Source organism: Bradyrhizobium sp. BR 1433, assembly GCF_051547665.1.
GTDB classification, from domain to species: Bacteria; Pseudomonadota; Alphaproteobacteria; order Rhizobiales; family Xanthobacteraceae; genus Bradyrhizobium; species Bradyrhizobium australafricanum.
In genome coordinates this window covers 4,675,383-4,733,053 of sequence record NZ_JBPUGG010000001.1, presented here as the reverse complement: position 1 = coordinate 4,733,053, position 57,671 = coordinate 4,675,383, and the positions used below count along the sequence as shown (strand labels likewise).

Sequence of the window (57,671 nt, the reverse complement as noted above, 5' to 3'; positions counted from 1 at the left end):
GGCAGAGGGCAGGTTGATGGTGAGGAACGCCAGCAGCAGGATCCACAGCGTGCCGTAGAGCACGAAGGGCGGCCGCGTGTAGCTCAGGAACAGGCCGACGCCGAGCACGATGCCGGGGACCGCGATCGGCGCTGTCGCGAGGAAGCCGAGCACGCGGTGCCCCGCGATCACCTTGCGCGTCGTGACATAGGCGATGACGAGCGCGAGGATGGTGCCGGTCGTCGCGGTCGCGGTGCCGAGGATCACGGTGTTCTTGAGCGCGAGTTGGGTCGACGACAGCTCGGTGAACACGAAGACGATGTTGTGCAGCGTCGCCGTCGACGGCGTCACCAGCGTGGTCGCGTTCGGCGAGAATGCGGCGTTGAGCAGCGCGAGGTAAGGCAGGAATACCGGGTTGAGCAGCACCAAGAGGCAGAAGCCGAGCGCCGCCCAGCGCCAGCCGCGCAACTCGACCCGGCGCGGCGCGCCATATTTGCCGCCGATCACCGAATAGCCGCGGCGGCCGAGCAGCGCTTTCTGGCCCTGCAGCAGCAGGATGGTCAGCACCAGCAGCGGCACTGCGGCGGCGGCCGCGAGCTCGAGCTTCGGCGGATACTGGAACAGGCTCCAGATCTTGGTCGTCATGGTGTGGAAGCCGGCCGGCAGCGCCAGGATCGCGGGCGAGCCGAACAGCGTCATCGCCTGCAGGAACGCGATCAGGGCGCCCGCGACCAGCGCGGGCAGCGCGAGCGGGATCGTCACCCGCCGCGCCGTGGTCCAGGCATTGCCGCCGAGGATCGCGGAGGCGTCCTCGAGCTCGCCCGGCATGGTGTCGAGCGCATTGGCCACCAGCACGAACACGAACGGGAACGTGTAGCAGGAGATCACGAAGATGATCCCGGTCATCGAATAGATGTTGAACAGCGCGTCGGCATCCTCGCCGGCGAACAGCCGGTAGAGCTGGTTCGATAGCCCCGAATTCGGCGCCGCCAGCAACTCCCAGGCGACCGCGCCGAGAAACGGCGGCGTCACGAACGAGGCCGTCACCAGTGCGCGGATGGTCTGCCGCCCCGGCATGTCGGTGCGCGACACCAGCCAGCTGATCGGCGCCGCGACGATGCAGCAGATCAGCGCCGACGTGGTCGCGATGATCGCAGTCGTCAGCAGCGGATCGAGGAAATCGGGATTGCTGAACAGCGTGACGAAGTTTTGCAGCGTCGGATGCCGGCTCTTGTCGGTGAAGGCAAACACCGCAAGCCACGACAACGGCAGCAGGATCAGCAGGATGAGCACCGCCGCGAACAGCCACAGCACCGGCCGCGTCCAGTCGATGCGGGGTTTGGAGGCGGGGGAGGTGGTTGTTGTTGTCATGTTGACCCGCGGTGAACTGTCTCAGCTCCCTCGCCCCGCTCTTGCGGGGTCGAGACGAGCGAAGCTCGCTCTTGGAGGGTTGGGGTGAGGGGCCGCTTCCGCGGATACCCGATGCGCGGAGAGTCCCCTCACCCGCCGCGCATCTTGTGATGCGCGTCGGCCTCTCCCCGCAAGCGGGGCGAGGCAAAAAAGCGTGCGCCGCGACCTTCATCGCTCACACCCGAAACAGCCGCGCATAGCGCGTCTTGATCTCTTCGGTCATCGCTTCCACTCCGGCCGGGTCCTCTTTCATCAGCTTGATGTCGGAAAGCTTGCGCCGGCCGGCCTTCGGCTGCACCTGGGCGTGCAGCGAATATTGGCCGGTGAAGTCGACGAAGAATTGCTGGGTCGCGCGGGTGTGCAGCCAAGCCTGGAACAGCTTTGCGGCGTTCGGATGTGGCGCACCGGCGAAGATGCCGGTCGGACCCGAGATCGTCGGCGTGCCTTCGGTCGGATAGACCGGCTCGACCGGCTGCCCGGCTTCCTTCAGCAGCACGATGCCATATTCATTGCCGTCGGCCATCACGGCGCGCTCGCCGAGCGAGAGCTTTTTCGGCGGATCGGTCGAGGACTGCACCTGCATCACGCGCTGTTTTGCGAGTTTCTCCAGATACGGCCAACCGAGCTCGCGCACGACCTGGAACGTGGTGGTCATGATCGTGCCGCTGTAGGCGGGATGGCCCTTCACCATCTTGCCCATCCACTTGGGATCGAGCAGGTCGGCAAAGCTCTTCGGCGCGTCCTCCACTTTCACCAGGTTGGTGTTGTAGGCGATCGACGACAGCCACAGCCGCGTGGTCACGGCCATGCCGTCGGGGTCGCGGTAATTGCCGGGAAAATGTTTCGCGACGTCCTCGGGCACGAACGGCATCAGCCAGCCGCTCTTCTTCCAGGGGATGAAATGCGAGGCATCGGCGCTGTTGACGACGTCGGCGGCGTGGATGTTGGAATCGAATTCCTGCGCCACGCGCTGAAACAGCCGCTCCGAGCCTGAGCGCTCGATCTGCACGGTGATGCCGGGATAGGCGGCCTCGAACGCCTTGCCAAGCTTTTCGCCGACCGGCAGGTCCATCGACGAATAGAACACGAGTTTGCCTTCCTTGGTCGCGGCGGCGACGAGATCGGGCGTGATCGCGACCGGCTCGGGCGCGGCAGCGCGTGCCGGTGACGCGAACACCGTGCCGACCGCAAGCGCCGCAGAGCCTTTCAGGACATCGCGTCTGGAAATCGGCTTCGGCATCGGCTCGCTCCGTTTCTTGTTATTATCGGCTCAGCGCCCGGCAGCGCGCGGGCGGCAAGGTCAGCCAGACCTCGCTGCCCTTCTCGACCGCGGTTTCCGTCGGCGTGGTCACCCGCAGCGATGTGCCGTCAACGGTTTCCACCATGTAGTCGCGATTCATGCCGAGATAGACCTGCCGCGTCACGATGGCTTTGAGCGTGTTCTGCGCCGCGGCGGGCGGTTGCGTCGCGAGCTGGATCTCGTGCTGGCGGATCGCGACCGGCGCGTTCTGGCCGGCCGTCAGCGTGGCACCGACCACCTCGAGCGTTGCGCCGGCGAACTCCACGTGGTTCGCATCGCGCGCGGTGCCCTTGATCACATTGGCGGCGCCGATGAAGCGCGCGACGAATTCGGATTCCGGCCGCGCATAGATGTCCTCAGGCGCGCCGAGCTGGTCGATCTTGCCGGCATTCATCACCGCGATCAGGTCGGCGGTCGTCATCGCCTCGGACTGGTCGTGGGTGACATAGACCGTGGTGTAGCGATATTCGTCGTGCAGGCGGCGGATCTCGAATCGCATCTCCTCGCGCAGATTGGCGTCGAGATTCGACAGCGGCTCATCGAGCAGCAGCGTCTCGGGACCGACGATCAGCGCGCGCGCCAGCGCAACGCGCTGCTGCTGGCCGCCCGAGAGCTCGCCCGGATAGCGCTGCGCCAGTGGTTCCAGCTTGGTGGTCGCCAGGATCGCGGCGAGTTTCTTGGCGATGGTGTCACGATCCATTTTGCGCAAGCGCAGGCCGTAGACGATGTTCTCGGCCACCGTCATATGCGGCCACAGCGCGTAGCTCTGGAATATCATCGACATGTTGCGCTGCTCGGGCGGCAGCGTGCGCGCCTTCGATGACACCACGCGGTCGCCGACGCGGATCTCGCCGTCGGATGGTTCGAGGAACCCGGCGATCAGCCGCAGCGTCGTTGTCTTGCCGCAGCCGGACGGCCCAAGCAGGCAGACCAGCTGGCCATGATCGATCGTGAGCGAAACATCATCAACCGCGACAAACGATCCAAACCGCTTGACCAGGCCGCGCAATTCCACCGATGCCAAGCGGTCCCTCCATTTTGTTGTGTCGCAGGGATCCGTGCCCGGCTGTTGCCGGCAGTAAAGCGGAAAATGATGACGACGAAAAGTGCTCGTGCCCCGTCAAAAAGTCGTGGCACCTCTTCGTTGCGTTATTCCCCGACCACTCTTCCGTCATCCTGAGGAGCGCGCTCTTGCGCGCGTCTCGAAGGATGCACGGCCCGGATCTCTCGGCGTGCTCCGATTCTCTCGCGGCGGGGGCGTGGCCGTCGATCCTTCGAGACGGCCGCTCCGCGGCCTCCTCAGGATGACGGGGAAGGGGTCGTTCTGCGTCGATGAGCCAGTCGGCTGATCGTGGCCCAATCCAGCCGAATCAATGCTTCCTTCTTCGCCCGACTCCAGCCCTTGATCTGCCGCTCGGTCGCGGTGCCATCGGTGATGCGCTCGAAATACTCCGACCAGACGAGGACGACCGGTCGGCGATTATGAGTGTAGCCTTGGAAAGCACCCGTATTGTGTTGTTCGATGCGCGGCGCGAGATCGTCGCCCGTGGCACTGCCGACGTAGAAGGACTCGTCGGCGCAGCGAAGCATGTAGATGTAGATGCCCATTTTCACCAGTCCCGCGCGCACAATGCACGGATTGATCATGCGGCAAGCGTAGTCACGGTCAATAGGATAAGCATCTATCCTTTCCGCGACCTCGATCCCGTCATCCTGAGGTGCGAGCGAGAGCGAGCCTCGAAGGATGCACGGCCCGGCTATTTCAGCGCACTCCGACTAGCTCGCGGCTACAGCGTGGCCATCGATCCTTCGAGACGCCCGCCTTTGGCGGGCTTCTCAGGATGACGGGTTAAAGCCTCAGACCGTCTCAGCCTACGCCTTCACGTTCTCGCCGAGCCACTGGATGGCGGCGTCGGCGCCGGCCTTGCCGTGCGGGATGTTCAGCGCTGTCAGCGCCACCTCGACGACGCCGAGGGTGCCGAGGATCATCGGGGCGTTGACGTGGCCCATATGCGCGATGCGAAAGGCCTGACCCTGCAAATCGCCGATGCCGGTGCCGAGCACCACGCCGCATTTCTCCTTCGCGTAGCGCTGGATCGCGGCGGGGTCGGCGCCCTTCACGGTCACCGTCGTCACCGTGTTGGAACGCTCGGCGGGCTCGGCGATGTTGAAGCCGAGCACCTGTCCCTCGCCCCAGACCGCAACCGCGCGGCGCACGGCTTCGCCGAGCAGCCGATGCCGCAGATGCGCATTCTCCAGGCCTTCGGCATGCAGCATGTTGATCGCCTCGCGCAGCGCGAACAGCAGATGCACCGGTGCGGTGCCGGCATATTTGCGGTAGTGCTCCGAGCCCTCGCGCTCGGTCCAATCCCAATAGGGCGTGCGCAGATCGGCTTTCTTGTGGGCGTCCCAAGCGCGGTCATTGGCGGCGACGAAGCCGAGGCCGGGCGGCGTCATCAGGCCCTTCTGCGAGCCGGACATCGCGACGTCGACATACCATTTGTCCATCTCGAACGGCATGCAGCCGAGCGAGGCCACGGTGTCGACCATGAACAATGCAGGATGGCCGGCGGCCTTGATCGCCCTGCCGATCGCCTCGATGTCGTTATAGGCGCCCGACGCGGTGTCGACCTGCACCACCAGGATCGCCTTGATCGTGTGCTCCTTGTCGCGCCGCAGCCGCTCCTCGACCTCGGCCGGACGGATCGCGCGGCGCCAGTCGCCCTTCAGCACCTCGACCTCGGCGCCCATCGCGGCCGCAGCCTGGCCCCAGCCGATCGCGAAGCGTCCGCTCTCCAGCACCAGCACCTTGTCGCCGCGCGACAGTACGTTGGAGAGCGTCGCCTCCCAGGCGCCGTGGCCGTTGGAGATGTAGATGTAGGACTTGCCCTGGGTGACGAACAGCTTCGAGAGGTCGCGCAGCAGGCTCTCAGTCAGTTCGACCATCTCGTTGGAGTAGATGTCGAGCGCCGGGCGGTGCATTGCCTGCAGCACCCGATCGGGCATCGTGGTGGGCCCGGGGATGGCCAGAAATTCCCGGCCCGCGCGAACGGTCATCGTCCTGTTCCTTTTGGATAAAGCGCGCAAATCATGCGTGTGAGGGGTCAAGCGCGGAGACTATTCCATCGCGGCTACGATTGCGAGCAGGACGAAGCAATCCAGCGTTTCCAAAACCGCGGGACACGATGCTATTTGCCGATCGATTCGACGACCGCGCGCCAGACCTGGTCCTTGAACTCGGTCGCGGCGGGGCTCGGGAGCTGCTCGACGGTGCCGTGGTTCTTGCGGCAGGCCTCGACCAGCCGCAGCACCCAGATTTCGCCGTCGGTGTAATAGGGATCGCCGCCGCCATTGCGGCCGTTGAAGGTCGGGCCGATGCCGGTGACCTGATATTTCGCGGTGACCATGCCGGCGGACTCGAGGTCAGTGGCAAGCAGCGCGCGTTCGGCGTCGAGATCGGCCGCGATGTGATGCGTCACCGCGCCGGTGTAGTGGCTGACGCCGACGCTGCGGTCGAGCGTCGCAGCGCCCAGCCACACCGGACGTTTCTCCTCGCCCTGATCGAGCACCTTCCAGAACCGCACATGGTTGCGGCGGTCCGCGCTCGATCCGACCGGCCGCTCGAAGGCGAGATCCTCGCGGCGGTCGAGATAGAACAGGTTGCTCACCGGGGCATCCTTGTAGGGACGATCGAGCAGCACGCTGCCCACGATCTCGATCGAGGATTTCAGCGTCACCGGATCGGCCGGAAACCAGCCGGCCTCGTGCATCGCGCAGACCACATCCTTGGTGTCGCCGATCAGCCCGACATTCATCGGATCGCCGGGAATGCCCTGCGCGGTGCGCGTCACCATCGGCAGATTGGCGAGGCCCTTCTGATGCTCGTAATGCGTCCACAGTGCCGGCAGCAGCAGATAGGCTGCGATCAGGTAGATCGCCAGGACGAGCAGCAATGCCATCTGCGCTTGCCTGAGGCGGCTGCGCCGGCGCACGGAAGGCGGATCGATCTCGACATCGGTCATGCCGTGGTCCTTCACCTCTCCCGCTTGCGGGGGTCGAGACGAGCGAAGCTCGCTCTTAGGTCGGATTGCATCGAAGATGCAATCCGGATGGGGGCTTTCTCCTCATAAAGAGCGTCGCAAGCGGTGCCGATGAGGCTACAACTCAATCGCACTTCCGACTAGCGCCGCGTCTCGCGGCAGCCGGCTGCCTCGGCCTCCTCGACCGAGCAGAACCAGCGCGTGCCCTTGCTGATCTTCATTTCGATCTTGGCGTACCAGCGGCTGGTCCGCTGGTGAAAGATGCATTCGCCGGAGCGGTTGACGTTGCCCTTGATGGTGCAGTCGGGCGAGGGCGCCACCGGGCCGGAGGCCGAGGCGAGCAGGATCGCGTTGGCGCCATCCGGCGGCTTCACCGCGCCGAGCACGGTGGTCTTCTTGTTGCGCACCCGCCAGTCCCAGGGCGCGATGAAGGCGCCCTGCCACATCCCGGCTTTTGCCTCGCGCGCGGCCTTCTCGTCGGCTTCGTAGTCGTGCGAGGCGCGGGTGTATGCAAGCGCCCAGCCGCTCGCGACCAGCCATTTCTGGATGTCCTCGCCATCGACCTCGCAGCGCGCGATGGTGCGGCCGCGGCGATCGACCGAGCGGGCGTGGCAGGTCCAGCTCTTGTTGCCGGCATGCTTGATCAGCTCGTCGCGCGCCGCGACGCCGCAGGTCCAGCGCTCGCCCTTGGTGTTGAGGCAGAGCTGGTCGGTCGACGGCGCGTCGACGCCTGCGAGCCGGATGCGGACGCTGCCGATCATGAGCTGGTCGCCGTCGCGGATCTTCGGCACGCCGGTGATATCGGCGGCGACAGCCAGCGTCGGCAGCGAGAGCAGCAGGCCCGCGGTGAGCAGCGTCTTGAACATCGGCGTTCCCGGCCAGGTTCTTATCGTTCAAATGGCTTTTAGCGTGCAGAGGTCAGTGCCCAACGATTGTGCGGGCAATTGGGCAACCGTGCCAGTGCCGTTGCGTTTCCGTCAGTTTCAACTTCGCGTCATCCGGCTATCAATGCGCCGTTCGTCTTCCGAAGTCCGTAGCCCGGATGAAGCGAAGCGCAATCCGGGAAGATGCGTCTGCGTCGGCAGCCCCCGGATTTCGCTGCGCTCCATCCGGGCTACAACACCGCGGCCATTCGTCGCTTCGCCAGCGCCAGCGCCATCAGCACGAACGCCGACGTCACCTCCGGCCCGCCGACCAGGATGCGGGTCGGCGTCTTCATCTTGTTCCACTCATAGGCCCGGTAGGGCCCCTTGCGGCCGCCCTCGCCGAGCCCTTGCACGATGCAGTGCAGCGCCGGCGTGAAGGTCGAGACCTTGGCGCCGAGATGCGCCAGCGCCATCAGCGCCAGCGCGGCGTCGAACGGGTTCATCTCGTGGGCGATCAGCTCGTGCGTGACATAGCCGAGCACGCGGGCGCGGATCAGCGCGAACACGTTGCCGGGATCGATGATGCGCTGCGCCGCCAGCGGCAGCGCGACGAAGGCGGCATAGCAGCGGCCGAAATAGGCCGAATAGAGCTCGGGTAGATAATAGATGTGCGAGCGCGGATTTTTGAACGCGCCGCTTTCGACCAGATTCTTCTGGAAGGCGATGATGCGATGCACCGTCTCCAGCCGCTGCGGCGTCTCGATGATCTGCCAGCGGGCGAGGTTGCGGAACGAGACCTCGAGGATGTCGAGGTTCAGCGTCGGATCGAGGTCGTTGCCATAGGGCCGCTCGCCGGCGAGATTGTCGATCCAGGTGACGACGCCGCCCTCGTAATCGAGATGATCGTTGAGCGGCACGGTGACGCGCGGCTCGTTGGCGCCCGATCGCACCTGGTAGCCGCGGTAGAAGTCGAGCAGCGGCTGCTGCAGGATCGGATCGTCGGAGCCGGCCTGGGTCGCGGCCGAGAACGAGCAGGCCGTGGTGTCGCAGTCCGGCACATAGATGCCGAAGCCGAGATCCTGCTTGATCTGGGCGAAGAAGCGCGAGAAGCGCGGATGCCGACCCGGCGCCAGCGCGGTGATGACCTTCACCGTCGAGCCGTCATGCGACGGCACCTCCTCGGCGCTGGTCTTGAGGCAGAAGTCCACCATGTCGGCGATCGCGCGCCGCGCGGTAACAGCTTCATCCGGCGAGGCGAGCCCGGTCTCGACGAAGCCGAGCAGCGCCTCGGTGAAGAAGGCGTCGTAATAGGCCGAGCGGTGGCGGATCTGCACCGGCTCCCACATCGGCTCGGCTATGCCGCGCCAGGCCGGGTTGATCAGCGCGCGCGCCGGCGAATGCGCGATGAAGATCCGCGCCAGATTGAACAGCAAGGTCGAGTTCTTGTAGCCGCGCGCGTTCAGCCCGGTCAGCGCCATCAGCAACTCGCGTCCGCCGACGTCAGGGTCGCCGATCAGGTTGAAGGCGGCATAGGTCGGGATGAAGCCGTTCCTGCCGAACGAGCGCAACAGATGCGCGCCGGTCAGGCGGATCACGCGGTCGATCTCGGCGATCTCTGGCGGGCGGCTAGGTGCGGTCGCGGCGGGCGGTGCCGGATGGCGCACGCCGATACCGTCCATCAATGCCGCGACGGGCGTGCCGATCGCGGTCCAGTCCGGCGCCGCGACGTCGCGCGCCGCGGTGAGCGCCGCGCGCAGGCAGGCGAGGCGGTCGGGATCGTTGAGCGCGGGCAGGCCGGTGCGGCGGAGCAGCGCGCGCAGCGGCGGATTGCCGAGCGCGGTCCGGTAGAATTTTCCGAGATGGGCATCGCCGCCGCGATAGGCTTGCAGCACGGGGTCGCAGACGTCGTAGAGCGACGGGCCGTCCTTTTGGGCGGTCAGCGACCGGCACACTGCGCCTGCGATCTCGTGAAGGCCCAAGAAGCTCAAACAATCCCCTTTCCCGAGGAACCGGTTAACGCCGCCGCCCGACGGTGTTTCCTGTCGCTCCGCCCCAAACTCGCAAGTCTTTGGAAAGCTACATAAATCGCCACAAAACACAAATGTGACTGAAGTCACGTAACAGGATTTTAACGGCGTCAATGGCCTCTGCCGGGCGGCGGCATGCGGCAATTCGGGTTGCCCGGGCGGCCGTCCGGGTTAAAGGAGCGTTTGTTGCGGCGCCGCAAATTGAGTTCAATTCAACGGCACACACACCTCAACCCCATTAAACCTGAACGTCTTTGACGCGACTAACTGGCGCGATCTTCGCTTGAGCGCCATCGGGATAAGAATTGGGACTTAGGAACGCTATGGACCTTAGGCAGCTTCGCATTTCCCGCCGCACCATCGCCGTCTGCGTGGCGGTGGCCGGCACGGTGTCGCTGGCGATTGGCGCCCATGCCGCGCTCAACAAGCGCACCCTCGATGTCGCCAAGGAGACCGTCGCTGGTGGCGACAAGGTCGCCCCCACCGAGCTGACCGGCAGCATTCCGGCAGGCACTTCCCGCCTCGCGCTGATCATCGGCAACGGCCATTATCCGGACGCCGCGGCGCCGCTGGCCCAGCCGATCAACGATGCCCGCACCCTGTCGTCGGCGCTGCGCCGCGAGGGCTTTGACGTCGACGTGGTCGAGGATGCGACCAAGGACGACATGTTCCGCGCGGTCGAGCGCATGAAGGCCAAGATCCGGCCCGACACCGTCGTGATGCTGTTCTTCGGCGGCTACGGCGTGCAGGTGGGCCGCGAGAGCTACATGATCCCGGTCGATGCCACGATCTGGAAGGAAGCCGACGTCAAGCGCACCGGCGTCAGCGTCGAGTCCGTGCTCGATGCGATGAAGGAGCGCGGCGCCAAGGCCAAGCTCGTCGTGCTCGACGCCTCGCGCCGCAATCCCTATGAGCGCCGCTTCCGCGCGTTCTCGCACGGTCTCGCCCCGATCAGCCCGCCGGAGAACACCATCGTGCTGAGCTCGGCGACGCCGGGCAAGGTCGCCGACGACTCTAAGGCGCCGAACAGCGTGCTGGTCTCCGAGCTGCTCAACAACCTCAACGCCCAGGCCGGCGCCGAAAGCGCCTTCAACAAGACCCGCGTCGCGATCTCGCGCGCTTCCGAAGGCGAGCAGGTGCCGAGCGTGTCGTCCTCGCTGCTGGAAGACATCAAGCTCGGCGGCTGAGTCGCGCCGTCTCCTCAATGTCGTCCTGGCGAAGGCCAGGACCCATACCGCGTGATCTATCGTTGAAGCCTGCTGCGTGTACCGCGGCGCGCGTTCACTGCAAGTCTTCGCAAAATTTCTGCCGGTGGTTATGGGTCCCCTGGCTTTCGCCAGGACGACGCTGTGGCCGCAGCCCGCTTGCTGCACTTCGCCTCTCCCCTTGTGGGAGAGGCCGGATCGCATGGCAATGCGATCCGGGTGAGGGGTCGCGGTCTCTCCACGCAGCACGCCGCATGGAGGGATACCCCTCACCCCCAACCCTCTCCCACAAGGGGAGAGGGAGCCTGAGTGATGTGCTCGCCTAACGTCGTGCGCCGCTTACTTCGCATCCGCGCTGGCGCCCACCGGCCGCACCGGATCGCCCTCGCGCAGCAGCGCGCCGGCGCGGGCGACGACGATGTCGCCTTCCTGGATGCCATCGCGGATCTCGACCTGGCCGGCCGACATCAATCCGGTCTCGACCCGCCGCGTCTCGACGCGGCCGCCGCGCACCACCTGCACCACGGTGCCGGCGGTGGAATAGAGGATCGCGGTCAGCGGCACCGCGACGCCGCAGCTCTGCCCGGTCTTGATCTGGGCGCGGCCGGACGAATTCACCAGCAGCCGCTTGTTGGCGCCGATGCCGATGAACACCTGGCCGAGCTGGCTGTTCGGCTCGACCGTCGGCGCTATCCGCCGCACCTTGCCATCGAGATCGCCGGCGCCGAGGACCTTGAGCTGCGCCGTCTGCTCGGTCTTCAGCTTGGCGATGTCGCGGGTCGGCACCATGCCGACCAGATCGTACTCGCTCTTGGCGATGATCGAGAACAGCGCGTCCTTGCCCGAGGCCGGCGCGCCGACGATCGCCGACGAGCCCGAGATCGTGCCCGCCACCGGCGCCGTGACGTTGACCGAGTTGGCGCCGTCGGTCAGCTTCGCCAGCACTTGCCCTGCGGTGACCGTGTCGCCGGGATCGGCCATCACCTCCGCCACCTTCAATCCAAAGCGCTCGGGCCGGATCTGCTGCTCGTCGCGCGGCAGCACGATACCCGAGACCTCGACGATATTGCCGAAGCAGAATTTCGAGGCCTTCAGCACAGTCACCGCCGCGCCCTTCGGCACGGCGTCGGCTTCGCCCGCCGCACGCGCGGGAGAGCCGGCGAGCAGAAGCAGCGCGGAGGCGGCAAGGGCTGAGGCGCGCGTGCGAGGCAAAATCATCGGCAAATTATTCCCAAAATGAGGGCCTCCTGAATACCAGATGCCGCCTGGCCGAGCCAGCCGGCTGCGGCGCCGCGGGAGCCGCCTCGGCAGGCAGGGCTGTCGCATTTGCGCGCGATCCCTCCACAAACTCGTCATGCCCGGCCTTGTGCCGGGCATCCACGTCTTTGTTTCCCTGAGAGAAAGACGTGGATGGCCGGGACGAGCCCGGCCATGACGAATGTAGAGATGGCAGCGCCAGGCTTTTCTTCGCCATATGCGATTGCTCCGCCCCGGCATCCGCGGCCAACTCCAGCTTTGCCAGTTCAGCGGCGCGCCAGATATGCCGCAGGATCTCCGGGTTGACCCGATCGGCATGCGTCACCGGCAGCATGTGGCCGGCACCCGGCAGATGCCGTAGCTCGGCGCCATCGATCAGCGCGGCGAGCTTGGCGACAATGCGCTGCGTCACATAGGGCGACAGCCCGCCCGAGATCAGCAGCGTCGGCACCTTCAAGGCACGCGCGGCTTCCGCCACGGCGTCGAGGTCGAGCGCGGCGCTGAAATCGCACGGCAGCTTGTCGGCCTGCTCGATCATCCGCAGGCGCCCGCTCGGCGAGAACTGCTCGCGCGGCCCGGAGCCGGCCCAGAACGCGGTGAACGCCTCGACCGCCTCCATCACGGCGCCGTCGACAATATCCCTTGAGACGATCTGCGCGATCCGCGCGAAGCGATCGTATAGCCGCGCGTCGGCGGGCGTGTCGCGCACAGCATGATCCGGAAAAGTGTGAAGCGGTTTTCCGACAAGATCATGCTCAAAGAGAACGCTCTTGCGTGATGATCCATCACGCAGGAGCGTGGGCAGCACCGGCTCGATCAGCGTCAGGCTGCCGATGTACTGCGCATAAGGCGAGGCGGTCGCCAGTCGGAACGCGATCGCCCCGCCATAGGAATGCCCGATCAGATGGATCGGCCCGTCGGCCCTGGCGAGCCAGGGCTCGAGCCGCGCGATCTCGCCATCCAGCGTCCGCGGCCAGTCGCGCCCGCAGGCGGCAACGCCATAGCCGGAAATATCCGGCGCCATGAATTGATGGCCGTGAAGCGCCGCCGCAAGCTTGGTCCATTGCCGTCCCGACCCCAGCGAGCAATGCAGCGCCACCACCGACGCCGCCGCGTGCGTCCCATCCAAACCCGTCATCAAACCCATCCCGTTTGTTCTTGTTGTCGCCGGGCGCGCGTTCGCACGCGCCCGTCATGACGCGAGCGAGGTGGGGGATGGGTTATTCCTGGGAGGGGTGGGGGAGGTCGTGATCGTGATTGCGGAGGGGGTGGGATTCACTGGATGGTGATGGGATACTCCGCGAGCGGAGGCGACGGCCGTGAGGCTCCCGGTCAATCCTAAGCACTACGCCAGGGGGCTTCCGATTGGCCCCCGGTTCGCCTAAAAGTTGTTCGTGAACGAAAGCGCATTCCACCCGGAGGACAGGGCCCGGTCGTTGATCGACCGGCGGCTTGCCCTATGCGGATGGGTCGTTCAATCCCGGGAGGACATGAACCTGAGCGCAGGCCTCGGCGTCGCAGTCAGGGAATTTCAGACCGCGTCCGGACCCGTCGACTACGGTCTGTTTGTAGGCCGGACGCTTTGCGGTGTGATCGAGGCAAAGTCCGAAGGTAGCACGCTGTCGGGGTTCTCCGAGCAAGCGTCGCGCTACATCGCCGGCATGCCCAAGCATTTGGTGCGCGAGCCGGGTCAGGTTCGCTTCGAATACGTTGCGTCAGGCTCAGAGACCATCTTCCGGGATCACGCCGATCCCGATCCGGTCTCGCGCCGCCTCTTCACTTTCCATCGGCCGGAGACGCTGGGACGTTGGCTGAAGGAGCCCGCCACGTTGCGCGCGCGGTTGCAGGCCATGCCCGATTTTCTCACGGACGGTCTGCGCGCTTGCCAGGTCGATGCGGTGTCAAAGCTCGAACGTTCGATGGCGGAGAACCGTCCGCGTGCACTGGTGCAGATGGCAACTGGCGCCGGAAAGACCTTCACCGCCTGCACGTTCAGCTACCGTCTGCTCGCGCACGCCGGCTTCAGGCGCATCCTGTTTCTCGCGGACCGTGCCAACCTCGTGCGTCAGACCCGCGACGAATATCTCGCGTATCGTCCGCCCGGCACCGGTCGGTCATTCTCCGAAATCTACAATGTTCAGAAGCTTGGCGCGGCCGGATTGGACAAGGACGCGGAGATCGTGATCGCCACGATCCAGCGTGTGTATTCGGTCCTGACCGGCAAGGACCTCTCTGAAGAGGATGAGGAGGCATCGTCTTTCGAACAGCCGGGCGCCGAGAGCGAGCGGCTCGTCGCTTACAATCCGTCGATCCCAATCGAAACGTTCGACCTCGTTATCACTGATGAATGCCATCGTTCGATCTATGGCACGTGGCGGCAGGTGCTCGAATACTTCGACGCGTTCACGGTCGGCCTCACCGCAACGCCGTCGCTGCACACGCTCGGATTCTTCGGCAAGAACCTTGTCGCGCAGTATCCATACGAACGCTCGGTGGTCGACGGGGTCAATGTCGGCTTCGATATTTTCCGTATTCGCACCGAAATCGGCGAGCGTGGCGGAACAGTTAAGAAGGGCTATGACCTCCCGGTGCGTGACAAGCGCACGCGGGTCCAGCGCTACGAAACGCTGGAGGCGGATTTCAGTTATACGCCCGACCAGATCGACCGCACCGTGCTTGTGCCCAACCAAATCCGCACGGTGCTCGAAACCTATCGCGATACGCTATTCAGCGAGCTCTTCCCCGGCCGCAAAGAGGTACCGAAGACGCTGATCTTCGCTAAGGACGACCATCATGCCGAGGAGATAACGCAGATCGTGCGCGAGGTCTTCGGCAAGGGCAACGACTTTGCCAAGAAGATCACCTACAAGACCGACGGCGGCGACCCGGAGGCGCTGATCCGTGCGTTCCGCAACGACTACAATCCACGGATCGCCGTCACCGTAGACATGATCGCGACCGGCACCGACGTGAAGCCGCTGGAAGTCCTGATCTTCCTCCGCGACGTCAAATCCGAACTTTACTTCGAACAGATGAAGGGCCGTGGCGCGCGCTCCATCTCCGCGGAAAAGCTGCGGGAGGTGACGCCCGATGCCGAGGCCAAGACGCGCTTCGTGCTGATTGACGCGGTGGGCGTGTCGGAAAGTCTCAAAGCTGTCTCGCAGCCGTTGGAACGCGATCGCGCAATCTCGTTCGACAAGTTGATCGACCAGATCGCGGCCGGCCGTCGCGATGACGACGCGTTCGCCACGCTCGCGGCGCGTCTCGCCGCGCTCGATAAGCGGATCGGAGACAAAGACCGCGCCGCGATCGTCAAGGCATCCGGCGGCGTCGACCTGCCGGGCCTCGCTGCGCGTCTGCTCAACGCGATCGATCCTGACACGCTTGCCGCGCGCGTGCCGATAGATGCGCCGGAAGCAGAACAGAAGAAGGCCCGTGACGCCGCGAAGGATGAAGCCGCGACGGTACTCGACGATCCGGCACTGCGGCGCCTGTTGAAGGACGTCAAGGCCGCGGCCGACATCAGGATCGACACCGTCTCGACCGATGCCGTCGTGTCTTCCGGCTGGGACGAGAAGAAGGCAACCGACACTGTGGACCGCTTCAGGCGGTTCCTCGAGGAGCGGCGCGACGAACTCACCGCGTTGCAAATTCTCTATCATCTGCCTTACGCGGAGCGTCGGCTGACCTACGAAGCCGTGGATGATTTGCGCGAAGCATTGCGCCGCCCGCCTTGGCTGTTAGAACCCGTCGATATCTGGCGCGCCTACAAGCGTCTCGCGTCCGACAAGGTGAAAGGCAATCCGGCCGGTACGCTGGCCGATATCGTGATGCTGGTGCGCTACGCGCTGTCGGAGACCGAAACACTGGAGCCGCTGCCGTCGATCGTCGCCGGCCGGTTCAATCTCTGGCTCGGCCGCGAGGAGAAGGCCGGCCGCGCCTACACCGAGGAGCAGCGGGCCTGGCTGATGGCGATCCGCGATCACCTCGCGGTCAATATCGAAATCAGGCCCGAGGACATCGTGGATGCCCCGAATTTGCCGGCCGCGGCGGGATTCTCAGGGCGCGGGCACTGTTCGGGGCACAGCTACCGTCACTCCTAAACGACTTGACGGATACGCTGGTCGCATGATATATACCATTGGTATCTACCAATGTCACGGAGGCGGATCATGAGCGCAACCGCCAAACTGTTCATGCACGGCCGCAGCCAGGCTGTCCGCCTGCCCAAGGAGTTTCGCTTCGAGGGCAGCGAGGTCCGGGTCAGCAAGGTCGGCGACAAGGTGATCCTCGAGCCGATCAAGAAGCCGCCGATCGACTTCGACAAATTCTGGGCAGAACTCGACGCGCTCGGCGCGAGGGATTTTCTCCCTGAGGGCATCCCGGACGAGGCGCCGGTTGAGCCTGATCCGCGCGTGTTCGTCGACGAATGATCTGCCTCGACACCAACATCGTCATCTCGATCGTCAATGGTCGCAACTCGGCGCTTCGCCACAGGCTGGGTGAGCAGATGCGCGCTGGGACGGCTGTCGCACTGCCTGTCGTTGCACTGTTCGAAATGCGGTACGGTTTCGCCAAGAGCGACCGGCGCGAGCAAAGCGAGCACCTGCTCGAACGGTTTCTTGATCTGGGCGTCGATGTCCTGCCGTTCGAAACGGAGGACGCGGCGCATGCAGGCGACATCCGCGCGCATCTCGAGAGCAAGGGGACGCCGATCGGCGCATATGACTGCCTGATCGCGGCGCAAGCGCGACGCCGCGACGCCGCTTTGGTGACGTTGAACACGCGCGAATTTTCGCGCGTGCCGGGGTTGATCGTGACGGATTGGGCGTCGTGATGGCGGAAGGCGGGGCGGCAGCCGAGAGCGTGGTACAATCTATGGAGCCGGCGGGGCCGTGGGCGCTGCCGCGAGGGTGGCGCTGGGCCGAGGCTCGCTCGTTTGCGGATATTATCGGCGGCGGGACGCCGACCAATGCAGCAGACCCAGAAAACTTTGACATGGCTGGAATTCCTTGGATCACGCCAGCTGATCTGTCTGGGTATTCTGGTTCGACTATACGTGCGGGCGCTCGGAGCCTGTCGTCCAACGGCTTTGCGCGAAGCTCCGCGCGAATGTTGCCCGCCGGAAGCGTGCTGATCTCATCACGAGCGCCGGTTGGCTACTGTGTAGTTGCGGAAACGGCTGTTTGCACAAATCAAGGATTCAAGAGCCTCCAACTCAAAGGTCCGATTGATCCGTTTTTCCTGCGCTATTTCGTTATTTTTACAAGGCACCGTCTGAACGACGCTGCAAGCGGTACAACTTTTAGAGAGCTTTCAGGCCGGGCAATGGAGCAAATTTTGTTTCCACTTGCGCCGATGGCTGAACAACGCCGCATCGTCGCTCGCGTCGATCAGTTGTTCTCCGAAATCGCAGAGGGCGAGATTGCGTTGGCATCGGCGCGCAAGGATATCGACACATTCCGTCGCGCTCTCCTCAAAGCCGCCGTAACCGGCGAATTGACGGCAGATTGGCGGGCGACGAACTTTGTTTCGGAAACGGGTCACGACGTGCTCGCCAGTATCGCGAAGCAGCTAACCAACACGGCTCGCACACCACGCCGCGCCCGCATTTCTACCGAAGCCGCTCAATTCGACACTTCAACTCTACGAAAACTTCCTAATGGTTGGACTTGGGCAGCTTTGGGAGAGATCGGAGAGATCGTCGGCGGGGCTACGGTTGACAAGAAACGGAAACCCAACGATCCCGTTATCGTTCCGTACTTGCGCGTTGCGAACGTCCAGCGTGGTCGCGTCGATCTCTCTGAAGTGAAGTCTCTCCTGGTAGAGCGTGCGACCGTCGAGAAGCTTCGCTTGACTGCAGGAGATCTGCTGCTGAACGAAGGTGGCGATCGCGACAAGATCGGTCGTGGGTGGGTCTGGGATGGGGCCGTTCCCAACATGATCCACCAAAATCATGTCTTTCGTGTTCGCTTATACAGCAAGTCGCTCAATCCATTTTTCGTATCTCATTACGCGAACGAAATGGGCCGGCGTTTCTTTATTGAAGAAGGAAAGCAGACGACCAATCTGGCGTCGATCAGCCTAACAAAAATTAGCAAGTTGCCTGTTCCTATTCCACCACCGGCGGAAACAGTCGAAATTATTCGCCGTGTGTCCGAGGCGCTCGCGTCAAGTGCGGATGCTCTACGCCGTCCTTGATGCTGAAGCCGCCGATGCTGCCCGATTGAGGCAGTCTATCCTAAAAGCTGCCTTCGACGGTCGTCTCGTACGACAAGATCCCGCGGACGAACCTGCGAGCGCCTTGTTGGCGCGCATCGGGGCGGGCAGCTCGAATGTCACGCGCGCCAAGCGTGGTCGCGCAGGAAAGACCGCATTATGAACTCTCAAAGCCTCGTCGCCAAGGTCTGGAACTTCGCGCATGTACTGCGCGACCAAGGCGTGTCCTATCAGGCTTACATCAGCCAGATTTCCTATCTCCTTTTCCTCAAGATGGATGAGGAGCGTGTCACGCAGATCGGCGAAGCTTCGATGCTGCCGGAGGGGGCCCGCTGGGACGACATCAAGGATCTCTCGGGAGAGGCGCTTAGTGCCACCTACGCAAGGCTGCTGGAGATATTGTCAAAGCAGCCTGGAATCATTGGCGCGATCTTCCTGAAGGCGCAAAGCGAAATTCAGGACCCCGCTAAGCTGAAGCGTCTGGTCGGCCTGATCGACGGCGAGACGTGGCTGGGTCTTCCGGTCGACGTAAAGGGCAGCATCTATGAGGGTCTGCTTGCCCGCAACGCCGAGGACGTCAAGTCCGGCGCCGGGCAATACTTTACGCCGCGTCCGCTGATCGAGGCCATGGTCGAGGTCGTCGACCCCGAGCCGCAGCAGACCGTGCACGATCCCGCCTGCGGTACCGCAGGGTTCCTGCTCGCCGCCTGGGAGCGCATGAAGGGGCACGCGAAGGCGGTTGATCGCCGGGTCTATTCGGCACTGAAGAACAAGTTCTCCGGCGTCGATATCGTCCCTGAAGTCGTGCGCCTCGCCGCGATGAACCTCTATCTGCACGGAATTACCGGGGTCGAATCAATCGTCGAGCAGAAGGATGCGTTGCTTGGCGCGGGTGGCAAGACTTACGACGTCGTCCTCACCAATCCCCCCTTCGGCAAGAAGCAGAGTTACCGCATCGTTCGCGACGACGGTGAGATCGACAGTGAGCGCGAGGATTACGATCGTCAGGATTTTTTCGTTACGACGTCCAACAAGCAGCTCAACTTCCTGCAGCATATCATGACGGTGCTGGCGCCGAACGGGGAGGCGGCCGTGGTGCTGCCGGACAATGTGCTTTTCGAGGGCGGTGCCGGCGAAACGATCAGGCGCAGGCTGCTGAAGAACTTCGACTTCCACACTCTGTTGCGGTTGCCGACCGGGATCTTCTACAAGCAGGGCGTGAAGGCGAACGTGCTGTTCTTCGATAAAAAGCCTCCTTCAGAAGGGTCGGCTACGAAGGATCTCTGGATTTACGACCTCCGCACCAACCAGCGCTTTACGCTGAAAGAACGCCCGATGGTGAGGGCCGATCTCGACGACTTCGTTGCATGCTATCGCTCAGGATGGCGCTTCGAGCGAACGGAGTCCGAGAAGTTCAAGCGCTTTGACATCGATGCGCTGCTCGCGCGCGACAAAGTCAACCTCGACATCTTCTGGCTCAAGGATCACACGCTTGATGATCCAGACCTCCTTCCGCCGCCAGACGAAGTTGCTGCTGAAATCGTCGAGAGCTTGCAGACGGCACTTGATCGCTTCCGTAGCGTGGCGAAGGCGCTCGCAAACGGACCGGAATAACAAGGATTCCGATTTTCGGAATTCTTCTTGACTTTCTACCCAGTTCCCTGCACGACTTCCCTCGTCTACCCGGCGAGAGGGACGTATCGCGATCGTCACGAACGTGCGGCGGGATGCGATGGACGCTGGCGGCGCGTGTTGATCGCATGGCTCGGGCGCGGTTGGCGTCGCGAGGATGCGGCGTGTGTTTCTCCCTTGGCTGTTTGATAGTTGAATCGGGAACGGGGCCGCATATTCAGTGTCGTCCCGGCGAAAGCCGAGACCCATAACCACCGCTTTGCACGTGGGAGTTCGCTGGGGCCACAGAGTCGCGCAGCAATTTCACCCTGTGGTCCCGGGTCGCGCTTCGCTTGCCCGGGACGACGTGGGGAGGGAGTGGGGCGCTTACTCCGCCGCCGCTTCCGCTGATGGCTCGCCCTTCCAGCTCAGGATCTCCGCGGCGAGGATCGGATGATTGAATCCCTTCAGCACGAGGTCGTCGATGGCGCGGCCTTCGACGCAAGCTTCGACCATGCCGTAGACGCGGCGGCTCACCACGATCTGGCCGGCCTTGGCCTCGCCGCACAGGCGCGAGGCGAGGTTGGTGACGCTGCCGATCGCGGCATATTCCAGCCGCTGCTCGAAGCCGACCTGGCCGAGCGTGGCATAGCCGAGCGCAATGCCGATGCCGAAGCCGAGACTGTGCCCGCGGTTGCGCCATTTCTCGGTCAGCGGGCCGACCGTGTCGCGCATCTCCACCGCCATCTTCACGGCGCGCGCGGTGTGGTCGGCAAGCTGGATCGGCGCGTTGAACAGGATCATCACGCCGTCGCCGGCATATTTGTCGAGGGTGCCCTCATATTTGAAGATCAGCTTGCCGAGCGCGGCGTGATATTCGCGCAGCACGTTCATCGCCTCTTCCGGCTCGGTCGCCTCGGTGAAGGCGGTGAAGCCGCGAAGGTCGCAGAACACCACGGTGACCTCGCGGCGGTGGCTGTCGAGCAGGCCCTCGGGATTATCCGACGAGGCGATCAGTTGCGCCACCTGCGGCGCCAGGAAGCGCTCGAGCCTTCGCACGCGCTCGAGCTCGCCGAGCTGGGTCTCGACCCGCTGCTCCAGCGACTTGTTCCAGTCCTTGAGCGCTTCGGTCTGCTCGCGCAGCTTGTCGGCCTGCTCGCGCACGGTGGCGTTGGCTTCTTCCAGCGCGTGGCTCTTCTGATCGACCTCGGTGAACAGCCGCGCGTTGCGCATCGCCAGCACCGCCTGGTGCGCAAAGGTCTTCATCAGTCCGATCAAACTCGACGGGAAATCGCCGGCCGCCTTGCGCAGCACCACCAGCGCGCCGAGCACGCCCTGCTGGTCGACCAGCGGCACGACCAGCACGGAGTGGAAGCCGGCGCCGACCACGACATCGCGCAGCGGATGATCGGGCGGATAATCGGCATTTGTCGTGAGATCGGAGATGGCCAGCGGCTCGCCCTTCGCGGCGGCTTCGCCGAGCGGGCTGTTCGCCGCGTCGATCGCGCGATGATGGCCTTCGGTCGCAGCGTCGATGCCGATCGATTGCGTCAGGTTGAAGCTGCGCCGTGCGGCGTCATAGCCATAGATCAGCACGGCGTCGGCATGGGTGATCTCGAGCGCGCGGGCGGCGACCGTCGGCAGCACCGCGTTGAGGTCGAGGGAGGACGCCACCGCTCGGCCGACCTCCTCCAGCACCTTCAGCTCGTTGATCGATTGCGCGAGGTCGCGGGTGCGCTCCTTCACCTTGGCCTCGAGGTCGGAATAGGTCTCGGCAAGCTGGGTGGCCATGCTGTTGAACTGGCCGGCGAGCTCCTCCAGCTCATCGGACGTCTTCACCTCGATGCGATGACCGAAATCGCCGGCCCCTAACCGACGCGCGCCGGTGCGCAGCGCGGTGATCGGCTCCAGCATGCGCCGCGCCAAAATCGTGCCGGCGATGACCGCGACCATGAGGCCGAGCGCGATCAGAAGCGCGATGCGCACCAGCTGGTCGCGGATCGGCGAGAGCGCCTGCGCCGTCGGCTGCTCGTAGAACACGTACCAGCCGAGGTTCGGCGCGGCCGTTGCTGTCGTCAGCACCGCGTTGCCGTCGACATCCTTGCCGGAGGCGATCGGCCTGCCGCTCGGCGACAGCACCGCGGCGACCTGCGGCAGCGCGGCAAGGTCCTTGCCGACCTCCGGACCTTTCGACGAGCTCGCCAGCACGCGGCCCTTACCGTCGACGACATAGGCATGAGCGAGCCGGCCGACCTGGGAGTCGCCGAAATAGTCATTGAGGAAGCGCAGGTCGATCTCGGCCATGGTGACGCCGGCATTGAAGCCGGAATGCTGCTCGCCGATCGACATGAAGGGCCGCCCGTCGCGAAAATACGCCGGCGCGTAGGCGGTGCCGCGGGCGATGGTCTCGGTGAATCTGACATCGCGGGAGAAGTCGGCGTTGGAGTTCACGGTGGTGGTCTGGCGCGACAGCCGCAGCAGCTCGCGGCCCTGGCCGCTGATCAGGGTGAGCTGGCTCACCGCCGGCACCTGGCCGAGCAACTGCGCGTAGTCGGCGCGGCGCAGCTCGATCGTGTTGGAGGAGGCGCGGGTCACCCAGGAGATCTGCCGTTCGAGGTCGGATATCGCCTGCTCAAAGCGCTTGGCGGTGGCATCGGCCTTCTCGCTCATCGCGTCCGTCAGCGTGCCCTTGATGCCGCGGTAGCTGATCCAGGTCTCGAGCGCGCCGTTGACCGCGAGCACGAATACGACGAGGCCAACCAGCGCGAGGACATATTTGGCGAACAGGCCGCCGCGCAGGAACCAGTTCTTGCCCTTGTCCTTAGTCGCGCTCATCCAGCCTCGTCCGCCCTCGCATCAATCGGGTGCGCCGCATGATCCGCCGCTGTTTAGCACGGATCGGCGGGGCGGGGCGGCCGCTCGGGCCGCATGGTTATCCCTTCATATCGGCGGGGGATATCCGGGAATATCAGCGATTGAACAGCTGACGCAGCACGTCCTTCATCGCCGGACTGTCGCGCTGCTCGGCGGTCTCGCCCGGCGGCGGGGACGGTGGCGGCGGGGCCTGGTCGGCGACCGGCGGCGCCGGCTGGCTCAGGTCGCGGCTCGGGCGCGACGCGTTACCCTGGTTGAGGGTGGAAAGGCCCTGCTGCAGCAAATTGCCGATGGTGCCGCCAAGCTGCCCGCCGAGCGGGTTGCTCTGGCCGGCGTCGCCGCCCGGTGACTGACTTGTGCCGCCCTGCACGCCGTTGAGCAGATTGGTCAGCCCGTTGAGGCCCTGACTCGACCCCTGGCCGTTCGCCCCGAACAGGCCCTTGCCCATTTCCTTGAGCTTGGCATAGGCCGCCTGCGGATTGTCGAGCATGCCCTGCATCTCCGGATAGATCCGCGGCGATACCCAGGGTCCCTCGAGCATCACGGGGATGCCGAGGCCGACCGGATTGCCGGCCCGGCCCTGGCCCTCGGTGGTCATCACGAGCTGCGGCTCGACGCGGAACCCGATCTGGCGGGTGTTGAGGTCGATGGTACCGACCCCGGTCATCTTCACCAGCGGGCCGATCAGGTTGAGGTCGGTGGTGACGGCCTGGCCCTTGTCGACCTTGAACGATGCCGAGAGCTGGCTGAGATCGGTCGACAATTCCTGGCTCTCCTGCCAACCCGACAAGGTGCTGGTGGTGAGGCTCCGGATCATCTGCGCCACGTTGAGGCCGAGGATCTTGCCGTCCTGGAACACGACGAAGGCCGTGCCGGCGAGATTGCCGACGATGGCGCGCTCGCTGCCGCCATGCGAGGTCAGCGCGATCTTGGCCTGCATCTTGCCATCGAGCTTGTCGAACTCGGCAAGGTTTTTCAGCACCGGCAGCGCGCGCACGCCGGCGAGGTCGAACCGCAGCGTGTAGGTTGGATTCGTAGCTCGCGCGTCGATGGTGACGTCGCCATCGGCGGTGCCCTCATAGGCGCCGAGATTGGCGAGTCGGCCCTTCAGCACGCCGCTGTCGATGGACGCATCGATTGCCGCCTGTGTGAAGCGGCCGTCGCCGATCACGAGCTCCGCCGCCGAGATGCGCGCCTGCGCGTCGACATAGTTGAGCCCGGCAAGATCGACCGACGCGTTGCTCCAGGTATTGGTGCCGAGCGGCTGCGTGGAGCCGGACTGGCCCGGCGGCATCGCGATCGCAATGCGCTGGAAGTCGAGATCGAGCTTCACCAGCGGCTTGTTGCTGGCGAAATCGACCGACGCCCAGCCGGTGAAGCCGCCGTCGCCGAGCGTGCCGGAGACGCCGTTGAACATCACCACCGTGCCGTTCAGCCGCGCCTCCGCATTCGCCTTGATCGCAGCGGGCAACAGGCCGGGCGCATCCATGCTGAATTCGGCCGGCACGCTCTGACGCTCCAGCGGCGCTTGCGGCGCGGTGGCGCGGATCTCGAATTTCAGCGGCTTGTCGCCGGCGTGTGCGTCACCCGTGACGACGATCTTGCGGTCGTCGCCGATGGTCGCATCCGCATTGAGCGTCTCGATCCGGCTCTCGATCCGGTCGCGCACATTGGCGAAGACGATGGTGCCGCCGCTGACGCTGACATGCCGGATCGTGATGCTGCCGCCATCGGACGCGGAGGATTTCGCCGGCGGATTGTGGTCGCGGGTGCGCTCGCGCTGCAGCGGCAGGTTGATCACCGGCTTGACGATCGAAAGGTCGGTGATGTCGGGCCGGCCCGACCACAGGCTCGACAGCGTCATCTCGGCCTCGACGCTGCTTGCCGCGAACCGGTTGTTGACGTCGCGCCCGCGCGGGTCCTGCAACACGACGTCGCTCAGCGTCAGATTGATCTTCGGCCAAAGGCCGATCTTGGCGCCGCCCTTGATGGTGAGCTTGTAGCCGGTCTCGCGCTCGACCCGATCGGTGATGGTCGATGTGAGGAACGAGGACGGGATCCCGACCGCGGCCGCCAACGCGATGATCACGATCACGGCAGCGATGGCCGCCCCGGCGAATCTCAGTGCTCTCATGTCGTTGTTCCAGGCCGGGCAAGCGGGGTTCCGTTGCAGAGATCACGGCCGATCACACGAGTTTATCCCGCAAGCGGGATGTGGCTCCAATGACCGGAAAAATAATCCGTTACCGGATGAACTTATGTGACCTCTCCCACACTCTTATGAGGGTGATTTTTGCTAACCGGGCGTCAGGGGACTGCTCGGATTGGATTTGGAAGGCAGTACAATGAGCAAACAGGCCGAATTTGCGGTCATTCTGAAGATGAATCCGATGTTCGCCGATCTCGGTGCGGACGAGTTGCAGCGGCTTTCCGGCCTCTGCCACACCCAGCAGCTCGCGATCGGTGAGGTGCTGTTCCAGAAAGGCGATCCCGGCGATGCCCTGTTTGGGGTCCGCCGCGGCCAGATTCGGATCGAGACCGGTGCTTCCGACGGCAGCCGGCTCACACTCAACTTCATGGGATCCGGCGACCTGTTCGGCGAAGTCGCCGTGCTCGACGGTCAGGACCGCACCGCGGATGCGACCGCGGGCGAGCCCAGCGAATTATTCGTGTTGCGGCGGCAGGATTTCCTCGGCTTCCTCGAGCGCGAGCCGAAGGTTGCGGTCAGGCTGATCGAGTTGCTGTGCCAGCGGATTCGCTGGCAGAGCGAGCGGATGGAAGAATCCGTGCTGCAGCCTTTGCCGGTCCGCCTCGCACGGCGGCTGTGCGCGCTGGCCGAGGATTTTGGTTCCGAGGTGCACATCTCGCAGGAACAGCTCGGCATCTTCGTCGGCGCCGCGCGCGAAAGCGTCAACCGGCAGCTGCAGACCTGGCGCAGGGACGGCATCGTCGACCTGCAACGCGGCCGGATCATGTTGCACAACATGACCAAGCTGACCGCGGTCGCCCGCAACGACTAGAGCGGACTGCATGCAACGCGCGCGGGAAGATTCAATTCTCTCGCGTGCTCTGCTTGCCGATGTTGACGCACTCCTGCCTAAAAGACGTGCTTGCATGATGAGGCCGGTACCGCTTTCATCCGGCCGCCGGTCCTTGGGGTGACACCCAGCCTTGCTGGCCTCACGCCATCCACCTGCAAACCCCTGCGGTCTCTCCCGTTGACCGCAGGGGTTTTGCATTTCGATAGATGCGTGACGCGAGGGCGCCTACCGCATCACCACTTCGGGATCGGCCCAGCGCAGATACTGGCGCGGCGCGGCGCCGAGTTCGCGCTTGAACATCGCGGCGAAAGCGCTCGGACTTCATAGCCGACGTCGAGCGCAACGCAGGTGACGGCCTCGCCGGCGCCGAGCCGCGCCAGCGCTTCGAGCAGCCGCACCCGCTGGCGCCAGGCCGCAAAGCTCTGGCCGGTCTCGCGCCGGAACAGACGCGTCAATGTCCGCCGGCTGAGCTGGCAGCGATCGGCCCATTCGTCGAGCGTGAGATCGGAACTCGGATCGACCAGCACGGCTTCGCAGATCGCGGCGAGCCGCGGATCGGGCGGCACCTGCACATGCAGCGACACTTCCGGCATCCCGCCGATCTCGTCGAGCAGGAAATCGACCAGCCTGCCGTCGCGCCCTTCCGGATCGTAACGGGTCGGCATGTGCACCGCTTCTTCCATCAACGCCTCGACCAGCGCGGAGACTTTGATCAGGCGGCATGTCGCAGGAGCATTCCTGATGCGGTCAGGCGTGACATAGATGGTCTGGATCTCGACCTCGCCCCATGCCCGCGACTGGTGCGCGATGCCGGCTGGAATCCACAGGCCGTGGCCGGGCGGCACGACGAAATGGCCGCGCTCGGTCATCATCGAGGTCACGCCCGCGGTCTGCAGGATGAATTGATCGCGTCGGTGCGCGTGCCGCGCGCTGGTGCTTTCGTTCGGATAGGAGGCCGCCATCGCCGCGAGCGGCCGTTCGACCTGTTGCAGCTGTCCGGCATAGTGCGCGGCGGCTGCGGGACCCGATTGCTTGCGGCAAACGCGCAAGCCGGTGGTGTCATTTCGTCGCGCTGCGACTTTCAAGTGTCGTGAGCTCCTGATCGATCGTCGTTTTCGCAGGGTGCTCATGCATCTTCCGGGCCACTTGGCCCGATCGCGATGGTTGTTGTCCCCCTTCAGGTAGCGCGGGATATGGCGTTTGGCAACAATGCCTCACCCCGCGTCATTCGCCGAAATCGAATGTAAGAGCGCGGAGACGGAGAGGTCCGATGAACAGACGCGAATTCACCAAGGCAATGCTGGCCTGCGGTGCAGCCATCCCGTTCGGCATCACGCGGGCGGCGGGCCAGACCCGCGGTGGGACGCTCAACACCATCATCCAGCCCGAGCCGCCGGTGCTGGTGACCGCGCTGAACCAGCAGCAGCCGACCTTGACGCTCGGCGGCAAGATTTACGAAGGCCTGCTGAAATACGGCGCCGATCTCAAGCCGATGCCGGGCATGGCGCAGTCCTGGGAGATCTCGCCCGACGGCCTCACCTATACGTTCAAGCTGTTTCCTGGCATCACCTTCCACGACGGCAAGCCAATGACCTCGGAGGACGTGGTCTTCAGCTGCATGAAGCTGCTGGTGGAGACGCATCCGCGCGCACGGCAAAACTTCGCACGCGTGGCGTCGGCGGAGGCGCCCGATCCGCTCACGGTCGTGTTCAAACTGAAGCAGCCGTTCGCACCCTTCATCGGCTGCTTCGATTGCACGTCCGCCCCGATCGTGCCCAAGCATATCTATGACGGCACCGACTACCGCAAGAACCCGGAGAACGACAAGGCGATCGGCACCGGCCCCTTCAAGCTGAAGGAGTGGGTGCGCGGCTCGCATGTTCATCTCGTCCGCCACGATGGCTACTATCAGAAGGACCAGCCCTATCTCGACGAGATCGTCTACCGCGTGATTCCGGATGCGGCCTCGCGCGCGCTGGCGCTCGAGAACGGCACGGTGCAGCTCGTGCAATGGTCAGACGTCGAATTCTATGACGTCCAGCGCTTCAAGGCGCAGAAGAATCTCGAATTCACCACCAAGGGCTACGAGTATTTCGCGCCGCATCAGTGGCTCGAAATGAACAACCGCATCGCGCCGATGAACGACAAGCGGTTCCGGCAGGCGGTGATGCACCTGATCGATCGCGAGGCATTCAGCAAGCGGGTCTATTTCGGCAATGCCAAGTTGGCGACCGGACCGATCTCGTCGAAGACGCGGTTCTACGATCCGAACGTGAAGCGCTACGAGTTCTCGGTCGACAAGGCCAAGGCCCTGCTCGACGACATGGGACTGAAGCCTGGCGCCAACGGCAAGCGCGCCGAGATCAAGTATATCGTGCCGCCCTATGGCGAGTCCTATCAGCGGGCCGGCGAATTCTTCCGCCAGAGTTTTGCGCGGGTCGGCATCGATCTCGTGCTGGTCGGCACCGACATGGCCGGATGGGCCGAAAAGGTCGGCAACTGGGACTATGAGATGACCCAGAATCTGCTCTACCAGCTTGGCGATCCCGCGCTGGGCGTCGCCCGCACCTATATTTCGTCGAACATCAAGAAGGGCATCCTGTTCTCCAACACGCAAGGCTATTCGAATCCCGAAGTCGACAAACTGTTCGACGAGGCCGCGGTGACGCTCGATGAAGCCAAGCGCCAGGAGCTCTACAGCAAGGTGCAGCAGATCCTGGTCGAGGATGTGCCGGTGGCCTGGACGCTCGAGATCGAATATCCCATCATCTACGACAAGGCGTTCAAGAACATCGTGACGACGGGCATCGGCTCGCACGAAACCTTCGGGTCGGTCTACAAATCGTGACCCGGCTCGGCAGCGCCGCGACGATCGGACTTCAGGCGGTCAGCCGCATCGCCCAGCTCGTCGCCGTGATCCTCGTCATCGCGACGTTCAATTTCGTGCTGGTGCGCGCCGCGCCCGGCGATCCGGCCCAGGTCATGGCCGGCCAATCCGGTGCGTCCGATCCGAAGCTGCTCGACGACCTGCGCAAGGAATATGACCTCGACAAGCCGTATTTCGTGCAGCTCGTGAGCCACCTCGGCCGCGTCATCAGGCTCGACCTCGGCTATTCCTATCGCCAGCGTCGTCCGGTCGTTGATCTGATCCTCGAACGGCTGCCAGCGACGCTGCTGCTGACCGTCACGGCGTTTTGCCTCGCGCTCCTGATCGGCACCGCGCTCGGCGCGCTGGCCGGGCTCGCGGCCGGCAGCGTGCTCGACACGGTGTTCACCGTGCTCTCGCTCGTGCTCTACGCGACGCCGGTGTTCTGGCTCGGCCTGATGCTGGTGCTGGTGTTCTCGGTAACGCTCGGCTGGTTGCCGCCGTTCGGTTACGAGACCATCAACGTCCAGCTCTCGCCGGTCGAGCGTGCGCTCGACATCATGAAACACATGATCATGCCGGTCACGTCGCTGGCGGCGATCTATCTGGCGATCTATGCGCGGCTGATGCGATCCTCGATCATCGAGGTCGCGCAGCAGGATTTCATCAAGACCGCGCGCGCCAAGGGCTTGTCCGGAACGCGCATCGTGGTCGGCCACATGCTGCGCAATGCGCTGGTGCCGGTCGTCACCGTCGCCGGCATGCAGGCCGGCGCGCTGGTCGGCGGCGCCGTGGTGATCGAGACGGTGTTTGCCTGGCCGGGCCTTGGCCGCCTGACCTTCGAGGCACTGTTGCAGCGCGACTATCCGGTCCTGCTCGGCATCTTCCTGATCCTCTCGATCGTCGTGATCGCGCTCAACCTGCTCACCGACCTGGTCTACCGGCTGATCGATCCCCGCATGACCACGGGGGCGGCGTGATGGACACGGTGCGCGCCTTCCTGCGTCATCCCAGCGGAATGATCGGCCTTGTCCTGCTGCTCGTCGTTGTTGTCGTCGCGATCATCGCGCCGATCGCATTTCCGGTTTCGCCCTGGGAGATGGTCGGCGCGCCGTTCACGCCGCCCGGCGAGGACGGATTATGGCTCGGCGGCGACACGCTCGGCCGCGACGTCGCCGCCGGCGTCGCCTATGGCGCACGCGTGTCGCTCCTGATCGGCATCGCCTCGGCGCTCGCGGCGATGGCGATCGGCGTCGTGATCGGTGCGATCTCAGGCTATTTCGGCGGCAAGGTCGATCTGGTGCTGATGCGGATGACGGAATTGTTCCAGACCATTCCAGCCTTCGTGCTGGCCATCCTGCTGGTCGCGACCTTCAATCCGTCGCTGCTCACGATCATCCTGACCATCGGTGCGGTGAGCTGGCCGCCGCTGGCGCGGCTCACGCGCGCCGAATTCCTCCGTCTGCGGCACCGCGAATTCGTCGAGGCCGCGCTGTGCCAGGGTGAACGCACCTGGCGCATCGTGCTCGGCCATATCCTGCCGAACGCGATCTCGCCGATCCTGGTGGTGACGTCGCTGACGGTTGCGACCGCGATCCTGCTGGAAAGCGCGCTGTCCTTCATGGGACTCGGCGATCCAAATCTGATGTCGTGGGGCTTCATGATCGGCGCGGGCCGCACCGTGATCCGGAACGCGTGGTGGATGAGCGTGTTTCCCGGCCTCGCCATCCTCGTCACCGTGCTGGCGATCAACCTGTTCGGCGAGGGACTGTCTGATGTCCTCAACCCGCGCGTCTCGAGGCGCCGCTCATGAGCGAAGCCATGCAGTCCGGCGCGCCTGTTCTTGCCGTCGATGGTCTCTCGATCGCGCTCCCCAAGGGCGGTGATCGGCCCTTCGCGGTCGAGAACGTCTCCTTTGAGATCAAGCCAAACGAAGTGGTTTGCCTGGTCGGCGAGTCCGGCTCCGGCAAGTCGATGATCGCGCATGCGGTGCTGTCGCTGTTGCCGCGGGGCGTCGACATCGCGTCCGGCGCCGTGGCGGTTGCAGGGCAGGATCCGTCGAAGCTCGACGGCCGCGCTCTCCGCAAGCTGCGCGGCGGCAACGCCGCGATGATCTTTCAGGAGCCGTTGTCTTCGCTCAATCCGCTGAAGCGCGTCGGCAGGCAGATCGAGGAGATGATCCTGGCGCACCAGCGGCCTGCGCCCTCGGCGACCGAGCTCCGCGAGCGGGTGCTGACGCTGCTGACCCAGGTCGGGCTGCCGAATCCGCAGCTGCTGGAAAAGAGCTACCCGTTCGAGCTTTCCGGCGGCCAGCGCCAGCGCGTGATGATCGCGATGGCGATGGCCAACCGCCCCGCGCTCCTGATCGCGGACGAGCCGACCACCGCGCTCGATGTCACCACCCAGCGCCAGATCCTGCGCCTGATCGACGATCTCCGGCGCGAGCGCGGCATGGGCGTGCTGCTGATCACCCATGATTTCGGCGTCGTCGCCGACGTTGCCGATCGCGTCGTGGTGCTGCGCCACGGCAAGGTGGTCGAGCAGGGCACGGCCAGCGAGGTGCTTCGCAATCCGCAGGCCGCCTACACGCGCGAACTGATCGACGCGGTTCCGAAGGCGCGCCTCGCCGACATCCACGAGGCCATCCTGCGTCCCGAGCCGCTGCTCGAGGTTATCGGCCTGCAAAAGACCTTTCGGGTCAAGCGCGGCTGGCTGCAGCCGCCACGCGAGGTGATCGCCGCTGATGGCGTCTCGCTGACGCTGCACGAGGGCGAGACGCTTGCGGTGGTCGGTGAATCCGGCTCCGGCAAGTCGACGCTCGGGCGCATGATCATGCGGCTCACCGAACCTGACGCCGGCGCCATCCGCTTTGGCGGCGCGGATCTCCGGCAGCTGCGCGGCGAGGCGTTGCGCCAGGCGCGGCGCCGGCTCCAGATCGTGTTCCAGGATCCGTTTGCCAGTCTCGATCCGCGCCAGAAGGTCGGCGATGCCATCGCGCGTGGACCGATGGCCTATGGGACGTCGCGGGCCGAGGCGATGGCCCAGGCGAACAAGCTCCTGGTGCGGGTCGGCCTGTCGGCGACCGCCGCCGATCGCTACCCGCACGAATTCTCGGGCGGCCAGCGCCAGCGCATCTGCATCGCGCGGGCGCTGGCGCTGAAGCCGCGGGTTCTGATCGCCGACGAGGCGGTGTCGGCGCTGGACGTCTCGGTGCAGGCCCAGGTGCTGGCGCTGCTCGCCGAGTTGCGCCAGGAGATGCGGCTTGCGATGATCTTCATCACGCACGATTTGCGGATCGCCGCCGAGATCGCCGACCGCGTCATCGTCCTGCAGAAGGGGCGTATCGTGGAGGAAGGCACCACCGCCGAAGTGTTCACCGCGCCATGCCAGGCCTACACTCGCGATCTGCTCGACGCGATTCCCGGGCGCGATTTCTTCGACCAGCCGGGCTTTGCGGCCGCGGCCGATGCACGCCCTACAGCAAGGATCAATTCATGACCGACAGCCGTTCAGTTCCCCTTCCGGCCGGCGCGCGCGAGCGCATCGAGGCGGCTGTCGACGCCGCCTTCGAGCAGCAGATCGCGACCACGATCGCCTTCTCGTCGATTCCCAGCACGCGCGGCCAGGAAGGTCCGTGCCAGGACATGTTCGCGAAGCTGCTGCGCGAGCGCGGCTACGAGGTCGACGACTGGATCATCAATCAGGACGAACTGAAGACGCTGCCCGGCTACGGGCCGGTCGAGACCGATTTTTCCCGCGCCCGGACCGTCGTCGGCACCTATCGGCCGGCGCGTGAGGAGGGGCGTTCGCTGATCCTTCAGGGGCATTGCGACGTGGTGCCGGTCGGGCCGCTCGACATGTGGGAGCGGCCGCCGTTCCAGCCGGTGGTCGAGGACGGCTGGCTCTATGGCCGCGGCACCGGCGACATGAAGTCGGGCACCATTGCGGCGCTCTACGCGCTCGATGCGGTGAAGGCCGCGGGCTTTGCGCCGAAGGGCCGCATCCATCTGCAATCCGTGATCGAGGAGGAGAGCACCGGTCTCGGCGCGCTCTCGACGTTGCAGCGAGGTTACCGTGCCGATGCCTGCCTGCTGCCGGAGCCGACCGAGGAACGGTTGATGCGCGCTCAGGTCGGCGTGATCTGGTTTCGCCTCAGGGTTCGCGGAATCCCGGTCCATGTCGCGCGCGCCGGCACCGGCTCCAATGCCATCCGCGCCGCCTATCATCTGATCGGCCATCTCGACGCGCTGGAGGCGGAGTGGAACGAGCGCGCCAAGTCGCATCGCTACTTCGGCGCGGTGCATCGCCCGCTCAACTTCAATCCCGGCATCATCAAGGGCGGCGATTGGGCCTCCAGCGTGCCGGCTTGGTGCGACGTCGATTGCCGGATCGGCATCCTGCCGGGATGGAAAATCGCCGACTGCCAGGCCGAGATCGTCGCGTGTGTGACCAAGGCCGCCCGGGCCCATCCGTTCCTCGCCAACAATCCGCCCGAGATCGTCTGGTCCGGCTTCCTGTCGCCGGGCTATGAAGCGACCGAGGTGCAGGAGAGCGAGGCGGTCCTCGGCTCGGTCTACCAGCATGTGTTCGGGCGCGAGCTGACGGATTTCCCCTCGACCGCGCTGACGGATGCGCGCTTCTATGGCCTGGACTATGGTGTTCCCGCATTCTGCTTCGGCGCCAGGATGGAGAACGCGCACGGCTTCAATGAACGCGTCGAGCTCAATTCGCTGAAGAAGGTCACCAAGGCCTACGCCCTCTTCGTCGCGAGCTGGTGCGGCATCGAGGCGGTATAGAGCATGATCCGGAAAAGTGCGAAGCGGTTTTCGGACAAGATCATGCTCAACGAATTGAGACAAACCAAACGGGAGGTTCGCTATGGGTGACCAGAGTGCGGGCGGCAAGCCGCCGGTCAAATCGCAGGAGGATCTTCGTGCGCATTTCGGGCAATTGAGCCCGCTCGCCGAGAAAAAGGTGCTCTACCATCTCGACAGGTTCTGCCGCGACTTCATCGCGCTGTCGCCGTTCCTCGTCATCGCTTCCAGCGACGGCAAGGGTCATGCCGACGCCAGCCCGCGCGGCGATGCGCCGGGCTTCGTCTCCGTGCTCGACGACAAGACGCTGCTGATCCCCGATCGCCGCGGCAACAACCGGGTCGATACGTTCGGCAATGTCATCGCGTCGCCCGGGATCGGGCTGATCTTCATGGTGCCCGGCATCAACGAGACGCTGCGCGTCAACGGGCGGGCCGAGATCTCGCAGGAGCCGGATCTGCTGACGCCGCTGACGGTACAGAACGTCACGCCGATCATCGGCCTCAAGGTGCATGTCGACGAGACCTACTTCCACTGCGGCAAGGCGCTGATGCGCTCGAAGCTCTGGAATCCAGCCGCGCAGGTCGAGCGTCACAGCTTTCCGACGCTCGGCCGGATCATCGCCGAACAGACCGCCGCGATCGAGGTCGAGGTCGCCGAGAAGGCGATGGAAGAAGCCTATCGCACGCGGCTCTATTAGTGCGCGACGAGGCTAAGGACGTGTACCTATAAGTCCATCCTCCCGAACGGCGTCCGCAGTCAGGAAGCGGACAAAAGAGGCGTGCTTGGACATGTCAGCTAAGGTCACTAGCGGACCGGAGCCGATGTCCTCGCTACGCCCCCTTGGGCCAACAGCTAAAGTTCGAGTATGCAGCCTTGGAAGCCTCACTTACATCGGCTCTATCTCTCCGGGGCGCCAGCTCTTATCAAACCAGGCCTCGAGCGGCCCGTAGAGACGCAGAAGAGTGTTCCAGCCCTTGCCGGGGACCGTCTGGATCCAGTTGTTTTCCTTCCCGGCTGGCGCCTTCGGACTGAAATAGACATCAACCGACCCATCCGCATTCACCAGCAGTCCTTTGGTCAGGCTGCCGACGGCAGGGAATTGCTGATCCGTCTGGAGCATCGAGCGTGTCTGATTGTCGTACGCCGTGAACGACCAGAATTCCTTGGCGGGAATGTGCGGCGGCATGTGCAGTCTATAAGTCTTCGTTCCATCGAGGGGGTTACCCTTGGCGTCTACGAAAGCGGCGGCGTACTGCGAGCCTTCTCCAACCATCTTCATCGCCATCGCCGGCGTAATGCCGGTTGCGTAGAAGAAGAACATGCTCTTTGCGTCGAGATTGACGACACCATTTTGCTCGAACTTGTAACTTCCTCCGATGAACGCCGTCATCCATGCGCTGTCCGGGTAGAAGTACGCCTCCTTGATTCTCGCCCGATACATCAGGGAGCGAACCGTGGCATCGCCTACCGCCGCCGCCTCTTCAAGTATGCTCTTCATGCGAGCGTCAGGCGCGAAGGGCTTGCCCTTCTCGATTCCGACGGCGGCGAACAGGCCCAGCGTGTCCGGGTCCAGCGCATCACCTGGCTCATCCTGAATGAAGCGATTGACAAACTCAAAAAGCGAATAGTCAGCGGGGCCGATTGTGTTGAACGCCTTGCCAGAGATGTCGACGAACTTCATGGCAGGCGGATTTGCGCCCTGACTGAGCGGATATACCCGCAAGGCCTTCTTCACCATATCGACGCCGGGTTTCGGATCGCCATCTTTCAGGAAGGTTCGAAAGAAGAGCAGGTTTCCTGCAGTGCGCGAACGAGCAACAAAGTAGCCATCGGGCACCGCGCCGGTGTAGCCCGGCGGCAGCAGCAGGTACTTGCCGCCTTTACCCTTGTCCGGTCCGGTGATGCCAACGTCGGTAACCCATCGGAACCAGGCATCGTCGATTGGACCGAGCACCTCCGGAGGTACTTCGATGACCAGCGGACCGTCCTTGGTGCTCAGAAAGAGCACGGTATAGGGAGTGGTGGTGTTAGCTGTCAGGAACAGCGATCTGGAGTCCAGCAGTTGCTCTGCGATCAGGACGGTCTGGTTGACGGGACCGAAATCAGCAGAGCTACGGCGGACCGCTTCAATCGAAACGCCCGGCAATGCGGTCAGATAGGCCTGAACGCCGTGCTGGAAGTCGAGATTGTCAAAGACCTTGTCGACGGTTGCGCTGTCGGGAAAGCCATCGGTGAACTTGAGCTTTCCAAGGCGAGTTTCCACCGTGTCCTTCGTAATCAGTGATGGCGGGATCTCGGTGCTCATTTTCATTTTTGGGGTCTGAGCGAGCGCCATTGTATCGATCGAAAAGATTAGCCAGGCGGCCGCTGCAATCTTCAGAGCATCGCGACGGTACATGGTGAGTCCTCCTCGCTGTTAAAGATACGCCGTATACGAGCTGATCCAGACCAGGATCGACATAAGCAAGCCAATGACGCCGGCGTTCTCTGCAAACACGGTGGCGGTTCCGGGCATCCCGAGCCTGAGCTGGCTGCGGTCGATGTCCTTCGGTGTGGAAATGGCCGCGGGATAGGCCTTGACGCCGCCGATCGAGCCCACCCGCGCCAATGTCCCCGAGACGGCGATCTGGCCTTGCCCGACGCCCTGCGGGATCTCCGTAATCGCTGCCTCGTGAATACGGCCGGGGTCGTCATCGAACACGAGCTTGACCCGCGCACCGGGCTTGATGGTGCGGAATCCATTCGGCGGAAACGTACCCACGATGACGATTTCGTCGGCGACGATGAACGACATCACCGAGCGTGCCTGCAGAGCGCGGTCGCCGACGGTCAGGGCCATCACCGTAACGATGCCGTCGGAGGGCGCACGGATGGTCGTCTGGTCGAGCTCCCATTTGGCATTGTCGAGCTGGGCCTGGATTTGAGCGACGGTCGTATTGACGCCGCCGACCTCCGACTGCATGGCGAGCTGCGCGTTCAACTGTGCGGCCTTGGCCGCCTGCAGCTGGAACTCCACCGTCTCGTATTGGACCTGCGTGTCTTGCAGGCGAAACTCGGTTTGCGCGTCCTCACCGACGAGCTTGCGATAGTCGGCAAGCCGCTGGGTGTGGTAGGCCAGCTGCTTGGCCAGCCCCTCGACATTCGCAGTTGCCTGCTCATAATTGGCCGCGAGCTGCTTGACCTGCTGTCGTGCCTGAGCGAGCGATGCCTCGAGCTGGCTGACTTTGTATTGGAACGGCGCCGGATCGATGCGGATAAGGACGGTCCCGCTTTTCACCGGCTCGTTCGGCTTGACCGGTATCGCGACCACCTGACCGGACACGTTTGGCGTGACCTCCAGGACGCGGGAGATCACGACAAAGCTTCCCGACGGAGTCAGGTAGTTGAACATCGCCAGGAACACCGCGAGGATGAATGCGCCGATCAGCACCGCCACGGTGCCGGAGCCCCAGCCCCATTTGACGAGTTTGAGCTTCGAGAAAACGAGCCACACCAGGATAATATAGACCGTCAGGATGATGAGCATCGCCGGCTCTGGGCTCCACAGGATCGCCACTGCCAGAAAAACGAAGCCGTTTCGGGTACTCTGAGGCGTACCGGGAGTGGCACACGGCAGGGTTGATCTAAATCAAGGGAGTTCAGCATTGGGGTCCAAACCGTAAGGTCCTGACGTGTGCTGTCCCACCTCCGCTCCGCCCCCGAGAACGGCGTCGGTGCATCCCAGCGGCCAAGTCGGCAACGGGTCAAAAGGCGATATCCCTGACCGTCAGGTCGCATGTCTGGTTCGCGCCTGAAAGTGTGCTTCCCGGTTCATGAGTACGCGCCCCTAGGTCGAATAGCGACCGCAACGGCGCTGCGCTCCCTCGCTCCGTTCCTACGGGAGCGAGACAAGCGATGTTGCTCTTAGAGGGTTAGGGTGAGGAGCCGCTTCCGCGCATATGGTGATAGCCGGAGTATGCGGAGATTCCCCGCACCCGGTCCATTGCAAGCGAGGGTGCTTGCGCGATTTCGGAATTTTGGAAATGTGCCTCTGATTTGCCCGACGTGTCAAGTCGCCGTGTCGAACGCCGGCCGCCGTTTGCTCCTTTGCATGGGGTTGTTTTCGATATTTTTGAAGTACGTCATCTCGTACGGGTTGCACCGCTGGCGAGGCGCGGCCTCAGCTCATTCCGCGGCGGGCGAGATCATGTTCGGCGGGCCGGGCGGCCGCTTGGTGTCGTTGGACTGCTGTTCGTTCGGGGTCAGCTCGTGGTCGGCATGCGAGACCACGAGTCGCTTGCCGAAGCGCCAGATCAGGCCGCCGATATCATCCATCACCATGAACATCGCCGGCACGAACACCAGCGACAGCGCGGTCGAGAAGATCAGGCCGCCGATCACCGCGAGCGCCATCGGCGAGCGGAACTCGCCGCCGGCGCCGAACGCGAGCGCTGACGGCATCATGCCGGCGGCCATCGCGATCGTGGTCATCACGATCGGGCGGGCGCGCTTCATGCCGGCGTCGATCATGGCTTCCTCGCGCGCCTTGCCGTCGCGGATCGCCTCCACCGCGAACTCCACCAGCATGATGGCGTTCTTGGTGACGATGCCCATCAGCATCAGGATGCCGATCCACACCGGCGTGGTGAGCTGCTTGCCGGTCAGCAGCAGCGCGCCGATCGCGCCGCCGATCGAGAGTGGCAGCGAGAACAGGATGGTGATCGGCTGCAGGAAGGTGCCGAACAGCAGCACCAGCACAGCATAGACCATCATCAGGCCGGCGGTGATCGCGGTGGCGAAGCCGTCGGACAGCTCGGCGAGGCTCTCGGCGTCGCCGGACGGGCTGACCCTCACGCCCTTCGGCAGGGTCTTCATGACCGGCAGGTCGTAGATCAGCTTGGTGGCGTCGCCGAGCGCGGCGTTGCCGACGAGGTCGGCCGCGACGGTGGCCTGCCGCTCGCGGTCGTAGCGGTTGATGCTGGTCGGGCCCTGGTCGAGCTGGATGTCGGCGACGACGGACAGCGGCACGCCGCCGCGTTCGCCGCGCTGGCCGAGCGGCACGCGCAACTGCTCCAGCATCTGCAGGTCGCTGCGCGCATTGTCCTCGAGCTGGACGCGGATCGGCACCTGGCGGTCGCCGGCGTCGAACTTGGCCAGCGCCGGACCGACGTCGCCGATGGTGGCGACGCGGATGGTCTGCGACAGGCTTTCGGTCGAGACGCCGAGCCGGGCCGCGAGCTCGGCGCGCGGACGGATGCGCAGCTCGGGCCGGTCGAGCGCGGTCTCCGAGATCACGTTGGCGATGATCGGAATCCGCTTCATCTGCGTCGCGAGCTCGCTGGCGACGTTGTTGACGATGTTGCTGTCGGTGCCGGTGACGACCAGCGAAATCGCGCGCAGGCCGTTCTCGTCGAGGAACCAGAACCTGATATCCGGGACGTTATCGAGCTCCTTGCCGATCGACAGTTCGAGCTCGCGCTGGGTGATCTTGCGGTCGGCCTTCGGCGTGTAGTTGATGATCAGCGCGGCGCGGCGGACCTCCTGCAGGCCCGGCGGCACCCGGCCGCCATCGACGAACACGCTCCGTACCTCAGGCCGCTTGCGTAGCCGCGCCACGATCTCCTCGGTGACCTTCTCGGTGTAGGCGAGCTGCGAGCCGGGCGGCAGCTCCATCGCCAGCAGCGAGCGCGCGGTGTCCTGCGCCGGCAGGAAGCCCTGCGGCAGCAGCGTGATGCTCCAGATCGACGCGGCGAAGATCGCAAAGCCGATCAGCACGGTGATGAAATAGTGCTTCACCGACCAGGTGACGAGGCTGTGATAGCCGCGCAGGATCGGGCCGGGCGGCGGATCGTCGTGGTCATGATGCTTGAGGAAATAGGCGGCCAGCATCGGCGTCACGAAGCGCGCGGCGAGCAGCGAGAAGAACACCTGCACCGACACGGTGATGCCGAACTGCTTGAAGAACTGCCCGGCAATGCCTGACATGAAGCTCGCCGGCGCGAAGATCGCGATGATGGTGAGCGAGATCGCGATCACCGCAAGGCCGATCTCGTCGGCCGCTTCGAGGGCGGCACGATAGGGCGTCTTGCCCATCCGCATGTGGCGGACGATGTTCTCGATCTCGACGATGGCATCGTCGACCAGGATGCCGGTCGAGAGCGTGATGGCGAGGAAGGAGACGAGGTTGAGCGAGAAGCCGAGCAGGTCCATCGCCCAGAATGCCGGGAAGATCGACAGCGGCAGCGAGACCGCCGCGATGATCGTGGCGCGCATGTCGCGCAGGAACAGCAGCACGATGATCACGGCGAGGATCGCGCCCTCGAACAGGGTCGAGATTGCGGCCTCGTAATTGCCCTTGGTGAACTCGACCGAGGTGTCGATCAGCTTGAGGTCGACATCGGGATAGGCCACCTTCAGCGCGTCGATCCGCTTCTGCACCGCGGCCGCGACGACGACGTCGCTGGCGCCCTTGGAGCGCTTGATGCCGAGCGCGACCACCGGCTCGCCGTTGAAGCGGGCGAAGGTGCGCCGGTCGGCGATGGTGTCGGTGACGGTGCCGAGATCGTCGAGCCGGATCTCGCCGCCGCCGAACAGCGGGATCATGGTGCCGGCGAGCTCGTTCAGCGTCTTGGCGCCAGCCAGCGTGCGGATCGCCTGGTCGTTCTTGCCGATCTCGGCGCGGCCGCCGGCGACGTCGACGTTGGTGCCGCGCAGGATCTGGCTGACATTGACCGCGGTGAGGCCCACCGCCTGCAGCTTGTCGGGATCGAGCGAGACCAGGATCTCGCGCTCGACACCGCCGATGCGCTCGACCTGGGCGACGCCGCGCACGCCCTGCAGGGCGCGCTTGACCACGTCGTCGACGAAATAGGACAGCTGCTCCGGCGTCTTGCCCGGCGAGATCGCGGCATAGGTCACGATGGGCAGGCCGATCACGTCGACCCGCTGGATCAACGGCTCGGTAACATTCTGCGGCAGGTTGGCGCGCACGCGCGTCACCGCGTCCTTGACGTCGTTGAGCGCGCGGTCGGTGTTGGTCTCCAGCGCGAACTGGATCGTGGTCACCGACAGGCCGTCGGTGATCGAGGAGGAGATATGGCGCACGCCCTCGACGCCGGAGACGCCGTCTTCGATGGTCTTGGTGACCTGCGATTCAAGTTCCGACGGCGCGGCGCCGAATTGCGAGACCGCGACCGAGATCACCGGAATGTCGGCGCTCGGCAGCCGCGTCACCGCGAGCTTGGTGAAGGAGACCCAGCCCAGCACGAGCAGGATGATCGAGAAGACGATCGAGGGAAGCGGGTTCCGGATCGACCATGCCGAGATGTTCAAAGCCATTAGCGTGCCCGAATTACCGTGATCGCGTGCGATCGAGTTCGTCGGCGAACATGGTCTTGATCTGGTCGCCGTCATGCAGCGAGGTGCCAGCGTCGGCCACGACGATTTCGCCGACGTCGAGGCCTTCAAGGATTTCGGTCGAGGTGTCGGAGGTCAGCCCGACGCGCACCCTGCGGGTCTCGACGGTGTTGCCCTTCACGACCTGCAGGGTCAGGCGGTCGATCGCGGTACGCGGCACCGCGACGCCGCAGGAGCGCTTGGCGTCGATATTGGCACGCGCGAACATGCCGACCTTCAGCGTCGGATTGTTGTTGATGGTGATGCGGACATGCCCGAGCTGGGTGGTGCGGTCGATCTGCGGCGAGATCTGGCGGACCTTGCCGACCATGTCGGGCGCATCGTCGCGGCTGATCCGCACATTGGCGCCGGGATTGAGCTTCAGGAGCTGGAAGCCCGGCACCTCGGCGTCGAGCTCGATCTCGTTGTTGATCGAGATCTTGAACATCGGAGGCGCCTGCGGCGAGGCCGGCGCGCCGGGCGCGGTGCGCACTTCGGTGATAAGGCCGGCCGCCGGCGCCCGCAGCACAAGCGGCTTGGCATTGGCCTGTGCGGCCTGCTGCGGCGGCGGGGTCAGCCGCGCCAGTTCCTGGTTCTCGGTCACGGTATCGCCCTCGCGGACCAGCACGTCGGTGACCTTGGAGCCGTCCTGGTCGACATTCACCTGCGCCTCGCGGCGCGGCACGATGAAGCCGGTGACGCGGACCATGTCGGAGAAGCAGGCATTGGTCGACTTCGTGACCACGACCAGCGCCTGGCCCGGCGTCTCCTTCTCTTCGGGATGGGAGCGGTGCTCGAACGCGTAATAGGCGATCGCGAGGGCGAGGAAGAACACCGTGCCGAGCGCAGGCTTGAGGTATTGGGAAAAATTCATCGCCTGATCAATCCAGAGCTTGGCGCGTCATCGGTGTTGGTCGAAGTCTCATCATGCTCGCTATCGTATTGCCTGGGCATTCGGAAGGCCGGTGCCATTGTTCCGGATCATGCCCTGACGTCATGTGAGGCGGGTCACCTGTTATGCCACATTGGGGCTCGGCCCAAACAGCATTGGCCCTAAAGCAAATGCGCCCCGCCGGGGTGCGGGACGCATTGTAGCCTCAAAAAGGGGCCACGCCACCGCCCATCACTTGGCGGCGGTGGCCTTGTTTTCCACGTTCACGACCTGCACGCGCCGGTTCACCTCCGCCATCGGGTGGCTCGGGTCCTTCAGCTTGCTCTTGCCATAGCCGACGGTGACAAGATCGGTGCCGTTGATGCCGTATTTGTCGACGAGATAGCGCTTGATGGCGTCGGCGCGGCGTTCCGAGAGGCCCTGATTGTAGTCCTCGCCGCCGGCGGCGTCGGTGTGGCCGGCGACCACGAAGGTCGAGCCCTTCAAGTCCTGATTGGTCAAGGCGCGGCCGAGCGCCTGCACCGACGGCAGCGACTTGGCGCTGATGTCGGCGGAGTTGTAGTCGAAGTTGATCTCGAGATCGATCTTGGGCTTGTCCTGGACGATGGTCGCGATTTCCTCGCGTTCCGCCGAGGACAGCGAGCGGGTGGCGCGGCCGCGGACGCTCTGCACGAATTTGGCCTGGTCGGCGTTCAGCTCCGGCGAGGTGGTCTGCGGGCCGGCCGAAAGGCCGCGGGTCAGCGGCTTCTTCTCGGGCGTCAGCGCCTTGATGATCTGATCTTCGGTGACGTCGCCGGCGCGGGCGACGGCCATGCCGAACGACAGCGCGGCGCCAACGGTCATGATTGAAACGATCGCGGCCTTTGCCGACGGCTTGAACATTTCGGTCCCTCCTGCGCAAGCTGACGCGGTTCCAACGACTATCCAGATTGATTGCCGGCATCGCCGCCCGGCTCGCACCCTCTGATTAGTCGCTCAATTCCGTCAGCGGTTCGAGCCGCGGGCAGACCTTCGTCCATTGTCACTGCACGCCGTAGTCGGCGAATTCTTTGACGATGTTCGGGTCCATCGCCTTGGCGTTGGCGATGTCGAGATCGCCCTCCGCGACCGCGCCGTTGCGCTGCTTGGCGAGCCCGCGCCCGTACAGCGACGAGGTCAGCCGCGGATTGATCTCTAGCGCGGCGTCGAAATCGGCGATCGCGTTCTTGTTCTGCCCGCCCTTCAGGTTCATCAGCCCGCGGCTGTCGAGTGCATCGACGAAGTTCGGACGCAGGCGCAGCGCCTCGTTGCAGTCCTTCAGCGCCGCCTGCAGGTCGCCGATCACGGTGCGGACCCAGCAGCGGTTGTTATAGGCCTCGACATCCTTCGGGTTCAGTCGCAGCGAATTGGTGAAGTCCTTCACCGCGAGGTCGTAGGCCCCCTTGCTGGCATAGACCTGGCCGCGGCGATACAGCGCCGCTGCGTCGTCGGGATTCTTGTCCAGCTTTTCGCTCAGGCCCTTGATCGTCGGATCATCGGCGAGCACAGACGAATTGCTCGGGGCCGGCGTGGGCTGGATCACCACCGGCGGCGGAGCCGCGGGCGGCGGCAGGGTGATCTCGGGCGCCTTGGGCTGGGTTGGCGGTGCAGTCGGCGCTGCCGCAATCGGAGGCGTCGGCGGCGCCGGTGATGGTGTCGGCGCTGTTGCCGCTGGTGGCGTCGGGGTCGCCGCGGGCGGTGTCGGCGTTGCTGCGGGCGGAGCCGGCGGAGACGCGACTGGCGGTGCCGCTGCCACTTCCGGTGACGGCGACGCGGCGGGTGCCGGCGCGGCGTTCGACGGCCCGCCTGCGCCGGCCGGAATGAACGAGAAATCCTCGGCCAGTGACGACGAGATCCACGGCACCTGTTCCTGCCGCGAGGCCCGGGTGACGCCGACGCGGGTGCGGTTCAGCGTTTCCTCGGCCATCAGGTCGGGGTGCGGATCTCCTTCAGGAGTTCCCGCACGAACAGGCTGTGGTCGTTGCCATTGTCGGAGACGACGGACGACAGCGCGGCCGAATACATCACCAATGTACCGTTCGGCGCGATCACCGGGGCGAGCCCTGCCGAAAAGCTGCGGAAGCGCCGCTCGAACGGGTTGCGCCGCGAGGCGTCGATCAAGGCGATCTTCACCCCGGCGCCACGGCTGTTGATTTCCCCGAGCACGGTCTCGAGGCTGAAGCCGTCGCGGCGTACGTCCGCCTCGGCCCAGATCTGCGCATCGATCGGGATCATGTAGCTCTGCCGGTTCGACTGGATGCCGTAACCGGAGAAGAAGATCAGGGCGACCGAGCCCGGCTTGATCTTGCCGTAGAGCCGGTCGAACGCGCGGCGCATGCCGTCGCCGGTCAGGTTCTCCCCGACCTCGACGGTGAAGCCGTCGCGCTTCAGCTCGTCGGCGACGTCACGGGCGTCGTTGACCGGCTCCTTCAGCGGTGCGTCGGCGTCGGGATATTTGGCGTTGCCGATCACCAGCGCGAAACGGTCGCCGGCGGCAAAGGACAAAGTGGGCGCCGCGATTGAAAAAATCAGCGTGGCGAGCAAGGCAAGGCGGATTATCATAATCGCAGCAAATCCAGATCGCGGCATTCCAGTGAAATGGCGCCGCTTCCAGCCTGCGCCTCGGGAACCTTACTCTAGCGAAAATCCATTATCAAACCACGGCCAAGCCCCCGTCAACGGCTTGCGGCAGCATCGTTTATCGCGGTGATACCAGCCAGACCGCAGTGCAGCAGCATGCGGTCATGGCGGCCATCGTCATCCGGCACGGTGCTGGTTCCTGCGGGCCGATAACGTGCCTGCACTCACGAAGGCTGTCGCCACCCTGTCATGCGCTCGTCGCACGCCGCACGGTTTGACCTTTGCGCGAGGCGATGGCTTTGTGTTCGGGACGGCAAGCCATTCAAAGACAAGCCGTTCAAACAGGCCTTGCAAACAAGAGCGAAACCGATGGGAAACGCCTACGAGATCTACGCCCTGCGCTATGCGACGATGTCGCCGCGCACGCCCCACCTCAACTTCCTGGTGCCCGATCCGCACGATACCACCGCGCAGGACCTGGATTATTTCGTCTGGGTGGTGCGTGGCCATGGCCGCGACATCCTGGTCGACACCGGCTTCAACGCCGAGGAGGCTAAGGCGCGCGCCCGCAAGCTGACGCTCAACCCGGTCGACGCGCTGGCCGGCTTCGGCGTCAGTGCCGACAGCATCAAGGATGTCGTCGTCACTCACCTTCATTACGACCACGCCGGCAATCTCGATCGCTTCCCGAACGCCAAATTCCATCTGCAGGAACGCGAAATGAGCTACGCGACCGGCCGCTGCATGTGCAACGGCATGCTGCGCCATCCGTTCTCCATCGAGCACGTCACGCAGATGGTGCGCCACGTCTATGGCGAGCGCGTCACCTTCCATTCCGGTGACGGCGAGATCGCGCCTGGGGTCACCGTGCATCGCGTCGGCGGCCATTCCGACGGCCTGCAGGTGGTGCGCATCGAGACCGCGCGCGGCTCGGTCGTGCTGGCGTCGGATGCCGCGCATTATTATGCGAACCTGCACAAGCGCAGCCCGTTCCCGATCGTCTACAATGTCGGCGACATGGCGCAGGGCTGGGAGACCGTCGAGCGACTCGCCGGTCATCCCGACCGTTTCATTCCCGGTCACGATCCGATCGTCAGCGAGATCTATCCGCGCGCCAGCGACAAGGTCGACGCGTTCGCGCTACATCTGGCGCCGTCGCGATCGTTCGCGAAATAGCCTCGCCGGTTGGGCGAGGCACGTCTGCAGCACGTCAAGAAACGTCAAAAAGAAGCGATATGACTGACACCAAGACGACTGACACCAAGACGACTGACACCAAGACTCTCGGGTTCATCGGCCTCGGCGTGATGGGTGAGCCGATTTGCCGCAACCTCGTCAAGAAGAGCGGCAAGCGCGTTGTCGTGTTCGACCTCTCGGCCGAACCGCTGCAGCGGTTGCGCGCCGACGGTGCCGAGGTTGCAGCGTCGGTCGCCGACGTCATCAAGCAGAGCGATGTGCTGTTCCTCTGCTTGCCGAGCGCCAGGCACGTGCGCGCGGTGTTCGACGGCGACGGCATCTTGAAGAACACGAGAAGCGGCCAGATCGTGGTCGATCTCGGCACGTCTTCAGTCAGCCAGACCCGCGATTTCGCCGCGCAGTTGCAGGCCAAGGGCGCGGCGTGGGTCGACGCACCGATCGCGCGCACGCGGCAGGCGGCGCAGGACGGCACGCTCAGCGTGATGGTCGGCGCGGTGCCGGCGCTTTATGCCGCGATCGAGCCCTTGATCCGCCGCTTCGCCACCGATGTCACCAATTGCGGTGACGTCGGCGCCGGGCAGGTGACCAAGATCCTCAACAACATGGTGCTGTTCGAGACCGTGAACGCGCTGGCCGAGGCCGTCGCGGTGGCGAAGCACAACGGCGTCGATCCGAAGCTCTTGCTTGAGACACTGTCGAAGGGCTCGGCCGACAGCTTTGCGCTGCGCAACCATGGCATGAAGGCGATCGTGCCCGGCGTCTTTCCCGAGCGCGCATTCTCGACCGAATATGCGCTGAAGGATCTGTCCTACGCGCTGGAGCTCGCCGCCGACGCCGGCATCAAGATCCGCGGTGCGGAGCTGATCGGCACGGTGCTGCAGGAAGCGATCGACAAGGGATCGAAGGACAATTATTTCCCTGTCATCGCCAAGCATATCGACCGGACATAGCTCGCCCCGTCGTCATTCCGGGGTTCGCGAAGCGAGAGCCCGGAATCCATCGGGCCGCACATTTCGTGGATGAATGGATTCCGGGCTCGTGCTGCGCACGCCCCGGAATGACAGAGAGATCAAGCTGCGTAGGGCGAGGCGCGATGCCAACCCCGGCGTCGTCCTGGCGAAGGCCAGGACCCAGAACCACAAATGTCCTTTGTTGGGCTCGCTGCGACGACGAGTCTCGTTCACAACATCGGCCGCGGCGTATGGGTCCTGGCTTTCGCCAGGACGACAGCGGAGCGTGTGTCCAAAGCGGAGCGCGTGTCTAATACACGTCCTTGGTGTCGGCCTCTTCGCTGGTCTGCACCAGTTCGAGGCTGCTCTCGACCTTGCCGAGCAGGCGGCCGAGGTCGCGGCGCTCCTGTGCGGAGAGACAGGACAATATCTCCTGCTCCTTGCGCAGCAGGCGCGGGATCAGCTCCTCGTAGAGAGCCTGGCCGTTTTTGGTCAGTCGCAGGCGGAATTCGCGGCGGTCGTCGGCGTTCTCGACGCGCTCGACGATCTCGCGCTCCATCAGCGCCGACACGGCGCGGCTGATGGTGGATTTATGGGTGCGCGTGCAGTGCGCGATGTATTGCGCGCTGCAGGGATCGCTGCGGAAGCCGAGCGTTGCGAGCACGCGCCACGCCGGAATGTCGAGCCCGTAGCGCGCCTGATACTCGCTCGACAGCGCCGAGGACACCTCGGCCGCCAGCCGGTTCAGGCGGAACGGCATGAAATGGAAGAGATCGAGGCGCTTCTTGGTCGGCGCGATAGTGTCGCGCACCTCCGCTTCCACGGCACTGCGCGGCCGGGCTGGAGGCTGGCTTGCAGAGGTCCGTGCCAAAAATCCCTCCAATTTGAGTTGACGGCAGCCCCGACTGGGGGTTTAAGATAGTTGCAAGTGAGACTAATTTAGCAAGGTCGCGGCCGGCTCGCAAGGTCCCGGTCGCAAGCCGGTCACACAGAACCGCGGCCAGAGGCCGCGGCGCAAGGGAAACATCCAGGGTCACGCAATGGCACACGCCAACACGGCACAGGCCAAAACCCAGTTCGGCTATCGCCGTCATCCCGACCAGGAGCGCTCGGGCGCCAATGTCGCGGAGCATCCCGTCGTCGTGGTCGGCGCCGGGCCGGTGGGATTGTCGCTCGCGATCGATCTCGCGCAGCGCGGCCAGCGCGTGGTGCTGCTCGACGATGCCGACCGGATCGGCGAAGGCTCGCGCGCGATCTGCTTCTCGAAGCGCTCGCTTGAGTTCTGGGATCGCCTCGGCGTCGGCGACCGCATGGTCGAGAAAGGCGTGGTGTGGAGCGTCGGCAAGATCTTCCACGGCGCCTCGCAGCTCTACCAGTTCAATTTGCTTCCCGAGGAAGGCCACAAGCGGCCCGCCTTCATCAACCTGCAGCAGTTCTACGCCGAGGCCTATCTGGTCGACCGGGTCGGGCAACTGCCTGAAATCGACCTGCGCTGGCGCAACAAGGTGATCGCGCTGGAGAGCCGCAACGATGGCGTTGCGCTGACCATCGCAACCCCTGACGGCTCCTACCAGGTGCACGCGACCTTCGTGGTCGCCTGCGATGGTGCTCGTTCCTCGCTGCGGCAGATGGTCGGCGCGGAGTTCGCGGGCCAGGTGTTCGAGGACCAGTTCCTGATCGCCGACGTCAAGATGACGGCGGCGTTCCCGACCGAGCGCTGGTTCTGGTTCGATCCGCCGTTCCATGCCGGACGCTCGGCGCTGCTGCACAAGCAGCCGGACGACATCTGGCGGATCGATCTGCAGCTCAACCCGGATGCCGATCCGGTGGCCGAGAAGCAGCCCGAGAATGTCCGGCCGCGGATCGAGCGCATGCTCGGCCATGACAAGTTCGAGTTCGAATGGATCTCGCTCTACAAGTTTCAGTGCCGCCGGATGGCCAAGTTCATCCACGGCCGGGTGATCTTTGCCGGGGATTCCGCCCACCAGGTCTCGCCGTTCGGCGCACGCGGCGCCAATTCCGGGCTTGAGGACGCCGAGAATCTGGCGTGGAAGCTCGACCGCGTGCTGCGCCGGCTGTCGCCGGAGGGCTTGCTGGAGAGCTACCACATCGAGCGCAGCGCGGCGGCGGACGAGAACATCCGCGAGTCCACCCGCTCGACGGACTTCATGGCGCCGGTGACGAAACAGGAAGCACGGCTGCGCCAGGCGGTGCTGTCGCTCGCCAAGGATACCGAGTTCGGCAAGCGCATGGTCAATGGCGGGCGGCTGTCGGTGCCGTCGGTCTACGATACGCCGCTGTCGAGCGGCGATCGCGACGATTGGCGCGGCGGTCCGCGGCCGGGCGCCTCGATGCTGGATGCGCCGGTGACGGAGCAGGGCGGGGGTTCCACCTACCTGACCGACGTTTTCATCAGGCAGGGAACGCGTTTCACGCTGCTGGAGTTTGGCAATGGCGCGGTTGCCGATGTGCCGGACGGCGTCGGCAGCATCCGGATCGGCGGCGAGGGTGGGTTGGTCGACGCACAGGGCCTTGCCGGCAAGCGCTACGATGCCGAGCCCGGCACTGCCTATCTGCTGCGGCCGGACGGCTATGTCGCCGCACGCTTCCGCAACGCGTCACGGCCGGCGCTCGATGCTGCGCTGGCACGCGCAGCCGGTGTGAGGTGAGGATTCGTCATGGCGCTGTCGACCGGTTCGAATTTCGCAAAGCCCGACGACGCCTTCCGCGCCATCGTCGAGGCCCATCGCGGCCTCACCGAGGCGCAGAGCGCCGATCTCGATGCTGCGCTGGTTCTGGTGCTCGCCAACCATATCGGTGATCTCGACGTGCTGCGCGAGGCGATCGCGCTGGCGAAGCGGCGGATGCTGGACGCCAGCCAGCAGCAACAACAGCAACAGCAACAACAATAGCATTGATCAAACGGACAGGATTGAACTGATGGCCAAAGGTTTCGCATCGACCACGGATCTTTCGGAGAAGAAGGTCACCTTCTCCGAGATCGGCACCGATCTCTATGCCTTCACTGCCGAGGGCGATCCCAACACCGCCGTGATCGTCGGCGACGACGGCTGCCTGGTGTTCGACGCGCAGGCGACGCCGGCGATGGCCAACAAGGTGATCGAGCGGGTCAAGACCGTCACCGACAAGCCGATCAAATATGTCGTGCTGTCGCACTATCATGCGGTGCGTGTGCTCGGTGCCTCCGCCTATCACGCGCAAGGCATCGTCGCCTCGCAGGAAACCTATCGCCTGATCGAGGAGCGCGGCCAGCAGGATTGGGATTCCGAATATGGCCGCTTCCCGCGGCTGTTCCAGGATGCCGCGAGCATCCCCGGCCTGACTTGGCCGACGCTGACCTTTAAAGGCGAGATGTCGATCTATCTCGGCAAGCGCGAGGTGCGGCTGATGCAGCTCGGCGCCGGCCATACCTCGGGCGACATCGTCGCCTGGGTGCCGGATGCCGAGGTGATGTTCTCCGGCGATCTGATTGAATATCACTCGGCCTGCTATTGCGGCGATGCGCATTTGCGCGAATGGCCGACGACCCTGAACGAGATCCGCGCCTTCAATCCGAAGGCGATCGCGCCGGGCCGCGGCGACGCGCTGAAGGGGCTTGCCACCGGGCGCGATGCGATCGCGATGACGCGCGATTTCGTCACCACGCTCTACGGCGCCGCCGAATCCTCCGTCGCCAAGGGCCGCAGCCTGAAGGAATCGATGGCGGCGACGCGCGAGGTGATGGATCCGAAGTTCTCGAAGTTTGCGATCTACGAGCACTGCCTGCCGTTCAACGTTTCGCGCGCCTATGACGAGGCGTCGGGGATCGACGATCCCGTGATCTGGACCGACAAGCGCGACCAGGAAATGTGGGCCGCCCTGCAAGGAGGATAGCGATGAACATCAATACCTCGCCTGATCAGATCGTCCGCAGCTCAGGGCAAGTCACCCCGGGCTACATGTCCGGCTTCGGCAACAGCTTTGAGACCGAGGCCTTGCCCGGCGCGCTGCCGATGGGGCGCAATTCGCCGCAGCGCTGCGCCTATGGGCTTTATGCCGAGCAATTGTCCGGCTCGCCGTTCACGGCGCCGCGCGGCACCAACGAGCGCTCGTGGCTCTATCGCATCCGCCCGTCGGTGCGGCACTCCGGCCGCTTCGCCAAGGCAGATAGCGGGCTGTGGCGCACCGCGCCGTGCCACGAATACGACATGCCGATCGCACAGCTGCGCTGGGACCCCGCGCCGATCCCGAAGGAGGACATGACCTTCCTGCAGGGCGTGCAGACCATGACCACGGCGGGTGATGCCAACACCCAGGCCGGCATGGCCGCACACATCTATCTCATCACCAAATCGATGGTCGATCAGCATTTCTACAATGCCGATGGCGAGATGATGTTCGTGCTGCAGCAGGGCAATCTGCGTTTCGTCACCGAATTCGGCCGGATCGATGCCGAGCCGGGCGAGATCGTCGTGATCCCGCGCGGCGTCAAATTCCGCGTCGAAATTCCCGGCGGCCCGGCGCGCGGCTATCTCTGCGAAAACTACGGCGGCGCGTTCACGCTGCCGGAGCGCGGCCCGATCGGCGCCAATTGCCTGGCCAATTCGCGCGACTTCCTGACGCCGGTGGCGAGCTACGAGGACAAGGACACGCCGACCGAGCTCTACGTCAAATGGGGCGGCTCGCTGTTCAAGACCACGCTGCCGCATTCGCCGATCGACGTGGTCGCCTGGCACGGCAATTACGCGCCCTACAAATACGATCTGCGTACCTTCTCGCCGGTCGGCGCGATCGCCTTCGATCATCCCGATCCCTCGATCTTCACGGTGTTGACCTCGCCGTCGGAGACCGCGGGCACCGCGAATATCGACTTCGTGATCTTCCCGGAGCGCTGGATGGTGGCCGACAACACCTTCCGTCCGCCGTGGTACCACATGAACATCATGTCGGAGTTCATGGGCCTGATCTACGGCGTCTACGACGCCAAGCCGCAGGGCTTTGTGCCCGGCGGCATCAGCTTGCACAATTGCATGTTGCCGCACGGCCCCGACCGCGAAGCCTTCGAGCACGCCAGCAACAGCGAGCTGAAGCCGGTGAAGCTGACCGGCACGATGGCCTTCATGTTCGAGACCCGCTTCCCGCAGCGCGTGACCGAACATGCGGCGAAGTCGTCGACGCTGCAGGACGATTACTCGGATTGCTGGAAGGGCTTGGAGAAGAAGTTCGACCCGAGCAAGCCGTGATTTGTGTCCCTCGTCATCGCCGGGCTTGACCCGGCGATCCATCGCGCTTTCTGAAGATGGATGCCCGGGTCAAGCCCGGGCATGACGGCTTCTTGATTGGAGAGACCATGCCCCACCCCAACGACCCAAAGCTTCGCTCCTTCATCGACGTCGCCCCGACCTCCGACTTCCCGATCCAGAACCTGCCCTACGGCGTGTTCTCGTCGAAGGATGGCCTTGCGCCGCGCGTCGGCGTTGCGATCGGCGATTTTGTGCTCGACCTCTGGGAGCTCGAGCAGGACTCGCGGCTCGATGTCGGGCCGCTCGGCGTGTTCTCGCAGCCGTCGCTCAACGCCTTCATGGCGCTCGGGCCGAAAGTGTGGTCGGCGACGCGGGCGCGGATCAGCGAGCTGTTGCACTCGGATCATCCGGAGCTGCGCGACAACAGGGAATTGCGGGCGCGGGCGCTGGTGCCGATGGCCGACGTCAGGCTGCACATGCCGTTTGCGGTCTCGGGCTACACCGATTTCTATTCGTCGAAGGAGCACGCCACCAATGTCGGCGTCATGTTCCGCGGCAAGGACAATGCGCTGCAGCCGAACTGGCTGCATATGCCGATCGGCTATAACGGCCGCGCCTCGACTGTCGTCGTATCGGGCACCAAGGTGCGCCGCCCCCGCGGCCAGCTGAAGCCGCCGACTGTCGAGGTGCCGAGCTTCGGCGCCTGCAAGCGGCTCGACTTCGAGCTCGAGATGGGCGTGGTCGTCGGCCAGGCCTCGCCGATGGGCGAGATGCTGACCGAGAAGCAGGCCGAGGAGATGATCTTCGGCTTCGTCATCCTCAACGACTGGAGCGCGCGCGACATCCAGCAGTGGGAGTACGTTCCGCTCGGCCCGTTCCAGGCCAAGGCGTTCGCGACCTCGATCAGCCCGTGGGTGGTGACGCGCGAGGCGCTGGAGCCGTTCCGCATGCAGGGCCCGGCGCAGCAGCCGGAGCCGCTGGCGTATCTCAAGCAGACCCAGCCGAACAATTACGACATGCAGCTCGACGTGAGCTTGCGCGCCGGTGCGATGAACGAGGCGAAGACGATCTGCAGCACCAACTTCAAATACATGTACTGGTCGTCGGTGCAGCAGCTCGTGCACCATGCCTCGAGCGGCTGCGCGATGAATGTCGGAGATCTCCTCGGCAGCGGCACGATCTCCGGCCCCGAAAAGCACCAGCGCGGCAGTCTCCTGGAAATCAGCTGGAACGGCACCGAGCCGGTCGAGCTCACCAGCGGCCTCACGCGGTCGTTCCTGGAGGACGGCGATTCGCTCATGATGCGCGGTTGGTGCCAGGGCGACGGCTATCGCGTCGGCTTCGGCGAGGTCGAAGGCACGATCATCGCAGCGGAGTAAGTTTGTTTCTTCGTCATTGCGAGGAGCGAAGCGACGAAGCAATCCATCTGTCACCGTATGCGGAGCGATGGATTGCTTCGCTCCGCTCGCAATGACGGCGAAAAGTCCTAGCGCTCCTCGGGCCTGATATCCCTTAAGCGCGCGGTATGCGCCGCACAGTCCTCGAGGCTGTATTTCAGGTGCACCCGCTTGTCCGACGGCGGCTGGTTGACTGTGCAGACACCCGGCCGCCACGGCTTGGCCGGGCGGATCGGCCGCGGCGCAAAACCGCCGCCGCAGTTCGGGCAGACATTGCCGAGCTTGGTCTCGGCGCAATCCGCACAGAACGTGCATTCATAGGAGCACATCCGCGCGTCGGTTGCGCTGGGTGGCAGGTCCTTGTCGCAATATTCGCAGTTCGGTCGCAGCTGCAGCGCCATGGTTCGTCTCTCTTGCCGTTGTCGGAATGATCGCAAGTCATGCCGCAAAAGCGAATGGCGCATTTCCCTCGATTTACGCCATCAGCTCTGCAGCGCCTTCAGCGGCAGCTTGGTGCTCTCCTTTAGCCGGTCGAGCACGATCGAGGAGCGCACATGGGCCACGCTCTGGTGCGGCATCAGCACGTTGTTGACGATGTCGGACAGGCTCTTGAGGTCGCGCAACATCACCTTGAGCACGTAGTCGGCATCGCCGGTCAGTGCGTAGGCCTCCTGGATATCGTCGACGCGGTTGACCAGCTCGCGAAACCGTTTGGCGTTGTCGGGCGAGTGGGTCGCCAGCGTGATGTGGATGAAGGCAATCAGGCCGAAGCCGAGTGCCTCGCCGGCGAGGTCGGCATGGTAGCCGGCAATGACCTTCTCCTCCTCCAGCCGCATCCGCCGCCGCGAGCATTGCGATGCTGACAGCCCGACGAGGTCGGCGACCTGCTGGTTGGTCAGCCGGCCGTCGTCCTGCAGCGCGGCGAGCATTTTCAGGTCGAAAGCGTCGACTTCAGTCATGCGTAAAATGTCCAATTCATGCACGGATTGTGCGCGATACTAGCGAATCGGGGCTATTTTGCACGCACATTGCGCACCAAGTGACGGAAACTGATCTACAGACAAATCAGGGAGTTACCGTCATGGGTCCGTTTCCGCACGATGCGCCGCCGGCCGAAATCAGCACTGAGAACCCGATGGGCACCGACGGCTTCGAGTTCGTCGAATATGCCCATCCGAATCCCGGCGAGTTGCACGCCCTGTTCAAGCTGATGGGCTTCGCCGCGGTTGCCCGCCACCGGACCAAGGCAATCACGGTCTATCGCCAGGGCGACATCAACTATCTCGTCAATGAGGAGCCTGATAGCCACGGCTTCAACTTCGTCGCCGCGCACGGGCCCTGCGCGCCGTCGATGGCGTTCCGCGTCGTCGACGCCAAGCATGCCTATGAGCGCGCGATCGCGCTCGGGGCCGAGCCGGCGGATGTCGCGTCCGCAGCGAAGACGCTCGATGTGCCCGCGATCAAGGGCATCGGCGGCAGCCTGCTTTATTTCGTCGACCGCTACGGCGCCAAGGGTTCGGCCTATGATGCCGAGTTCGAATGGCTCGGTGCGGCCAACCCGCGCCCCGCGGGCTCGGGCCTTTATTACGTCGATCACCTCACCCATAACGTCCATCGCGGCCGCATGGATGTCTGGACCGGCTTCTATGCCAAGCTGTTCAACTTCCGCCAGATTCGCTTCTTCGACATCGAAGGCCGTGCGTCCGGCCTGTTCTCCCGCGCGCTGACCAGCCCGGACGGCAAGATCCGGATTCCGATCAACGAGGACGCCGGCGACTCCGGACAGATCGAGGAATATCTCAACGTCTATCGCGGCGAGGGCATCCAGCACATCGCCTGCGGCGCGCGCGACATCCACGCGACGGTCGAAAGGTTGCGCGCCGACGGGCTGCCGTTCATGCCGTCGCCGCCCGACACCTATTTCGAGCGGATCGATGCCCGGCTGCCCAAGCATGGCGAGGACGTCGCCCGGCTCAGGACCAACGGCATCCTGATCGACGGCGAGGGCGTGGTCGACGGCGGCCAAACCAAGGTGCTGCTGCAGATCTTCTCGGCCAACGCGATCGGGCCGATCTTCTTCGAGTTCATCCAGCGCAAGGGCGACGATGGTTTTGGCGAAGGCAACTTCAAGGCGCTGTTCGAATCGATCGAGGAGGACCAGATCCGCCGCGGCGTGCTGAAGGTCGATCACGCGGCCTAAGCACAGCATAGCGCGCCACGCCAGCACACAGCAAAAGGCGTCGTCCCGGCGAAAGCCGGGACCCATACCGCGGAATCTATCGAGTGTGCCGGGTAGTCGTCCCGCGGAAAAAGCCGCGCGCCACAACCGCGTGTCGTGGTTATGGGTCCCGGCTTTCGCCGGGACGACGACGGTTAGTCTATTTTCCCGCCTTCCACGCGCTGATCACGTCGCCAATATTCGCCAGCTCCGGCTCGCGGATCGTCGACGGCGTGCGCGAGAAACGCGGCGCGGGGGCGGGCTGGGTGACGCCGTGGCGTTCGACGAACACCTGGCGTGCCGCCATATGCGGATGCTTGGGGGCTTCCTCCATGGTCAGGATCGGCGCGAAGCAGATGTCGGTGCCTTCCATGATCGTGCACCAGTCGGCGCGCGACTTGCTCTTGAACACCCGGGTCAGCTTCTCCTTCAGCGCCGGCCAGGCCTTGCGGTCCATCTGCGCGTCGAAGTCGGCGTCGATCAGGTCGGCGTGCTTACGCAGCAGCGCGTAGAACTGCGGCTCGATCGAGCCGATCGAGATGAAGTTGCCGCAGGAGCATTCGTAGACGCCATAGAAATGCGCGCCGCCGTCCAGGAAATTCTGGTCGCGACCGCCGCTCCAGCGGCCCTGCGCGGCCATGTCGTAGAACATCGACATCAGCGAGGCCGCGCCGTCGCACATCGCGGTATCGACCACCTGGCCCTTGCCGGACTTCTGCGCTTCCAGCAGCGCTGCGAGCACGCCGACCACGAGGTAGAGCGCGCCGCCGCCGAAATCGCCGACCAGGTTGAGCGGCGGCACCGGCTTCTCCTTGGTGCCGATCGCGGCCAGCGCGCCCGTGATCGAGATGTAGTTGATGTCATGGCCGGCGGCATTCGCCAGCGGGCCTTCCTGGCCCCAGCCGGTCATGCGGCCATAGACCAGCTTTGGATTGCGCGCGAGCACGACATCCGGGCCGAGGCCGAGGCGCTCCATCACGCCGGGACGAAAGCCCTCGATCAGCGCGTCGGCGTGGCCGAGCAGGTCGAGCACTTCAGCAATCGCCGCCTTGTTCTTGAGGTCGAGCTCGATGACCTTGCGGCCGCGGGTTGCGACCGCCTTCAGATTCTTGCCGGCGCCGACCCGATCGAGCGTGATGACCTCGGCGCCCATGTCGGCGAGCAGCATGCAGGCGAACGGGCCGGGACCGATGCCGGCGAATTCGACGATGCGGAAGCCGGCGAGCGGGCCCGAGGTGCGGGCGGCGGTCTGGGAGGCAGGTTTATCGAGCACGTTGTTCTTCCGTTGGTTGCGGGGCGCTAGGCGGCTGAGATGTCACGGCTGGCTTGGTGCCGAACTTCATGCGTTCTCCCAGCCGTCCGTGGGACGGCATTTCTAATTAGCTGATTAGCTAAATTGTCTCGCCTAAAGCCGGATGTGGCAAGCACCTTTTGTCCTGTGCCGCCGGTAAAAACGCGAACGGCGCGCATCACTGCGCGCCGTTCTGGACTTGTGTTTAGGCGCTATCAGCCCGCGGCCGCGACCGCCCGCTGTCCCATCACCTTGATCAAGTTGGCGCGGTAATCCGCCGAGCCGTGGATGTCGGCGAGCAGGCCGCTCGCCGGGATCGTCACGCTGTCGAGCGCCGAGGCCGCCCAGTTTGCCTTCAGCGCCTGCTCGATCGGCGCGACCCGCATGACGCCGCTCTGCGACGCACCGGTCGCGGCGACGCGGACGTCGCCGGCTTTGGTCCTGGCGACGAACACGCCGGTCAGCGCGAAGCGCGAGGCCGGGTTCGGAAACTTCGCGTAGCCCGCCTTGGCCGGGATCGGGAACGACACGGCGGTGATGATCTCGCCATCCTCGAGCGCCGTCGTGAACAGGCCCTTGAAGAAATCATCCGCCGCGATCGACCGCTTGTTGGTTTTGACCGTCGCGCCGAGCGCCAGCACCGCCGCCGGATAGTCCGCCGCCGGGTCGTTGTTGGCGAGCGAGCCGCCGATCGTGCCGCGATAGCGCACGGCAGGATCGCCGATCATCGACGCCAGATTGGCGAGCGCCGGGATCGCCTTCTGCACCGCATCGTTTTGCGCCACATCGTAATGCGGCGTAGCAGCCTTGATGGTGACGGTGTCGCCCGACACCTCGATGCCGATCATCTCCTGCACCTTGGAGAGGTCGATCACGTCGGAAGGCGCGGCAAGACGCTGCTTCATCACCGGAAGCAGGGTCTGTCCGCCGGCGAGGAATTTTGATTCCGCGCCCTTGGCGAAGGTTGCGGCGGCGTCAGCGACCGAGGAAGCGCGGTGA

43 protein-coding genes and 2 pseudogenes (2 of these 45 cut by a window edge) are annotated in these 57,671 nt (G+C 64.5%); 21 read left to right on the top strand and 24 right to left on the bottom strand.

The genetic code is table 11. The features are described 5' to 3' along the window. The 8 genes from ACSKB9_RS22855 to ACSKB9_RS22820 form a co-directional block, all read right to left on the bottom strand. On the bottom strand, window positions 1-1,350 hold the 5' portion of the coding sequence (locus tag ACSKB9_RS22855; protein ID WP_438075933.1) for an ABC transporter permease. 369 nt of this gene lie to the left of the window's left edge; 1,350 of the gene's 1,719 nt are visible here — the first part of the coding sequence; the start codon lies at window positions 1,348-1,350; the stop codon falls past the left edge of the window. 214 nt (window positions 1,351-1,564) lie between these two features. After that, complete coding sequence (locus ACSKB9_RS22850; protein ID WP_438075931.1) at window positions 1,565-2,629, bottom strand: extracellular solute-binding protein; 1,065 nt, start codon at window positions 2,627-2,629, stop codon at window positions 1,565-1,567. Window positions 2,630-2,651: 22 nt separating this feature from the next. Continuing rightward, window positions 2,652-3,704 (bottom strand): ABC transporter ATP-binding protein, encoded by a 1,053-nt coding sequence (locus ACSKB9_RS22845; protein WP_438080352.1) that lies wholly within the window; start codon window positions 3,702-3,704, stop codon window positions 2,652-2,654. Window positions 3,705-3,988: 284 nt separating this feature from the next. After that, on the bottom strand, window positions 3,989-4,297 hold the full coding sequence (locus ACSKB9_RS22840; RefSeq protein ID WP_438075929.1) for a GIY-YIG nuclease family protein: 309 nt from the start codon (window positions 4,295-4,297) through the stop codon (window positions 3,989-3,991). Between the two features lie 264 nt (window positions 4,298-4,561). Beyond that, window positions 4,562-5,746 (bottom strand): pyridoxal-phosphate-dependent aminotransferase family protein, encoded by a 1,185-nt coding sequence (locus ACSKB9_RS22835; RefSeq protein ID WP_438075927.1) that lies wholly within the window; start codon window positions 5,744-5,746, stop codon window positions 4,562-4,564. Window positions 5,747-5,877: 131 nt separating this feature from the next. After that, window positions 5,878-6,711 (bottom strand): LssY C-terminal domain-containing protein, encoded by an 834-nt coding sequence (locus tag ACSKB9_RS22830; protein WP_438075925.1) that lies wholly within the window; start codon window positions 6,709-6,711, stop codon window positions 5,878-5,880. Window positions 6,712-6,869: 158 nt separating this feature from the next. Further along, entirely contained in the window at window positions 6,870-7,595 is a 726-nt protein-coding gene (locus tag ACSKB9_RS22825) for a thermonuclease family protein (protein WP_069279715.1), read from the bottom strand. A gap of 248 nt (window positions 7,596-7,843) precedes the next feature. Next, window positions 7,844-9,574 (bottom strand): hypothetical protein, encoded by a 1,731-nt coding sequence (locus ACSKB9_RS22820; protein WP_438080350.1) that lies wholly within the window; start codon window positions 9,572-9,574, stop codon window positions 7,844-7,846. A 371-nt stretch (window positions 9,575-9,945) separates the two neighbouring features. Between ACSKB9_RS22820 and ACSKB9_RS22815 the strand changes: the two genes are divergently transcribed. After that, window positions 9,946-10,809, top strand: coding sequence for a caspase family protein (locus tag ACSKB9_RS22815; protein ID WP_438075923.1), 864 nt, complete (start codon window positions 9,946-9,948; stop codon window positions 10,807-10,809). A 357-nt stretch (window positions 10,810-11,166) separates the two neighbouring features. Here the strand turns inward: ACSKB9_RS22815 and ACSKB9_RS22810 are convergent, their stop codons facing one another. Both ACSKB9_RS22810 and ACSKB9_RS22805 read right to left on the bottom strand, forming a co-directional pair. Further along, window positions 11,167-12,045, bottom strand: coding sequence for an efflux RND transporter periplasmic adaptor subunit (locus ACSKB9_RS22810; RefSeq protein WP_438075921.1), 879 nt, complete (start codon window positions 12,043-12,045; stop codon window positions 11,167-11,169). A gap of 7 nt (window positions 12,046-12,052) precedes the next feature. After that, a complete protein-coding gene (locus ACSKB9_RS22805) occupies window positions 12,053-13,222 on the bottom strand; it encodes an alpha/beta fold hydrolase (protein ID WP_438075919.1) in 1,170 nt (389 codons plus the stop codon). A gap of 352 nt (window positions 13,223-13,574) precedes the next feature. Between ACSKB9_RS22805 and ACSKB9_RS22800 the strand changes: the two genes are divergently transcribed. The 5 genes from ACSKB9_RS22800 to ACSKB9_RS22780 all read left to right on the top strand — a co-directional run bounded on the left by ACSKB9_RS22800 (window position 13,575) and on the right by ACSKB9_RS22780 (window position 19,917). After that, window positions 13,575-16,187: a type I restriction endonuclease subunit R gene (locus ACSKB9_RS22800; protein WP_438075917.1), complete on the top strand. Its 2,613-nt coding sequence runs from the start codon at window positions 13,575-13,577 to the stop codon at window positions 16,185-16,187. A 69-nt stretch (window positions 16,188-16,256) separates the two neighbouring features. Continuing rightward, on the top strand, window positions 16,257-16,517 hold the full coding sequence (locus tag ACSKB9_RS22795; RefSeq protein WP_438075915.1) for an antitoxin: 261 nt from the start codon (window positions 16,257-16,259) through the stop codon (window positions 16,515-16,517). Then, the gene (locus ACSKB9_RS22790; RefSeq protein ID WP_438075913.1) at window positions 16,514-16,921 is read left to right on the top strand and encodes a type II toxin-antitoxin system VapC family toxin; all 408 of its coding nucleotides are present in this window, start codon (window positions 16,514-16,516) and stop codon (window positions 16,919-16,921) included. The genes ACSKB9_RS22795 and ACSKB9_RS22790 overlap by 4 nt, the downstream gene beginning before the upstream one ends. After that, a complete protein-coding gene (locus ACSKB9_RS22785; RefSeq protein ID WP_438080348.1) occupies window positions 16,921-18,285 on the top strand; it encodes a restriction endonuclease subunit S in 1,365 nt (454 codons plus the stop codon). The genes ACSKB9_RS22790 and ACSKB9_RS22785 overlap by 1 nt, the downstream gene beginning before the upstream one ends. A 177-nt stretch (window positions 18,286-18,462) precedes the next feature. Beyond that, window positions 18,463-19,917 (top strand): N-6 DNA methylase, encoded by a 1,455-nt coding sequence (locus ACSKB9_RS22780; protein WP_438075911.1) that lies wholly within the window; start codon window positions 18,463-18,465, stop codon window positions 19,915-19,917. Window positions 19,918-20,301: 384 nt separating this feature from the next. On the opposite strand, the gene ACSKB9_RS22775 is transcribed toward ACSKB9_RS22780, so the two are convergent. After that, window positions 20,302-22,749 carry an adenylate/guanylate cyclase domain-containing protein gene (locus ACSKB9_RS22775; RefSeq protein WP_438075909.1) on the bottom strand — a complete coding sequence of 816 codons (2,448 nt, stop codon included), beginning with the start codon at window positions 22,747-22,749 and terminating at the stop codon, window positions 20,302-20,304. A gap of 133 nt (window positions 22,750-22,882) precedes the next feature. Beyond that, window positions 22,883-24,922, bottom strand: coding sequence for an AsmA family protein (locus ACSKB9_RS22770; RefSeq protein WP_438075907.1), 2,040 nt, complete (start codon window positions 24,920-24,922; stop codon window positions 22,883-22,885). A 211-nt stretch (window positions 24,923-25,133) separates the two neighbouring features. On the opposite strand from ACSKB9_RS22770, the gene ACSKB9_RS22765 reads away from it, so the two are divergent. After that, window positions 25,134-25,808 carry a Crp/Fnr family transcriptional regulator gene (locus ACSKB9_RS22765; protein WP_438075905.1) on the top strand — a complete coding sequence of 225 codons (675 nt, stop codon included), beginning with the start codon at window positions 25,134-25,136 and terminating at the stop codon, window positions 25,806-25,808. Between the two features lie 254 nt (window positions 25,809-26,062). Here the strand turns inward: ACSKB9_RS22765 and ACSKB9_RS22760 are convergent, their stop codons facing one another. After that, a complete protein-coding gene (locus ACSKB9_RS22760) occupies window positions 26,063-26,914 on the bottom strand; it encodes an AraC family transcriptional regulator (protein WP_438075903.1) in 852 nt (283 codons plus the stop codon). A 185-nt stretch (window positions 26,915-27,099) separates the two neighbouring features. On the opposite strand from ACSKB9_RS22760, the gene ACSKB9_RS22755 reads away from it, so the two are divergent. The 6 genes from ACSKB9_RS22755 (at window position 27,100) to ACSKB9_RS22730 (ending at window position 34,209) form a co-directional block, all read left to right on the top strand. Continuing rightward, window positions 27,100-28,677, top strand: coding sequence for an ABC transporter substrate-binding protein (locus ACSKB9_RS22755; RefSeq protein WP_438075901.1), 1,578 nt, complete (start codon window positions 27,100-27,102; stop codon window positions 28,675-28,677). Then, window positions 28,674-29,675 (top strand): ABC transporter permease, encoded by a 1,002-nt coding sequence (locus ACSKB9_RS22750; protein WP_438075899.1) that lies wholly within the window; start codon window positions 28,674-28,676, stop codon window positions 29,673-29,675. The genes ACSKB9_RS22755 and ACSKB9_RS22750 overlap by 4 nt, the downstream gene beginning before the upstream one ends. Then, complete coding sequence (locus ACSKB9_RS22745; protein ID WP_438075897.1) at window positions 29,675-30,508, top strand: ABC transporter permease; 834 nt, start codon at window positions 29,675-29,677, stop codon at window positions 30,506-30,508. Before ACSKB9_RS22750 ends, ACSKB9_RS22745 begins: the two co-directional genes overlap by 1 nt. Then, the gene (locus ACSKB9_RS22740) at window positions 30,505-32,193 is read left to right on the top strand and encodes a dipeptide ABC transporter ATP-binding protein (RefSeq protein WP_438075895.1); all 1,689 of its coding nucleotides are present in this window, start codon (window positions 30,505-30,507) and stop codon (window positions 32,191-32,193) included. Before ACSKB9_RS22745 ends, ACSKB9_RS22740 begins: the two co-directional genes overlap by 4 nt. Then, window positions 32,190-33,491 carry an ArgE/DapE family deacylase gene (locus ACSKB9_RS22735; RefSeq protein ID WP_438075893.1) on the top strand — a complete coding sequence of 434 codons (1,302 nt, stop codon included), beginning with the start codon at window positions 32,190-32,192 and terminating at the stop codon, window positions 33,489-33,491. Before ACSKB9_RS22740 ends, ACSKB9_RS22735 begins: the two co-directional genes overlap by 4 nt. 82 nt (window positions 33,492-33,573) lie before the next feature. Beyond that, window positions 33,574-34,209: a pyridoxamine 5'-phosphate oxidase family protein gene (locus ACSKB9_RS22730; RefSeq protein ID WP_438075892.1), complete on the top strand. Its 636-nt coding sequence runs from the start codon at window positions 33,574-33,576 to the stop codon at window positions 34,207-34,209. 189 nt (window positions 34,210-34,398) lie between these two features. Here ACSKB9_RS22730 and ACSKB9_RS22725 read toward each other — a convergent pair whose 3' ends face one another. The 6 genes and pseudogenes from ACSKB9_RS22725 to ACSKB9_RS22700 all read right to left on the bottom strand — a co-directional run bounded on the left by ACSKB9_RS22725 (window position 34,399) and on the right by ACSKB9_RS22700 (window position 44,358). Continuing rightward, complete coding sequence (locus tag ACSKB9_RS22725) at window positions 34,399-35,910, bottom strand: DUF1254 domain-containing protein (protein WP_438075890.1); 1,512 nt, start codon at window positions 35,908-35,910, stop codon at window positions 34,399-34,401. A gap of 18 nt (window positions 35,911-35,928) precedes the next feature. Then, window positions 35,929-37,068, bottom strand: coding sequence for an HlyD family secretion protein (locus ACSKB9_RS22720; RefSeq protein WP_438075888.1), 1,140 nt, complete (start codon window positions 37,066-37,068; stop codon window positions 35,929-35,931). A 608-nt stretch (window positions 37,069-37,676) separates the two neighbouring features. Next, window positions 37,677-40,829, bottom strand: coding sequence for an efflux RND transporter permease subunit (locus tag ACSKB9_RS22715; protein WP_438075886.1), 3,153 nt, complete (start codon window positions 40,827-40,829; stop codon window positions 37,677-37,679). Window positions 40,830-40,842: 13 nt separating this feature from the next. Beyond that, window positions 40,843-41,760: an efflux RND transporter periplasmic adaptor subunit gene (locus tag ACSKB9_RS22710; protein ID WP_057021105.1), complete on the bottom strand. Its 918-nt coding sequence runs from the start codon at window positions 41,758-41,760 to the stop codon at window positions 40,843-40,845. Window positions 41,761-42,009: 249 nt separating this feature from the next. Then, window positions 42,010-42,660 (bottom strand): OmpA family protein, encoded by a 651-nt coding sequence (locus ACSKB9_RS22705; RefSeq protein ID WP_438075884.1) that lies wholly within the window; start codon window positions 42,658-42,660, stop codon window positions 42,010-42,012. Between the two features lie 139 nt (window positions 42,661-42,799). Beyond that, a pseudogene (locus ACSKB9_RS22700) lies at window positions 42,800-44,358 on the bottom strand (caspase family protein). 387 nt (window positions 44,359-44,745) lie between these two features. On the opposite strand from ACSKB9_RS22700, the gene ACSKB9_RS22695 reads away from it, so the two are divergent. Continuing rightward, the gene (locus ACSKB9_RS22695; RefSeq protein ID WP_438075882.1) at window positions 44,746-45,552 is read left to right on the top strand and encodes an N-acyl homoserine lactonase family protein; all 807 of its coding nucleotides are present in this window, start codon (window positions 44,746-44,748) and stop codon (window positions 45,550-45,552) included. Then, window positions 45,537-46,523: an NAD(P)-dependent oxidoreductase gene (locus tag ACSKB9_RS22690; protein WP_438080347.1), complete on the top strand. Its 987-nt coding sequence runs from the start codon at window positions 45,537-45,539 to the stop codon at window positions 46,521-46,523. The genes ACSKB9_RS22695 and ACSKB9_RS22690 overlap by 16 nt, the downstream gene beginning before the upstream one ends. A gap of 310 nt (window positions 46,524-46,833) precedes the next feature. Here ACSKB9_RS22690 and ACSKB9_RS22685 read toward each other — a convergent pair whose 3' ends face one another. Then, window positions 46,834-47,394 (bottom strand): MarR family winged helix-turn-helix transcriptional regulator, encoded by a 561-nt coding sequence (locus ACSKB9_RS22685; protein WP_438075880.1) that lies wholly within the window; start codon window positions 47,392-47,394, stop codon window positions 46,834-46,836. Window positions 47,395-47,533: 139 nt separating this feature from the next. Between ACSKB9_RS22685 and ACSKB9_RS22680 the strand changes: the two are divergent. The 5 genes and pseudogenes from ACSKB9_RS22680 to fahA all read left to right on the top strand — a co-directional run. Next, window positions 47,534-49,192 (top strand): annotated as a pseudogene (locus tag ACSKB9_RS22680) (FAD-dependent oxidoreductase); the annotation flags it as partial. A 9-nt stretch (window positions 49,193-49,201) separates the two neighbouring features. Further along, window positions 49,202-49,435, top strand: a complete 234-nt coding sequence (locus tag ACSKB9_RS22675; protein ID WP_438075878.1) for a DUF2783 domain-containing protein — start codon at window positions 49,202-49,204, stop codon at window positions 49,433-49,435. A gap of 28 nt (window positions 49,436-49,463) precedes the next feature. After that, entirely contained in the window at window positions 49,464-50,417 is a 954-nt protein-coding gene (locus tag ACSKB9_RS22670) for an MBL fold metallo-hydrolase (RefSeq protein WP_438075876.1), read from the top strand. 2 nt (window positions 50,418-50,419) lie between these two features. Next, window positions 50,420-51,766, top strand: a complete 1,347-nt coding sequence (gene hmgA / locus ACSKB9_RS22665) for a homogentisate 1,2-dioxygenase (protein ID WP_438075874.1) — start codon at window positions 50,420-50,422, stop codon at window positions 51,764-51,766. Between the two features lie 107 nt (window positions 51,767-51,873). After that, entirely contained in the window at window positions 51,874-53,145 is a 1,272-nt protein-coding gene (gene fahA / locus ACSKB9_RS22660; RefSeq protein WP_438075872.1) for a fumarylacetoacetase, read from the top strand. A gap of 107 nt (window positions 53,146-53,252) precedes the next feature. Here the strand turns inward: fahA and ACSKB9_RS22655 are convergent, their stop codons facing one another. Both ACSKB9_RS22655 and ACSKB9_RS22650 read right to left on the bottom strand, forming a co-directional pair. Then, on the bottom strand, window positions 53,253-53,564 hold the full coding sequence (locus tag ACSKB9_RS22655; protein ID WP_438075870.1) for a DUF1272 domain-containing protein: 312 nt from the start codon (window positions 53,562-53,564) through the stop codon (window positions 53,253-53,255). Window positions 53,565-53,645: 81 nt separating this feature from the next. Next, entirely contained in the window at window positions 53,646-54,122 is a 477-nt protein-coding gene (locus tag ACSKB9_RS22650) for an Lrp/AsnC family transcriptional regulator (protein WP_438075868.1), read from the bottom strand. A 122-nt stretch (window positions 54,123-54,244) separates the two neighbouring features. Between ACSKB9_RS22650 and hppD the strand changes: the two genes are divergently transcribed. Continuing rightward, window positions 54,245-55,363 (top strand): 4-hydroxyphenylpyruvate dioxygenase, encoded by a 1,119-nt coding sequence (gene hppD, locus ACSKB9_RS22645; RefSeq protein ID WP_438075866.1) that lies wholly within the window; start codon window positions 54,245-54,247, stop codon window positions 55,361-55,363. Window positions 55,364-55,541: 178 nt separating this feature from the next. Here the strand turns inward: hppD and ACSKB9_RS22640 are convergent, their stop codons facing one another. Continuing rightward, window positions 55,542-56,654, bottom strand: a complete 1,113-nt coding sequence (locus ACSKB9_RS22640; protein WP_438075864.1) for a CaiB/BaiF CoA transferase family protein — start codon at window positions 56,652-56,654, stop codon at window positions 55,542-55,544. A 233-nt stretch (window positions 56,655-56,887) separates the two neighbouring features. Next, window positions 56,888-57,671 carry the 3' portion of an FAD binding domain-containing protein gene (locus tag ACSKB9_RS22635; protein WP_438075862.1) on the bottom strand. The gene runs 17 nt beyond the window's last position, so the window shows 784 of its 801 coding nt (coding positions 18-801); its start codon lies beyond the right edge, outside the window; it ends in the stop codon at window positions 56,888-56,890.

Bases quoted from the DNA above. Each gene is read 5' to 3' on its own strand.
- ACSKB9_RS22850 (WP_438075931.1), bottom strand. From the start codon at position 2,629: ATGCCGAAGCCGATTTCCAGACGCGATGTCCTGAAAGGCTCTGCGGCG.
- ACSKB9_RS22840 (WP_438075929.1), bottom strand. From the start codon at position 4,297: ATGGGCATCTACATCTACATGCTTCGCTGCGCCGACGAGTCCTTCTAC.
- ACSKB9_RS22835 (WP_438075927.1), bottom strand. From the start codon at position 5,746: ATGACCGTTCGCGCGGGCCGGGAATTTCTGGCCATCCCCGGGCCCACC.
- ACSKB9_RS22830 (WP_438075925.1), bottom strand. From the start codon at position 6,711: ATGACCGATGTCGAGATCGATCCGCCTTCCGTGCGCCGGCGCAGCCGC.
- ACSKB9_RS22825 (WP_069279715.1), bottom strand. From the start codon at position 7,595: ATGTTCAAGACGCTGCTCACCGCGGGCCTGCTGCTCTCGCTGCCGACG.
- ACSKB9_RS22815 (WP_438075923.1), top strand. From the start codon at position 9,946: ATGGACCTTAGGCAGCTTCGCATTTCCCGCCGCACCATCGCCGTCTGC.
- ACSKB9_RS22810 (WP_438075921.1), bottom strand. From the start codon at position 12,045: ATGATTTTGCCTCGCACGCGCGCCTCAGCCCTTGCCGCCTCCGCGCTG.
- ACSKB9_RS22805 (WP_438075919.1), bottom strand. From the start codon at position 13,222: ATGACGGGTTTGGATGGGACGCACGCGGCGGCGTCGGTGGTGGCGCTG.
- ACSKB9_RS22800 (WP_438075917.1), top strand. From the start codon at position 13,575: ATGAACCTGAGCGCAGGCCTCGGCGTCGCAGTCAGGGAATTTCAGACC.
- ACSKB9_RS22795 (WP_438075915.1), top strand. From the start codon at position 16,257: ATGAGCGCAACCGCCAAACTGTTCATGCACGGCCGCAGCCAGGCTGTC.
- ACSKB9_RS22790 (WP_438075913.1), top strand. From the start codon at position 16,514: ATGATCTGCCTCGACACCAACATCGTCATCTCGATCGTCAATGGTCGC.
- ACSKB9_RS22785 (WP_438080348.1), top strand. From the start codon at position 16,921: ATGGCGGAAGGCGGGGCGGCAGCCGAGAGCGTGGTACAATCTATGGAG.
- ACSKB9_RS22780 (WP_438075911.1), top strand. From the start codon at position 18,463: ATGAACTCTCAAAGCCTCGTCGCCAAGGTCTGGAACTTCGCGCATGTA.
- ACSKB9_RS22775 (WP_438075909.1), bottom strand. From the start codon at position 22,749: ATGAGCGCGACTAAGGACAAGGGCAAGAACTGGTTCCTGCGCGGCGGC.
- ACSKB9_RS22770 (WP_438075907.1), bottom strand. From the start codon at position 24,922: ATGAGAGCACTGAGATTCGCCGGGGCGGCCATCGCTGCCGTGATCGTG.
- ACSKB9_RS22765 (WP_438075905.1), top strand. From the start codon at position 25,134: ATGAGCAAACAGGCCGAATTTGCGGTCATTCTGAAGATGAATCCGATG.
- ACSKB9_RS22755 (WP_438075901.1), top strand. From the start codon at position 27,100: ATGAACAGACGCGAATTCACCAAGGCAATGCTGGCCTGCGGTGCAGCC.
- ACSKB9_RS22745 (WP_438075897.1), top strand. From the start codon at position 29,675: ATGGACACGGTGCGCGCCTTCCTGCGTCATCCCAGCGGAATGATCGGC.
- ACSKB9_RS22740 (WP_438075895.1), top strand. From the start codon at position 30,505: ATGAGCGAAGCCATGCAGTCCGGCGCGCCTGTTCTTGCCGTCGATGGT.
- ACSKB9_RS22735 (WP_438075893.1), top strand. From the start codon at position 32,190: ATGACCGACAGCCGTTCAGTTCCCCTTCCGGCCGGCGCGCGCGAGCGC.
- ACSKB9_RS22730 (WP_438075892.1), top strand. From the start codon at position 33,574: ATGGGTGACCAGAGTGCGGGCGGCAAGCCGCCGGTCAAATCGCAGGAG.
- ACSKB9_RS22725 (WP_438075890.1), bottom strand. From the start codon at position 35,910: ATGTACCGTCGCGATGCTCTGAAGATTGCAGCGGCCGCCTGGCTAATC.
- ACSKB9_RS22715 (WP_438075886.1), bottom strand. From the start codon at position 40,829: ATGGCTTTGAACATCTCGGCATGGTCGATCCGGAACCCGCTTCCCTCG.
- ACSKB9_RS22710 (WP_057021105.1), bottom strand. From the start codon at position 41,760: ATGAATTTTTCCCAATACCTCAAGCCTGCGCTCGGCACGGTGTTCTTC.
- ACSKB9_RS22705 (WP_438075884.1), bottom strand. From the start codon at position 42,660: ATGTTCAAGCCGTCGGCAAAGGCCGCGATCGTTTCAATCATGACCGTT.
- ACSKB9_RS22695 (WP_438075882.1), top strand. From the start codon at position 44,746: ATGGGAAACGCCTACGAGATCTACGCCCTGCGCTATGCGACGATGTCG.
- ACSKB9_RS22675 (WP_438075878.1), top strand. From the start codon at position 49,202: ATGGCGCTGTCGACCGGTTCGAATTTCGCAAAGCCCGACGACGCCTTC.
- ACSKB9_RS22670 (WP_438075876.1), top strand. From the start codon at position 49,464: ATGGCCAAAGGTTTCGCATCGACCACGGATCTTTCGGAGAAGAAGGTC.
- hmgA (WP_438075874.1), top strand. From the start codon at position 50,420: ATGAACATCAATACCTCGCCTGATCAGATCGTCCGCAGCTCAGGGCAA.
- fahA (WP_438075872.1), top strand. From the start codon at position 51,874: ATGCCCCACCCCAACGACCCAAAGCTTCGCTCCTTCATCGACGTCGCC.
- ACSKB9_RS22655 (WP_438075870.1), bottom strand. From the start codon at position 53,564: ATGGCGCTGCAGCTGCGACCGAACTGCGAATATTGCGACAAGGACCTG.
- ACSKB9_RS22650 (WP_438075868.1), bottom strand. From the start codon at position 54,122: ATGACTGAAGTCGACGCTTTCGACCTGAAAATGCTCGCCGCGCTGCAG.
- hppD (WP_438075866.1), top strand. From the start codon at position 54,245: ATGGGTCCGTTTCCGCACGATGCGCCGCCGGCCGAAATCAGCACTGAG.